Genomic DNA, 57267 nt, shown 5'->3' on the forward strand with positions numbered 1-57267 from the left:
GACTTCCCGACGATCTCGTTGGTCAACTCGGTCAACCCGGTGCGCATCGAGGGCCAGAAGACGGCGGCCTTCGAGATCGTCGACGCGCTGGGCGCCGCACCGGACGTACACGCCCTTCCCGTCGGCAACGCCGGCAACATCACCGCGTACTGGAAGGGCTACACCGAATATCACCAAGCGGGTGTGATCGACAAGCTGCCCCGCATGCTGGGCACCCAGGCCGCCGGCGCGGCGCCGTTGGTGCTGGGTGAACCGGTCAGGCACCCCGAAACCATTGCCACCGCGATCCGGATCGGCGCGCCGGCGTCGTGGACGGCCGCGGTTGCGGCGCAGCAGCAATCGAACGGGCGTTTCCTGGCCGCCACCGACGACGAGATTCTTGCGGCATATCACTTGGTCGCCAGCTGCGAAGGCGTGTTCGTCGAGCCGGCCTCCGCCGCCAGCATCGCGGGGCTGCTCAAGGCCATCGACGACGGTTGGGTCGCCCGCGGGTCGACGGTGGTGTGTACGGTGACCGGCAATGGCCTCAAGGATCCCGACACCGCACTGCGGGACATGCCGAGCGTGTCTGCCCTGCCCGTCGATCCCGTGCTTGTCGTCGAGAAGTTGGGGCTGGCCTAGTGGTTAAGGCCTTTTGGTGAGCCAGGTACTGCCAGCCGGGCTGCTGGCGAGCGCCGTGGTGTCGGCGTCCAGTGCGAACCTCGGCCCGGGTTTCGACAGCATCGGCCTGGCCCTGAGTCTGATCGACGAGATCATCGTGGAGACAACGGATTCCGGTCTGACCGTCGAAGTCGAGGGGGAGGGCGCAGGGCAGGTGCCACTCGGTCCCGAGCATCTTGTGGTGCGTGCCGTCGAGTGCGGGTTGCGCGCCGTGGGAGTCAAGGCCGCGGGCCTGGTGGTGCGCTGCCGCAACGCCATCCCGCATTCGTGTGGCCTGGGTTCATCCGCCGCGGCGGTGGTCGGCGGCCTGGCGGCGGTGAACGGCCTTGTCGCACAGACGGATTCGACGCCGCTGGCCAACTCCGAGCTGATCCAGCTGTCCTCCGAGTTCGAAGGTCATCCCGACAATGCCGCGGCGGCGGTGTTGGGTGGCGCGGTGGTGTCGTGGACGGACCGCACGGGCAACGATGCCAAATACTCGGCGGTGCCGCTGCGACTTCATCCCGGCATCCATCTGTACTGTGCGATCCCCGAAGCGCGCTCGTTGACCGCGGAGACCCGGGTGCTGTTGCCCGCCCAGGTCAGCCACGACGATGCGACGTTCAATGTCAGCCGCGCCGCGTTGCTGGTGGTGGCGCTGACCGAGCGGCCGGATCTGTTGATGGCGGCCACCGAGGATGTTCTCCATCAACCCCAGCGCGCCCCGGCGATGCCCGCCTCGTCGGAATATTTGCGACTGCTGCGGCGTAATAACGTGGTAGCGACACTTTCGGGGGCTGGCCCGTCGCTCATCGCTTTGACCACTGAGCCGGAACTGCCCTCGGAAGTGCTGGAGTACGGCGCCGCGAACGGATTTACCATCACCGAGATGACCGCCGGCGAAGCAGTTCGCTGGAGTCCGGGAGTCACGGTTCCCAGTTAATCCACAGCGTGGCCGGAGGGTTTGCTTGCTTCCGGCAGGGATGCGGGTTATCCTCGGAGCCGTCCAGCAATCGCAGGATCTGCATCTGCATACTTACTGCCTTGCCGCTAGGACAACACCAATTCTTCTCGTGAACGAGGTTCGCCGCTTACTCCGCCGATCAAGGCGATCACCGTTGCAGAGTCGATGATTGGTCGCACTCGGCAATTTGGCTGAATGCAACGAACCCCCGTATCACGTGATCAACGGGGGAAGAAAGGAAATCCGTGACCGATACGGACCTGTTCACGGCGAGCGAAAGTACCGACGGCAGTCAGCCGTCGAGTCCCGTGAACACAGAAACGCCAGACACCAAAAGCGATGTCTCGGTTGGCTCCCTGTCCACCATGGTGCTGCCCGAGCTGCGCGCGCTGGCTAACCGTGCCGGCGTCAAGGGGACGTCAGGCATGCGCAAAAACGAACTGATCGCAGCGATTCAGGAAATCCGGGGACAGGCCAACGGTGCGTCGGCCCCCGCTGCCTCTTCTGACGCCGGCGACAAATCCGATACGGCGACTGCCGAAGCGCCTGCCGCCCAAGGGGAACCGCAAGTGGAACAGAACGATTCGGCGACCGAGGGCCCGCGCCGGGAACGGCGCGCCGCGACCCGCGACGCAGGATCGGGCGCCCGCACCGCCGACGAGGCGGATCGCGAGGGCACCGGCGACAGCAAGGCCTCTAGCGAGACGGACAAATCTGGCGACGCCGACAAGCGCCAAGGGGGCCAACGGGACGCCAAGAGCGACGAGCGCGGGCAGGACGCCGGCGGCGACCAGCAAGCCTCGGGCGGCCAGCAGAATCGCGGCGGCTCGAACCAGCAAGACGACGACGGCGAGGGGCGTCAGGGCCGGCGGGGACGCCGATTCCGCGAGCGCGACCGCCGGCGTCGCGGTGAACGTGGGGGCGACGGCGCCGACGCCGAACTGCGTGAGGACGACGTCGTTCAGCCGGTGGCCGGCATCCTTGACGTCCTCGACAATTACGCGTTCGTCCGCACCTCCGGCTACCTCGCTGGTCCGCACGACGTCTACGTCTCCATGAACATGGTCCGCAAGAACGGCCTGCGCCGCGGCGACGCGGTGACCGGCGCGGTTCGGGTGCCCCGCGAAGGCGAGCAGCCCAACCAGCGGCAGAAGTTCAACCCGCTGGTCCGCCTCGACACCATCAACGGCGGATCCGTCGAAGACGCCAAGAAGCGACCCGATTTTTCCAAGCTGACGCCGTTGTACCCCAACCAGCGGCTGCGTCTCGAAACCACCCCGGACCGGCTCACCACGCGCGTGATCGACCTGATCATGCCGATCGGGAAGGGCCAGCGAGCGCTGATCGTGTCGCCGCCGAAGGCGGGTAAGACGACGATCCTGCAGGACATCGCCAACGCGATCACCAAGAACAACCCGGAATGCCACCTCATGGTCGTGCTCGTCGACGAGCGGCCGGAGGAGGTCACCGACATGCAGCGCTCGGTCAAGGGCGAGGTCATCTCCTCGACGTTCGACCGGCCGCCGTCGGACCACACCCAGGCCGCCGAGCTGGCGATCGAGCGAGCCAAGCGGCTCGTCGAGCAGGGCAAGGACGTCGTCGTGCTGCTGGACTCGATCACCCGGCTGGGGCGCGCCTACAACAACGCATCGCCCGCGTCGGGCCGCATCCTGTCCGGTGGCGTCGACTCCACCGCGCTGTACCCGCCCAAGCGCTTCCTCGGCGCCGCGCGCAACATCGAGGAAGGCGGATCGCTGACAATCATCGCCACGGCGATGGTCGAGACGGGGTCCACCGGTGACACGGTCATCTTCGAGGAGTTCAAGGGCACCGGTAACGCCGAGCTCAAGCTGGACCGCAAGATCTCCGAACGCCGGGTCTTCCCCGCGGTCGACGTGAACCCGTCGGGCACCCGCAAGGACGAGCTGTTGCTCTCACCCGACGAGTTCGGCATCGTGCACAAGCTGCGCCGCGTGCTGTCGGGGCTGGATTCCCACCAGGCGATCGACTTGCTGATGTCGCAGCTACGCAAGACCAAGACCAACTACGAATTCCTGGTTCAGGTGTCCAAGACGACGCCTGGATCCATGGATACCGACTAGCGGGCAGCCCGCGCGAGGCCGGCCGTGGCGGAAACGCTTCAGCAGCTGCTTCGCGAACGCTTGGACCAGGACACCCCTGCGCTGAAGTACGGCGAGCGGGTCTGGACCTGGCGTGAGCACCTCGCCGATGCGGCCGCCACCGCCGCGGCCGTGATCCGCGTCGCCGATCCGGACCGTCCGCTGCACGTCGGCACGCTGCTGGGCAACACCCCCGAGATGCTCACCGCGATGGCGGCGGCGGCGCTCGGCGGGTACGTGCTCTGCGGGATCAACGACACCCGCCGCGGCGCGGCGCTGGCCAGGGATATCGGGCACGCGGACTGCCAGATCCTGCTCGTCGATCCGGCCCACACGGCGTTGCTGGACGGTCTCGACCTGCCCGGTGTGCAGGTCTTCGACGTGTCCGGCGAGGCCTGGCGGGCGCTGCTGGACGACGCCGGACCCCTGTCCCCATATCGAGAGGTCGCGCCCACCGACACGTTCATGATGATGTTCACGTCGGGCACCAGCGGCGACCCCAAGGCGGTGCAGGTCACCCATCTCACCGTGTTGTTCGCCGGCGCGACCCTGATCGCGCGGTGGGAGCTCGATGCGTCCGATGTCTGCTACATGTCGATGCCCCTGTTTCACGCCAACGCGCTGTTTACGGGGTGGAGCGTGGCGGTGGGCGCGGGCGCGGCCATGGTCCCCGCGACGTTCTCGGCATCCGGCCTGCTGCCCGATCTGCGCCGGTACGGGGCCACCTTCATGAACTACGTCGGCAAACCGCTGGCCTTCGTGCTCGCCACGCCGGAACGACCCGACGACGGCGACAACCCGCTGCGGGTCGCGGTCGGCAACGAGGCGAGCGATCGCGACATCGCCGAGTTCAGCCGTCGGTTCGACTGCACGGTGTGGGACGGCTTCGGCTCCACCGAGGCCGCGATCGTCATCACTCGCGAGGACGGCTGCCCGCCCGGGTCGTTGGGCCGGGGCTTTCCCGGTGTCGCCATCTACAACCCGGACAGCCTGGCCGAGTGTCCGGTCGCGACTTTCGGCGACGACGGTGCCCTCACCAACGCCGACGAGGCTATAGGGGAGCTGGTCAATACCACCGGCGCGGGATTGTTCGCCGGCTACTACAACGACCCGCAGGCCACCGATACCCGCCTTCGAAACGGCATGTTCTGGTCGGGCGATCTCGCCTACCGGGACGCCGACGGGTGGATCTACTTCGCCGGGCGCAGCGGTGACTGGTTGCGCGTCGACGGGGAGAACATGACCACGGCGCCCATCGAGCGGATCCTGCAAAGGTTGGCATCGGTCAGCCACGCGGCGGTCTATGCGGTACCCGACGAGCACGTCGGCGACCAGGTCATGGCGGCGATGGTGTTGCGGGACGGCGTCGCCCTGACTCCCGAGGAGTTCGGCGTGTTCCTGGCCGAACAGCCCGATTTATCCCCCAAGGCGTGGCCACGGTATGTCTGGCTCACCGACCGACTGCCGATCACGGCCACGAACAAGATCATCAAGCGGGAGCTGGCCGCCCGCGGCACCACACCCGACGGCGGTGTGCTGTGGACGCGCATCGGAAAAACCGGCGTCTACGCGCCGGCCTGATGCCGCTAGCGGCCCACGGGAATGCCTGGGCGCATCTCGGTGTTTGGGGAGATGGCGGTTGACCTGGCATAATGGTCGCTCGACTGCGCAGAACCAGATCAGGTTCGCGGTACGCCATATCGGCGGCCAATGATCGAAGAGGACATGATGAAAGCTGACATTCACCCCGCGTACGAGGAGACCACCGTGCACTGCGGGTGCGGCAACACCTTCCAGACCCGCAGCACCAAGCCCGGCGGCAACATCGTCGTCGAGGTCTGCTCGCAATGCCACCCGTTCTACACGGGCAAGCAGAAGATCCTGGACAGCGGCGGCCGGGTGGCGCGTTTCGAAAAGCGCTACGGCAAGCGCAAGGGCGGAGCCGCGGAGACGGCCGCGCCGGAGCAGGCCGACAAATAGCTGGCTTACCGACGCCCGAACTGTGCTGATTCCGCACAGGCCGGGCGTCGGTTTGCGTTTGCGGGAGGAGGTGACATGACGCAGCCGGTACAGACGATCGACGTGCTGCTCGCCGAGCATGCCGCCCTCGAGCTGCGGCTGGCCGATCCCGAGTTGCACAGCAATCCCGACGAGGCGCGCAAAGCCGGACGCCGGTTCGCCCGGCTGGCGCCGATCATCGCCACCTATCACAAGCTGACGTCTGCGCGCGGTGATCTGGAAACCGCCCGCGAACTGGCCGCCGACGACGAGTCGTTCGCCGACGAGGTCACCGAACTGGAATCCCGGGTCGCCGAACTGGACACCCAACTGACCGACATGCTGGCCCCGCGCGACCCGCATGACGCCGACGACATCGTGCTGGAAGTCAAATCCGGTGAGGGCGGCGAGGAATCGGCACTGTTCGCCGCCGACTTGGCCAGGATGTACATCCGCTACGCGGAGCGGCACGGCTGGAACGTGACGGTCCTGGACGAAACCACGTCGGACCTCGGCGGCTACAAAGACGCGACATTGACCATCGCCAGCAAGGGTGACACAGCCGACGGAGTCTGGTCGCGAATGAAATTCGAGGGCGGCGTGCACCGGGTGCAGCGCGTCCCGGTGACGGAATCCCAAGGCCGCGTGCACACTTCGGCGGCGGGCGTGCTGGTCTATCCGGAGCCCGAGGAGGTCGGCGAGGTGCAGATCGACGAGTCGGATCTGCGCATCGACGTGTACCGGTCGTCCGGCAAGGGCGGGCAGGGCGTCAACACCACCGACTCCGCGGTGCGAATCACGCACCTGCCCACCGGGATCGTCGTCACCTGTCAAAACGAACGCTCCCAGCTGCAGAACAAGACCCGCGCGCTGCAGGTGCTGGCGGCGCGCCTGCAGGCCATCGCGGAGGAACAGGCGTTGGCCGACGCTTCCGCGGACCGGGCGAGCCAGATCCGCACGGTGGACCGCAGCGAACGGATTCGCACCTACAACTTCCCGGAGAACCGGATCACGGATCACCGAATCGGTTACAAGGCACACAATCTCGATCAGGTTCTCGACGGTGACCTGGACGCGTTGTTCGACGCGCTGAGCGCCGCCGACAAGCAGTCTCGGTTGCAACAGGCATGACCGTCCTGCGGCGCGCAATCGACTCTGCTGCGGCGCAACTGGCCGAAGCCGGCATCGACTCTGCGCGCTACGACGCGGAGGAGTTGGCCGCGCACCTCACGGGCACCGATCGCGGTCGGCTGAGCCTGGTCGAGTCCATCGACGACGAATTTCTCTCGCGGTACTCCGACGTCGTCGCCGCGCGCTCGCGGCGGGTGCCGCTGCAGCATCTCATCGGGACGGCGGCATTTGGCCCGGTGCTGCTGCACGTCGGCCCCGGTGTGTTCATACCGCGACCGGAGACCGAGTCCCTGTTCGCGTGGGCCTCCGCGCAGCCATTGGCCGCCCGACCCCTCATCGTCGACGTGTGCACCGGATCCGGCGCGTTGGCCGTGGCGCTGGCCCGGCACCGTCCCGCCGCCCGGGTCATCGGCATCGACGACGACGAGGCCGCGCTCGACTACGCCCGCCGCAACATCGAGGGCACCGAAGTCGAACTCGTCCGCGCCGACGTCACCGCACCGGGCCTGCTTCCCGAGTTGGACCGGCGGGTTGACCTACTCGTGGCGAACCCGCCCTACGTTCCCGACAGCGTCATCCTGGAACCCGAAGTGGCCCAACATGATCCGCCGCACGCGGTGTTCGGCGGGCCCGACGGCATGGCGGTGATCGCCGCCGTGGTGGACCTGGCCGCGCGTTGGCTGGGCGCCGGCGGGCTTTTCGCCGTCGAGCACGATGACACCACGTCGTCGCGGACCGTCGAATTGGTCGAAAGCGCAGGGCTTTTCGACGACGTCCGGGCGCGGCAAGATCTGACCGGCAGGCCGAGGTTTGTGACGGCCCGCAGAAGGGGGAGCCGTGGCTGAGGTATTCGACTGTGCCGACCCCGACCAGCGTTCGCTGGGAATCTCCTCGGCGGTGGGGGCGCTGAAGGGCGGCCGTCTGGTCGTGATGCCGACGGACACCGTGTACGGCATCGGCGCCGATGCGTTCGACGGCACCGCCGTGGCCGCCCTGCTCGCGGCGAAGGGCCGCGGCCGCGACATGCCGGTGGGGGTGCTGGTCGGTTCGTGGCACACGATCGAGGGCCTGGTCTACACGATGCCCGACGGAGCCCGCGAACTGATCCGCGCATTCTGGCCGGGCGCGCTGAGTTTGGTAGTGACACAAGCGCCGTCGCTGCAATGGGATCTCGGCGATGCCCGCGGAACCGTGATGCTGCGAATGCCGCTGCAGCCCGTCGCCATCGAGCTATTGCGAGAGGTCGGACCGATGGCGGTTTCGAGCGCCAATGTTTCCGGCCGCTCGCCGGCGGTGACCGCTGACGAAGCGCGCAACCAACTCGGCGACCTCGTCGACGTCTATCTCGACGCGGGCCCGTCCGAGCAACAGGCGGCGTCCACGATCGTCGACCTGACCGGAGCCGCACCGCGCATCCTGCGGGCGGGTCCGGTCAGCGCCGAACGGATCGCCGAAGTGCTCGGGACGGACCCGGGAAGCCTCATCGCCTAGCTCGGCGCGGTGGATCTCAGGTTGGTGCAGTACGGTCTCGACGTGTCCAGCGACGTAGCCAGCCTTGCCGGCGGCTTGTTCGCCCTGTCCGATCGCGGCGCCGGTGTTCCGCTGCGCGAGCTGGCCCTCGTCGGGCTGACCGCGGCCATCATCACCTACTTCGCCACCGGACCGGTGCGGGTGCTGGCGACCCGATTGGGGGCGGTCGCCTATCCGCGGGAACGCGATGTGCACGTGACCCCGACCCCACGCATGGGCGGACTGGCGATGTTCGTCGGCGTTGTCTGCGCCGTCTTTCTGGCGTCGCAGCTTCCCGCGCTCACCCGCGGGTTCGTCTATTCCAGCGGAATGCCCGCGGTGCTGGTCGCCGGCGCGGTGATCATGGGCATCGGGCTGATCGACGACCGCTGGGGCCTGGACGCGCTGACCAAGTTCGCCGGCCAGATCACCGCGGCCAGTGTGCTGGTCACCATGGGCGTCGCATGGAGCGTCATCTATATCCCGTTGGGCGGTGTCGGCACGGTGGTGCTCGACCAGGCCTCGTCGATCCTGCTCACCCTGGCGCTGACCGTGTCGGTAGTCAACGCGATGAACTTCGTGGACGGGCTCGACGGGCTGGCCGCCGGGGTGGGTCTCATCATGGCGATGGCGATCTGCATGTTCTCGGTCGGCCTGCTCCGCGACCACGGCGGTGACGTGCTGTTCTATCCGCCGGCGGTGATTTCGGTGGTGCTGGCGGGGGCCTGTCTGGGCTTTCTGCCGCACAACTTCCACCGGGCCAAGATCTTCATGGGCGACTCGGGCTCGATGCTGATCGGTTTGATGCTCGCCGCGGCATCCACGACGGCCGCCGGACCCATCTCGCAGAACGCCTACGGTGCTCGGGATGTGTTTGCTCTGCTGTCACCCTTCCTGCTGGTGGTGGCGGTCATGTTCTTTCCGATGCTCGATCTGCTGCTCGCGATCGTGCGCCGGACTCGGGCCGGGCGCAGCGCGTTCAGCCCCGACAAGATGCACCTGCACCATCGGTTGCTGCAGATCGGTCATTCGCATCGCCGGGTGGTCCTGCTCATCTATCTATGGGTCGGCATCGTCGCGTTCGGCGCCGCGAGCACGATATTTTTCAACCCGCGCGATACCGGCGCGGTGATGCTGGGGGCCATCGTCGTCGCCGGGGTGGCGACGGCGATCCCGCTCCTGCGCCGCCGCGACGACTACGAAGACGAGGACTACGACAGATAGTAGTAGTTTCGGTCACCGTATGATACGGTGCTGGTAGAACCCCGAAATGAAGCCTCGAGGGTTGCCGGCCAGCCGGCCCGCCGGACGCTTATCCGGTCGCGCCGATTCACGACCGACAAAGGGAGCTACCCCTTGGGTGATTCCAGTGTGACGTGCGATACGCTCGGCGGGCCACCGATCGGTCGGTCGGGGGACTTCCGCTCCACTACCTGGGATTGAGGTGCTGCAGTGACGACACCAGCGCAGGACGCGCCGTTGGTGTTCCCCTCTGTTGCTTTCCGTCCGGTTCGGCTGCTTGTTATCAGCGTCGGAATCACCGCGCTGGCGATCCTGGCCGCCGGATTGTCCGGTCACCTCATGCTCGGTGTGTTCTTCGGCGTCGGGTTGCTGTTGGGTTTGCTCAACGCACTGCTGGTGCGGCGTTCGGTCGCCTCGATCACCGCGAAAGAGCACCCACTGAAGAGCTCGATGGCGCTCAACTCGGCGACACGGTTGGCGATCATCACCGTGGTCGCGCTAGTCGTTGCCTACGTCTTCCGGCCGAACGGTTTGGGTGCGATGTTCGGGCTGGCGCTCTTCCAGGTGCTGCTCGTCGCGTCGACCGCGCTGCCGGTCTGGAAGAAGCTGCGCACCGGCGAGCCGGCGGCGACCGGCTCGGATGCGGAAGGAGGGAACACCAGCGATGACTGAGACGATCCTGGCCGGGTCCCAAATCGAGGTCGGCGAGCACACCACCGCGACCTGGCTCGGAATGACCGTCAACACCGACACCGTCCTGTCGACCGCGATCGCGGCGGTGATCGTGATCGCCCTGGCCTTCTTCCTGCGCGCCAAGATCACGTCGAGTGGCGTTCCCAGCGGAGTCCAATTGTTCTGGGAGGCGCTCACCATCCAGATGCGCAACCAGATCGAGGCCGCGGTCGGGATGCGCATCGCGCCGTTCGTGCTGCCGCTGGCGGTCACGATCTTTGTGTTCATCCTGATCTCCAACTGGCTGTCGGTTCTGCCCCTGCAGTACACCGATAAATCCGGGCACACCACCGAGTTGCTCAAGTCGGCGGCGGCGGACATCAATTACGTTCTGGCGCTGGCCCTTTTCGTGTTCGTTTGCTATCACGTGGCCGGGATCTGGCGCCGCGGCATCGTCGGGCACCCGATCAAGGTGCTCAAGGGGCACGTGGCATTTCTGGCGCCGATCAACGTCGTCGAGGAATTGGCGAAGCCGATCTCGTTGTCGCTCCGACTCTTTGGAAACATCTTCGCGGGCGGCATCCTGGTCGCGCTGATCGCGATGTTCCCGCCGTACATCATGTGGGCGCCCAACGCGATCTGGAAGTCGTTCGACTTGTTCGTCGGGGCGATCCAGGCCTTCATCTTCTCGATTCTGACGATCTTGTACTTCAGCCAAGCCATGGAGCTCGAGGAGCACCATGACTGAAACCTGGTAGACCGCTACCAGATAGCCACCACATAAAGGAGGAAAGAATGGACCCCACTATCGCTGCCGGTGCTCTCATCGGCGGTGGAATCATCATGGGTGGCGGCGCAATCGGAGCCGGTATCGGTGACGGTATCGCCGGTAACGCGCTGGTTTCGGGTATCGCCCGGCAACCCGAGGCGCAGGGCCGGTTGTTCACGCCGTTCTTCATCACCGTCGGTCTGGTTGAGGCGGCCTACTTCATCAACCTGGCGTTCATGGCGTTGTTCGTCTTCGCCACCCCCGTCACGTAGTTCGGCTGTGATGGGTTGCAATGGGTGAAGTGAACCCTATGGTTTTGGCGGCCAGCCAGGCGGTAGCAGAGGGCGGCAAGGGCGGCAGTAACTTCCTGGTCCCCAACGGCACCTTCTTCTTTGTGCTGGCCATCTTCCTGATCGTGCTCGCCGTCATCGGCACCTTCGTGGTGCCGCCAATCCTGAAGGTGCTGCGCGAACGCGACGCCATGGTCGCCAAAACCGCTGCCGACAACAAGAAATCGGCCGAGCAGTTCGAAGCGGCGCAGGCCGATTACGAGGCGGCCATGAAGGAAGCCCGCGTGCAGGCATCGTCGTTCCGCGACGACGCGCGCGCGGACGGCCGCAAGGTCGTCGAAGACGCGCGGGCCCGTGCCGAGCAAGAGGTGATGTCGACGGTGCAGGTGGCCTCCGAGCAATTGAAACGGGAAAGGGACGCAGTGGAATTGGATCTGCGCGCCAACGTCGGAACGATGTCGGCGACCCTGGCCAGCCGGATCCTCGGCGTCGACGTAACCACTTCGGCCGCGACAAGGTAATCATCAATGTCGACGTTCATCGGACAATTAATCGGGTTCGCGGTCATCGTGTTCCTGGTGATGCGGTACGTCGTGCCGCCGGTGCGCAACCTGATGACCGCCCGGCAGAGCGCGGTGCGCCAGCAGCTGGAGGACTCGGCCGCGGCCGCCACCCGGTTGACCGAGTCGACCGAGGCACACAGCAAGGCCGTGGAAGCCGCCAAGGAAGAGGCGAAGGGGGTCGTCGAAGAGGCCAAGGCGGACGCCGTACGCATCACCGAGCAATTGCAGGCCCAGGCCGATGTCGAGGCCGAACGCATCAAGGCGCAGGGCGCCAGCCAGATCGAGCTGATGCGGACCCAGCTCACCCGTCAGCTTCGCCTGGAGCTAGGCCATGAATCCGTGCGCCAGGCAGGCGAATTGGTGCGCAGCTATGTTGCCGATGCGGACCAGCAGGCGGCGACGGTCGACCGGTTTCTTGACGAGCTCGACGAGATGGCGCCCGCGTCGGCCGAGGTCGAGTACCCGCTGCTGAAGAAGATGCGCTCGGCCAGCCGGCTGGCGCTGGGCGACCTGTCGGAGCGGTTCAACGACCTGGCCAAGGACCTGGACAACAAGGGGCTTACCACTCTCTCTAGTGAGCTGGTGTCGGTAGCCCAAATGCTGGACCGCGAAATCGTTGTGACCCGCTATCTCACCGTGCCTGCCGAGGACGCGGGCCCCCGCGTCCGGCTGATCGAGCGGCTGGTATCCGGCAAGGTCGGTGATGCCACGCTCGACGTGCTGCGGTTGGCCGTCTCGGAGCGTTGGTCGGCCAATTCCGATCTGGTCGATGCCCTCGAGCACGTGTCGCGGCAAGCGCTGCTCGAAGTCGCAGAGCGTGAAGATCGGGTCGATGCCGTGGAAGACCAACTGTTCCGGTTTTCCCGCATCCTCGAGGCGCAGCCCCGCCTCGGCATCCTATTGGGCGACTACGCCGCCCCCGCTGAGGGACGGGTTGCGTTGCTGCGCAAGGTGCTTGACAGCGCTAGCGGTAGCGTCACCCCGATCGCGAGGGCGTTGCTCACCCAGACGGTCGAGCTGCTGAGGGGCGAGCCGGCCGAGGAGGCCATGAAGCTCCTGGCGGAAGTGGCGGTGGCGCGGCGCGGCGAAATCGTCGCACAAGTCAGCGCCGCGGCCGAACTCAGCGCTGCCCAGCGCACACGCCTCACCGAAGTGCTCAGCCGCATCTACGGTCATCCGGTCACGGTGCATCTCCAGATCGACGCCGAACTGCTGGGTGGACTGCTCATCGCCGTGGCCGACGAGGTGATCGACGGTACGCTCGCGTCCCGTCTGGCCGCGGCCAAAGCTCAGTTACCCGACTGAAACACCCGAACCACAACCCACGCGAACGACGATCAAGTAGGAAGAACGAAAAGCCATGGCAGAGTTGACAATCTCGGCTGACGACATCCAGAGCGCTGTCGAGGAGTACGTAGGCTCCTTCACCTCCGACACCTCCCGCGAGGAAGTCGGTACCGTCGTCGACGCCGGGGACGGCATCGCGCACGTCGAAGGTTTGCCGTCGGTCATGACCCAGGAGCTGCTCGAGTTCCCGGGCGGGGTGCTCGGGGTCGCACTGAACCTCGACGAGCACAGCGTCGGCGCGGTGATCCTCGGTGAGTTCGAGAAAATCGAAGAAGGCCAACAGGTCAAGCGCACCGGCGAAGTGTTGTCGGTCCCGGTCGGCGACGCGTTCCTGGGCCGGGTTGTCAACCCGCTGGGCCAGCCGATCGACGGGCGCGGTGACATCGACACCGACGTGCGGCGCGCGCTGGAAATCCAGGCGCCGTCGGTGGTGCAGCGTCAAGGCGTGAAAGAGCCGCTGCAGACCGGAATCAAAGCTATCGACGCGATGACCCCGATCGGCCGCGGCCAGCGTCAGCTGATCATCGGCGACCGCAAGACCGGCAAGACCGCGGTCTGCATCGACACCATCCTCAACCAGCGGCAGAACTGGGAGTCGGGCGACGAGCGCAAGCAGGTGCGTTGCGTATACGTCGCGATCGGGCAGAAGGGCACCACCATCGCGGCCGTCCGCCGTGCTCTGGAAGAAGGCGGCGCGATGGACTACACCACCATCGTCGCGGCGCCCGCGTCAGACTCCGCCGGCTTCAAATGGCTTGCGCCCTACACCGGTTCGGCGATCGCCCAGCACTGGATGTATGACGGCAAGCACGTGCTGATCGTTTTCGACGATTTGAGCAAGCAGGCCGAGGCGTACCGCGCGATCTCCTTGCTGCTGCGCCGCCCGCCGGGTCGCGAGGCCTACCCGGGCGACGTGTTCTACCTGCACTCGCGGCTGCTGGAGCGTTGCGCGAAGCTTTCCGACGACCTGGGCGGCGGCTCGCTGACGGGGCTGCCGATCATCGAGACGAAGGCCAACGACATCTCGGCCTACATCCCCACCAACGTCATCTCGATCACCGATGGGCAGTGCTTCCTCGAGTCCGACCTGTTCAACCAGGGTGTCCGGCCGGCCATCAACGTCGGCGTCTCGGTGTCCCGCGTTGGCGGCGCGGCACAGATCAAGGCCATGAAGGAGGTCGCGGGCTCGCTGCGTCTCGACCTGTCGCAGTACCGCGAACTGGAATCGTTCGCGGCCTTCGCTTCCGACCTGGACGCCACGTCCAAGGCACAGCTGGATCGCGGCGAACGGCTGGTCGAACTGCTCAAGCAACGCCAGTACCAGCCCATGCCGGTCGAGGAGCAGGTGGTCTCGATCTTCCTGGGCACCGGCGGCCACCTGGACTCCGTGCCCGTCGAGGACGTCAGGCGCTTCGAAACCGAGCTGCTGGACCACATGCGGGCCTCCGAGGAGAAATTCCTGGCCGGGATCCGCGACAGCCAGAAGCTCTCCGAAGAGGGCGAGAACCAACTCACCGAGATCATCAAGCATTTCAAGAAGGGCTTCGCGGCCAGCGACGGCGGGTCGGTGGTGCCCGACGAGCACGTCGAGCCGATGGAAGAGGAGGAGCTGGAAAAGGAGTCGGTGCAAGTCAAAAAGGAGAAGCCGAAGGATCAGAAGGAATCCAAGGACTCCAAGAAGGACTCCGGTAAGGACAAGAAGTAGCTAACGATGGCTGCCACACTTCGCGAATTACGCGGCCGCATTCGGTCGGCCGGGTCGATCAAAAAGATCACCAAGGCTCAGGAGATGATCGCGACATCGCGCATCGGTAAGGCGCAGACTCGCCTGGAATCCGCACGGCCGTACGCATTCCAGATCACCTCGACGCTGACCACCCTGTCCGCCGAAGCCGCCCTGGATCACCCCTTGCTGGTCGAGCGGGCAGAACCCAAGCGGGCCGGCGTCCTGGTGGTGTCCTCCGACCGCGGTTTGTGTGGTGCGTACAACTCCAGCGTCTTCCGTCGCTCCGAGGAGCTGTTCTCCCTGCTGCGGGAGGAAGGAAAGACGCCGGTTCTGTACACGGTGGGCCGTAAAGCGCTGAACTACTTCAAATTCCGCAACTGGGACATCACCGATTCGTGGACTGGATTCTCCGAGCAACCCAAGTACGAAAACGCCGCGGAGATCGGGTCCACCTTGGTCGACACTTTCATGATGGGTGCCGGCGACGACGAGTCGGGGGACGACGAGGGCGGCCAGGGTGTTGATGAACTGCACATCGTCTACTCGGAGTTCAAGTCGATGATGTCGCAGACGGCGGTGGCCCACCGCATCGCTCCGCTGGTGGTGGAGTACGTCGAGGAAGAACCCGAACTGCACACCCTGTATTCGTTTGAGCCGGATGCGACGACGCTGTTCGAAGCGTTGCTGCCGCGGTACCTGACCACCCGTGTCTACGCGGCGCTATTGGAAGCCGCGGCATCGGAGCTGGCTTCCCGCCAACGTGCAATGAAGTCGGCCACCGACAACGCAGACGATTTGATCAAGGATCTGACGCTGATGGCGAACCGCGAGCGGCAGGCCCAGATCACCCAGGAGATCAGCGAAATCGTCGGCGGCGCAAACGCACTCGCCGACGCTAAGTAGCACCACGAGGAAGAAGAAACATGACTGCCACTGACGAGAAGACCAAAGACGGCGGGAAGTCCGGGAACTCCGACACCAACGGCCGCGTGGTACGGGTAACCGGGCCCGTCGTCGACGTCGAGTTCCCGCGCGGCTCCGTCCCGGACCTGTTCAACGCGCTGAACGCCGACATCACCTTCGAGGAGCTCAAGAAGACCCTCACGCTCGAGGTTGCGCAGCACCTGGGCGACAACCTGGTGCGCACCATTTCGCTGCAGCCCACCGACGGCCTGGTGCGCGGCGTCGAGGTAACCGACAGCGGGAACTCGATCTCGGTGCCGGTCGGTGAGGGCGTCAAGGGCCATGTCTTCAATGCCCTCGGGTACTGCCTCGACAAGCCGGGATACGGAGAAGAGTTCGACCACTGGTCGATTCACCGCAAGCCGCCGGCGTTCGAAGAGCTCGAGCCCCGCACCGAGATGCTGGAGACCGGCCTCAAGGTCGTGGACCTGCTCACCCCGTACGTGCGTGGTGGCAAGATCGCGCTGTTCGGCGGCGCCGGCGTCGGCAAGACGGTGCTCATCCAGGAGATGATCAACCGTATTGCCCGAAACTTCGGTGGGACTTCGGTTTTCGCCGGGGTGGGGGAGCGCACCCGCGAGGGCAACGACCTATGGGTCGAGCTCAAGGAAGCCGACGTGCTCAAGGACACCGCCCTGGTGTTCGGTCAGATGGACGAGCCGCCCGGCACTCGTATGCGAGTGGCACTGTCGGCGCTGACGATGGCCGAATGGTTCCGCGACGAGGCGGGCCAGGACGTTCTGCTGTTCATCGACAACATCTTCCGGTTCACCCAGGCGGGATCCGAGGTGTCGACCCTGCTCGGTCGTATGCCGTCGGCGGTGGGATACCAGCCCACCCTGGCCGACGAGATGGGCGAGCTGCAGGAGCGGATCACCTCGACGCGGGGCCGCTCGATTACGTCGATGCAAGCTGTGTACGTGCCTGCCGACGACTACACCGACCCGGCGCCGGCGACGACGTTCGCACACCTGGACGCCACCACGGAGCTGTCGCGTGCGGTGTTCTCCAAGGGCATCTTCCCCGCCGTCGATCCGCTGGCGTCGAGCTCGACGATCCTCGACCCGGGTGTCGTCGGTGACGAGCACTACCGCGTGGCGCAGGAAGTCATCCGAATCCTGCAGCGCTACAAGGACCTTCAGGACATCATCGCCATTCTGGGTATCGACGAGTTGTCGGAAGAGGACAAGCAGCTGGTGCAGCGCGCGCGGCGCATCGAGCGGTTCCTCTCGCAGAACATGATGGCGGCCGAACAGTTCACCGGTCAGCCGGGTTCGACGGTGCCGCTGAAGGAGACCATCGAGGCGTTCGACAAGCTGTCCAAGGGCGACTTCGACCACATCCCCGAGCAGGCCTTCTTCCTGATCGGCGGGCTCGACGACTTGGCCAAGAAAGCCGAAAGCTTCGGCGCCAAGCTGGATTCCTGAGGCTGAGTCGAAAGGCGTTGTGGCATGGCGGAATTGAATGTTGAGATCGTCGCCGTCGACCGAAAGATCTGGTCGGGCGAGGCGACGTTCCTGTTCACCCGCACCACCGTCGGCGAAATCGGCATCCTGCCCCGCCACATCCCGTTGGTGGCGCAACTGGTCGACGACGCCATGGTGCGCGTCGAGCGGGAAGGCGAAGACGATCTGCGGATCGCGGTGGACGGCGGCTTCCTGTCGGTAACCGAGGAGACCGTCACCGTTCTTGCCGAGTCAGCGGAGTTCGAGTCGGAGATCGACGAGGCCGCCGCGAAGGAAGATTCGGAGTCCGACGATCCCCGCATCGCCGCGAGGGGCCGCGCCAGACTGCGCGCCGTCGGCGCGATCGACTGACCGCCGATGAGCGCGCCCATGGTCGGCATGGTCGTGCTCGTCGTCCTGTTAGCGGCGGCCGTCGTTGGGTTGAGTTATCGGTTGTGGAAGCTGCGCCAGGGTGGAACGGCGGGAATCATGCGGGACATCCCCGCGGTGGGTGGGCACGGCTGGCGGCACGGCGTGATCCGCTACCGCGGCGGCGAGGCGGCGTTCTACCGGTTATCCAGCCTGCGTTTGTGGCCCGATCGTCGGCTTAGCAGGCGCGGTGTGGAGATCGTGGCCCGGCGTGCGCCGCGTGGCGACGAGTTCGACATCATGACCGACGAGATCGTGGTCCTAGAACTGCGTGACACGACGCAGGACCGCAGGTCGGGTTATGAGCTCGCGTTGGATCAGGGCGCGTTGACCGCGTTCTTGTCGTGGCTGGAATCCCGCCCGTCGCCGCGCGCGCGTCGTCGCAGCGTCTGATCGCCTAAAACCTAAGGAGCCGAGCCGATTAGCCGCTCGTGTCAGCTTGCGCGCCGCCGCCGGGTTTCCAGAGCACGTCGCCGTCGGGGTTGGCCACCCGCGACAGGATGAAAAGCAGATCCGAGAGCCGGTTGAGGTATTTCGCCGGCAGCACGTTGACGCCCTCGGGGTGGGAATCGACCGCGGCCCACGCCGACCGCTCGGCCCGCCGCACCACCGTGCGAGCGACGTGCAGCAGAGCCGACAACGGCGAACCGCCTGGTAGCACAAAGGAATTCAATGCCGCTAACGGCTCGTTGTATGTGTCGCACCACTTTTCGAGCCGGTCGACGTAGGCCTGGGTTACGCGCAGCGGAGGGTATTCGGGGTTTTCCACGACGGGGGTAGACAGATCGGCGCCGGCGTCGAACAGGTCATTCTGGATCTGCCGCAAGACGTCCGCGATTTCCTTGTCCGGCTGACCCAGGGCGATCGCCACGCCGATCGCCGAGTTGGCCTCGTCGCAGTCGGCGTATGCCACCAGCCGTGGGTCGTTTTTCGAGACCCGCGAGAAGTCGCTCAATCCCGTGGTCCCATCGTCGCCGGTTCGCGTATAGATGCGGGTCAGGTGTATCGCCATGAGCAAAACGGTACTCGGCGGACCGCCTCGGCTGACTGACAAGGCGCCACCCGCTTCACTACACTGACGCCCGTGTCCGAGCGATTCGTGGTGACCGGCGGCAACCGGTTGTCAGGCGAAGTCGCTGTCGGAGGCGCCAAGAACAGCGTGCTCAAGCTCATGGCCGCGACGCTGCTGGCCGAAGGCACCAGCACCATCACCAATTGCCCCGACATCCTCGACGTGCCGCTGATGGCGGAGGTCTTGCGCGGTCTCGGCGCGACCGTCGAACTCGACGGCGACACCGCGCGAATCACCTCGCCCGACGAACCGAAGTACGACGCCGACTTCGCGGCGGTACGCCAGTTCCGGGCCTCGGTCTGCGTGCTGGGGCCGCTGGTCGGGCGATGCAAGCGGGCCAGGGTCGCGTTGCCCGGTGGTGACGCGATCGGATCGCGTCCGCTGGACATGCATCAGGCGGGTCTGCGGCAGCTGGGCGCGCACTGCAACATCGAGCACGGATGCGTGGTGGCGCAAGCGGACGCGTTGCGTGGCGCGGAGATTCAGTTGGAGTTTCCCTCGGTGGGGGCTACCGAGAACATCCTGATGGCCGCCGTCGTCGCCGAGGGCGTCACCACGATTCACAATGCCGCGCGGGAACCCGACGTGGTCGATCTGTGCACGATGTTGAACCAGATGGGCGCGCAGGTCGAAGGCGCCGGGTCGCCGACGATGACCATCACCGGCGTTCCGCGCCTTCATCCCACCGAGCACCGGGTGATCGGGGACCGCATCGTCGCGGCCACCTGGGGCATCGCCGCCGCTATGACTCGTGGGGACATCTCGGTGACGGGCGTTGACCCGGCGCATCTTCAGGTGGTGCTGCACAAATTGCACGACGCGGGCGCGACGGTCACCCAGACGGACAGCAGCTTCCGCGTGACCCAGTACGAGCGCCCGAAGGCGGTCAACGTTGCGACGTTGCCGTTCCCCGGTTTCCCTACGGACCTGCAGCCGATGGCGATCGCCCTGGCGTCGATCGCCGACGGCACCTCGATGATCACGGAGAACGTTTTCGAAGCGCGCTTCCGTTTCGTCGAAGAGATGATCCGGCTCGGCGCGGACGCTCGCACCGACGGCCACCACGCCGTGGTGCGCGGCCTGCCGCAACTTTCCAGCGCCCCGGTGTGGTGCTCGGACATCCGCGCCGGCGCCGGCCTGGTGCTCGCGGGGCTGGTCGCGGACGGCGACACCGAGGTGCACGACGTCTTCCACATCGACCGCGGCTACCCGCTGTTCGTGGAGAACCTGGCCATTTTGGGAGCCGAGATCGAACGGGTAGAGTAGTCGGAAGTTGTTGCCCAACAGGCGCGGTCGCCACTTGAAGCCGACCGAAACCGGGGCTTGACTCCTCTGCCGGACTTATATTAAGCTGGCAGGGTTGCCCCGAAGCGGGCGAAAACAAGCGTGAGTGTTGTTTGAGAACTCAATAGTGTGTTTGGTGGTTTTTATTTTTGTTGTTGTTTTTTGACCATACTTTGCACCCCCCGTGTGTGGGTATGGTCGTTTTTTGATGCCAGAGTATTGGCGTCTTGTCAGGTATCTCTGATTGTAAATTCACCTCGTTATCGAGGGGTTTTTGTTTGGAGAGTTTGATCCTGGCTCAGGACGAACGCTGGCGGCGTGCTTAACACATGCAAGTCGAACGGAAAGGCCCCTTCGGGGGTACTCGAGTGGCGAACGGGTGAGTAACACGTGGGTAATCTGCCCTGCACTTCGGGATAAGCCTGGGAAACTGGGTCTAATACCGGATAGGACCATTTAGCGCATGCTTTATGGTGGAAAGCTTTTGCGGTGTGGGATGGGCCCGCGGCCTATCAGCTTGTTGGTGGGGTGACGGCCTACCAAGGCGACGACGGGTAGCCGGCCTGAGAGGGTGTCCGGCCACACTGGGACTGAGATACGGCCCAGACTCCTACGGGAGGCAGCAGTGGGGAATATTGCACAATGGGCGCAAGCCTGATGCAGCGACGCCGCGTGGGGGATGACGGCCTTCGGGTTGTAAACCTCTTTCACCATCGACGAAGGTCCGGGTTTTCTCGGATTGACGGTAGGTGGAGAAGAAGCACCGGCCAACTACGTGCCAGCAGCCGCGGTAATACGTAGGGTGCGAGCGTTGTCCGGAATTACTGGGCGTAAAGAGCTCGTAGGTGGTTTGTCGCGTTGTTCGTGAAATCTCACGGCTTAACTGTGAGCGTGCGGGCGATACGGGCAGACTGGAGTACTGCAGGGGAGACTGGAATTCCTGGTGTAGCGGTGGAATGCGCAGATATCAGGAGGAACACCGGTGGCGAAGGCGGGTCTCTGGGCAGTAACTGACGCTGAGGAGCGAAAGCGTGGGGAGCGAACAGGATTAGATACCCTGGTAGTCCACGCCGTAAACGGTGGGTACTAGGTGTGGGTTTCCTTCCTTGGGATCCGTGCCGTAGCTAACGCATTAAGTACCCCGCCTGGGGAGTACGGCCGCAAGGCTAAAACTCAAAGGAATTGACGGGGGCCCGCACAAGCGGCGGAGCATGTGGATTAATTCGATGCAACGCGAAGAACCTTACCTGGGTTTGACATGCACAGGACGCGTCTAGAGATAGGCGTTCCCTTGTGGCCTGTGTGCAGGTGGTGCATGGCTGTCGTCAGCTCGTGTCGTGAGATGTTGGGTTAAGTCCCGCAACGAGCGCAACCCTTGTCTCATGTTGCCAGCGGGTAATGCCGGGGACTCGTGAGAGACTGCCGGGGTCAACTCGGAGGAAGGTGGGGATGACGTCAAGTCATCATGCCCCTTATGTCCAGGGCTTCACACATGCTACAATGGCCGGTACAAAGGGCTGCGATGCCGCAAGGTTAAGCGAATCCTTTTAAAGCCGGTCTCAGTTCGGATCGGGGTCTGCAACTCGACCCCGTGAAGTCGGAGTCGCTAGTAATCGCAGATCAGCAACGCTGCGGTGAATACGTTCCCGGGCCTTGTACACACCGCCCGTCACGTCATGAAAGTCGGTAACACCCGAAGCCAGTGGCCTAACCCTTGGGAGGGAGCTGTCGAAGGTGGGATCGGCGATTGGGACGAAGTCGTAACAAGGTAGCCGTACCGGAAGGTGCGGCTGGATCACCTCCTTTCTAAGGAGCACCACGAAAAGCACTCCAATTGGTGGGGTGCAAGCCGTGAGGGGTTTTCGTCTGTAGTGGACGAAAGCCGGGTGCACAACAGCAGATTAATTGCCAGACACACTATTGGGCCCTGAGGCAACACTCCGTTTTATTGAGTGGTGTCCCCCATCTTGGTGGTGGGGTGTGGTGTTTGAGTATTGGATAGTGGTTGCGAGCATCTAAGGATGCGCTGCCCTCGTGGTGGCGTGTCCATAAATGTGTAATTTTTATCTTTGGTTTTTGTGTTAGTAAGTGTCTAAGGGCGCATGGTGAATGCCTTGGCATCGAGAGCCGATGAAGGACGTGGGAGGCTGCGATATGCCTCGGGGAGCTGTCAACCGAGCGTTGATCCGAGGATTTCCGAATGGGGAAACCCAGCACGAGTTATGTCGTGTTACCCGTATCTGAATATATAGGGTGCGGGAGGGAACGCGGGGAAGTGAAACATCTCAGTACCCGTAGGAAGAGAAAACAATTGTGATTCCGCTAGTAGTGGCGAGCGAACGTGGAACATGGCTAAACCGCACGCATGCGATACCGGGTAGGGGTTGTGTGTGCGGGGTTGTGGGATTGATACGTCTCAGCTCTACCTGGCTGAGGGGCAGTCAGAAAGTGTCGTAGTTAGCGGAAGTGGCCTGGGATGGTCCGCCATAGACGGTGAGAGCCCGGTACGCGAAAACCCGGCACCTGCCTTGTATCAACTCCCGAGTAGCAGCGGGCCCGTGGAATCCGCTGTGAATCTGCCGGGACCACCCGGTAAGCCTAAATACTTCTCGATGACCGATAGCGGATTAGTACCGTGAGGGAATGGTGAAAAGTACCCCGGGAGGGGAGTGAAAGAGTACCTGAAACCGTGTGCCTACAATCCGTCAGAGCCTCCTTGTGGGGTGATGGCGTGCCTTTTGAAGAATGAGCCTGCGAGTCAGGGACATGTCGCGAGGTTAACCCGTGTGGGGTAGCCGCAGCGAAAGCGAGTCTGAATAGGGCGTATCCCCGTAAGGGGTGTAGTGGCGTGTTCTGGACCCGAAGCGGAGTGATCTACCCATGGCCAGGGTGAAGCGCGGGTAAGACCGCGTGGAGGCCCGAACCCACTTAGGTTGAAGACTGAGGGGATGAGTTGTGGGTAGGGGTGAAAGGCCAATCAAACTCCGTGATAGCTGGTTCTCCCCGAAATGCATTTAGGTGCAGCGTTACGTGTTTCACCACGGAGGTAGAGCTACTGGATGGCCGATGGGCCCTACTAGGTTACTGACGTCAGCCAAACTCCGAATGCCGTGGTGTATAGCGTGGCAGTGAGACGGCGGGGGATAAGCTCCGTACGTCGAAAGGGAAACAGCCCAGATCGCCGGCTAAGGCCCCAAAGCGTGTGCTAAGTGGAAAAGGATGTGCAGTCGCAAAGACAACCAGGAGGTTGGCTTAGAAGCAGCCACCCTTGAAAGAGTGCGTAATAGCTCACTGGTCAAGTGATTGTGCGCCGACAATGTAGCGGGGCTCAAGCACACCGCCGAAGCCGCGACAACCGCAAGGTTGGGTAGGGGAGCGTCCCCCATTCTGCGAAGCCGCCGGGTAACCGGTGGTGGAGGGTGGGGGAGTGAGAATGCAGGCATGAGTAGCGATAAGGCAAGTGAGAACCTTGCCCGCCGTAAGACCAAGGGTTCCTGGGCCAGGCCAGTCCGCCCAGGGTGAGTCGGGACCTAAGGCGAGGCCGACAGGCGTAGTCGATGGACAACGGGTTGATATTCCCGTACCCGTGTGTGAGCGTCCCTGACGAATCAGCGGTACTAACCACCCAAATCCGGATCGACCATTCCCCTTCGGGGGCATGGAGTTTCGGGGCTGCGTGGGACCTTCGCTGGTAGTAGTCAAGCAATGGGGTGACGCAGGAAGGTAGCCGTACCAGTCAGTGGTAATACTGGGGCAAGCCTGTAGGGAGAGCGATAGGCAAATCCGTCGCTCACTAATCCTGAGAGGTGATGCATAGCCGATTGAGGTGAATTCGGTGATCCTCTGCTGCCAAGAAAAGCCTCTAGCGAGCGCACACACGGCCCGTACCCCAAACCAACACAGGTGGTCAGGTAGAGCATACCGAGGCGTACGAGATAACTATGGTTAAGGAACTCGGCAAAATGCCCCCGTAACTTCGGGAGAAGGGGGACCGGCATACCGTGAACAGCTTTTCGCTGGGAGCGGGAACCGGTCGCAGAAACCAGTGAGAAGCGACTGTTTACTAAAAACACAGGTCCGTGCGAAGTCGCAAGACGATGTATACGGACTGACGCCTGCCCGGTGCTGGAAGGTTAAGAGGACCCGTTAACCCGCAAGGGTGAAGCGGAGAATTTAAGCCCCAGTAAACGGCGGTGGTAACTATAACCATCCTAAGGTAGCGAAATTCCTTGTCGGGTAAGTTCCGACCTGCACGAATGGCGTAACGACTTCTCAACTGTCTCAACCATAGACTCGGCGAAATTGCACTACGAGTAAAGATGCTCGTTACGCGCGGCAGGACGAAAAGACCCCGGGACCTTCACTACAACTTGGTATTGGTGTTCGGTACGGTTTGTGTAGGATAGGTGGGAGACTTTGAAGCAGTTACGCCAGTAATTGTGGAGTCGTTGTTGAAATACCACTCTGATCGTATTGGACACCTAACGTCGAACCGTATATCCGGTTCACGGACAGTGCCTGGCGGGTAGTTTAACTGGGGCGGTTGCCTCCTAAAATGTAACGGAGGCGCCCAAAGGTTCCCTCAACCTGGACGGCAATCAGGTGTTGAGTGTAAATGCACAAGGGAGCTTGACTGCGAGACCTACAAGTCAAGCAGGGACGAAAGTCGGGATTAGTGATCCGGCACCCCCGAGTGGAAGGGGTGTCGCTCAACGGATAAAAGGTACCCCGGGGATAACAGGCTGATCTTCCCCAAGAGTCCATATCGACGGGATGGTTTGGCACCTCGATGTCGGCTCGTCGCATCCTGGGGCTGGAGCAGGTCCCAAGGGTTGGGCTGTTCGCCCATTAAAGCGGCACGCGAGCTGGGTTTAGAACGTCGTGAGACAGTTCGGTCTCTATCCGCCGCGCGCGTCAGAAACTTGAGGAAACCTGTCCCTAGTACGAGAGGACCGGGACGGACGAACCTCTGGTACACCAGTTGTCCCACCAGGGGCACCGCTGGATAGCCACGTTCGGACAGGATAACCGCTGAAAGCATCTAAGCGGGAAACCTTCTCCAAGATCAGGTTTCTCACCCTTTTAGAGGGATAAGGCCCCCCGCAGAACACGGGATCGATAGGCCAGACCTGGAAGCCCAGCAATGGGTGCAGGGAACTGGCACTAACCGGCCGAAAACTTACCAACACACATCGCAACCACATTCCATGCCTACGGCAATTGCCGTGGCACCACACCCCCCACCAGAACACTTGAATGAAAAATAAATAGAGTTACGGCGGCCACAGCGACAGGGAAACGCCCGGTCCCATCCCGAACCCGGAAGCTAAGCCTGTCAGCGCCGATGATACTGCCCCGTTAGGGTGGAAAAGTAGGACACCGCCGAACATACACAAAAACACCCCCGGCAACGGGGGTGTTTTTGCATTCACGCTCTGTTTCTAGTCGAATAACGTCAAATTCGCCGACGTGCGCCTTTTCTCCAATTCCAGCAGGGTTCGCTTCCGATCCAGCCCACCGCCGTAACCGGTGAGGCCGCCACTGGCACCGATCACGCGATGGCAGGGGACGACGATCGCGATCGGATTGTGGCCGTTGGCCAACCCGACGGCGCGTGCGGCACCGGGGGCGCCGATCTGTTGGGCGATTTCGCCGTACGACCTGGTCTCTCCGTACGGAATTGTCAGCAGCGCCTTCCAGACCCGCTGCTGGAATTCGCTGCCCCGCAGATCCAGTTCGAGGTCGAAGTCGGTGAGTTCGCCGGCGAAATAGGCGCCGAGTTGGTCGACGGCATCAGTGAATGCCTCCGGATCGGCCGACCAGTCCGTCCGTTTGGGCTCGTAGGTCTGATCGACCATTCGTAGGTTGGTCAACGCCGAGCCGTGGCCGGCCAATGTCAACGGGCCGATCGGGCTGTCGATGGTGCGGTAGCTGATCATGCAACCTCCTGAGGTGGCCACTGGTTCACCGGATGCTCGAGCGTGGTCCACAGGTGCTGGACGGCATAGGACCGCCACGGACGCCAACGGGCGCTGTGGTCGAGCAGGGTCCGTTCATCCCCGGGCAAGCCGAGCTGCTGGGCGGCGAGCCGAAGTCCCAGGTCGCTCGCCGGGAACGCATCCGGGTCGCCGAGGCCGCGCATCGCAATCACTTCGGCGGTCCAGGGGCCGATCCCCGGCACGGCGAGCAATTGCCTTCGCGCGCTTTCCCATTCGCTTCCGCTGTCAAGCACGACGGTTCCCTCGGCGAGGCCGGCGATCAGGGCGCTGAGTGTGCGCTGTCGTGCCTTGGGGACCGCCAGATGGACGGGATCGATCTCGGCGAGCTCCTCGACGGACGGGAACGTATGAGTCAGTGTGCCCGCGGGATCGTCAAGGGGCCGGCCGTAGGCGGCAACCAGCCGGGCGGTATGCGTGCGCGCGGCTTTGGTCGATACCTGCTGCCCCAGTACCGCGCGCACGGCGAGTTCGGCCTCGTCGACGGTGCGGGGGATGCGTTGCCCGGGCGCCTTGGCGACGACCGGGCACAGGTCGGGGTCACGGCTCAGCGCGTCCACGACCGCCTCGGGATCGGCGTCGAGGTCCAGCAGCCGCCGGCAGCGGGCGATCGCCGTGGTGAGGTCGCGGAAGTCGTCGAGAACCAGCACGCAGCGGACGTGATCGACGGCCGGTGTCAGGGTGACCACGGCACTGCCGGAGGGAAGCCGCAGACTGCGCCGGTACGCACCGTCGCGGACCTCCTCGCAGCCGGGTACCGCGCCGGCGGCCAGGTGACCGAATGCGCCCTCGAAGGCGAACGGGGTGCGTACCGGAAGCCGAAGACTCACCGCCCCAGGCGAATTCGCGTCAGACCGTGTCGCCGCCTGCCTGCGCAGCGCCGTCGGTGTGCTCTCGAACACCAGCCGCACGGTGTCGTTGAACTGCCGGATGCTGGAAAACCCGGCGGCGAACGCGACGTCGCCGAACGGCAGCCGAGTGGTCTCGATCAGCACCCGGGCCGTCTGCGCCCGCTGCGCGCGGGCCAGCGCCAGCGGGCCCGCGCCGAGCTCGGCCTGCAAAAGCCGCTCCAGCTGGCGGGTGGTGTATCCGAGGCGGGCGGCGAGGCCGCCGACGCCCTCACGGTCCACGGTGCCGTCCGCGATCAGGCGCATCGTCCGGGCAACGACGTCCCCGCGCACGTTCCACTCGGGCGAGCCCGGGGACGCGTCGGGACGGCAGCGCTTGCAGGCCCGGAAGCCCGCCCGTTGCGCGGCCGCCGCGGTCGGGTAGAACCGCACGTTACGGGCAAAAGGAGGCCGCACCGGGCAGCTGGGCCGGCAGTAAATCCGCGTGGTCAGGACCGCGGTGACGAACCAGCCGTCGAACCGGGCGTCCTTGGACTGGACCGCGCGGTAGCAGCGTTCGAAATCTTCGTGCACGCTTCAACAGTTACACCTGACCACCGACAAAACTGGCGGAAAACCGACATTGTGATGGGCGGGTCGTGAACCCGACCGTCCGCAAAGGAGCACGCATGACCGAGCAGCAACCCATCGCCGTGGAGAACTTCTCCCATGCATGTATCGGTGTCTCCGACATGGAGAAGGCGTTGGCCTTCTACACGGCGGTGCTGGGCATGGACGTCGTTTTCGATGTCGAGCTGGAGGGGGCCGGACTCGACGCGGTGACGGGCGGCGCCGCACAAAACGGCCGCATGATCGGAGGGCTGATCGGCGGCGCGATGGTCGAGCTGCTCTTTCTGGCTAAGCTGCCCGCCGGACCGGCGGGGCCGCACCTCGGCTATACGAATATCTCGTTCCGCGTCGCCGACCTGGACGACGCGTACGAAACGCTGCGCCGTCAGCATCCCGACGTGCGCACCGAGGCGGCGGTCGACATCGGCGGGGTGCGGATGTTCTTCGTCTACGACCCCGACGGCACGCCCGTCGAAATACTCGAGCTGCCCGCGGGCGCGCGTACCACGCTGGAGCTTTGGCGGCCCTAGCCGCCGGTCGGCGCGGCCAACCGGACGGGATTGTCGTGCCCACGCAGCGTCACGGTGTCCCCCAAAGACCAACGGGCGCTTTCTTTTTCGCTTGCAGCCTCCAGAGTGTCGGCCGTCGCCAGCAATCGGCCCGGGTGTGACTTGGCTAATTCGCACAGTCGGGCGGCCTCGTTGACCGGCTCGCCGATCACGGTGTATTCGAACCGTTCCTGCGCGCCGACGTTGCCCGCCACGACCTGGCCCGCGGCCACGCCGACGCCGGCGTCGAGCTCAGACATTTCGCTGGCAAGCCGCTTACAGATCGCGCGGCTGGCGGCCAGCGCTTCGTCCTCGGGATTCTCCAGATGATTCGGCGCGCCGAAGATGGCCAGCGACGCGTCGCCTTCGAACTTGTTGACCAGCCCGCAATGACGATCCACCTCCTCGACGACGATCGCGAAAAACCGGTTGAGGACTTGGACGACTTCGGTCGGGGGTTGGCTGGTCACCAATTGCGTGGAGCCGACGATGTCGATGAAAACGACTGCGACGTGGCGTTCTTCGCCGCCCAGTTTCGGCCGCTCACGCTCCGCGGCCAGGGCGACTTCCCGGCCGACGTGCCGGCCGAAAAGGTCGCGGACGCGTTCGCGCTCGCGCAGACCGTCGACCATTCGGTTGAAACCACGCTGCAGCTCACCGAGCTCGGTCCCGTCGAACACCACCAGGTTGCCGCGAAGGTTGCCCTCCTCGACGCGCTGGAGTGCCGCGCGCACCACCCGCACCGGTGTCGCCGTCAGCCAGGCCAGGATCCACATCAGGACGCAACCGAAGATCAGCGTGGCCGAGGAAATGATCAGCACGCCGACCGCGAACTGGGTTTCGGTGAGATTGCCCAGCAGTACCTCGAAGAATGCCAGGAGGGCGATGCCGATGACGGGCACGCCGGAGCCAAGGAACCAGACCATCATGGTCCGGCCCATGATTCCCGCGGTCAGCCGCCGCGGCGGTGGTCCCGCTTCAAGAGCCTGCGCGGCCACCGGCCGGAGCGCGAACTCGGCGAGCAGGTAACTACCGGTGGCAACCAGAACCCCGCAAAAGCTCACCCCGAACAAGAACCGCGGGATGAACAGGGTGTTGACCATGCCGTAGGCAATCGTCGCCAGCACCGCACCGACCCCCCACAGGACGAGGTCCACCAGGGCGATTCGCCACGGGGCTACGAAAGTGTTGCGCTCGTCCTGACGAGTCGGAGCGCGTTCCTCGATAGCCCACCGCAATGCGAGTACGGTGCGCCGGGTGATCCAAAAGGCGCCCAGCGCGAAGGCGACCGCGAGATAGGCCGGGACGGCTGCGAATGTGAGCCACGCCGGCGCGTCGTCGAACACGCTGGGTTCGGGAATGGCGACCGCCACCAATAGCAGAACGACGCCGATGCCGATCAGGTTCGCGCCCAGGATCAGCACGGTCATGATGACCTGAATGCGGATGCGGCGACGTCGCTGGCTCTCCGACACCCGGCCGAGAAGCAGGGAGCCGTAGGCAGGCGTTTCCGTCAGGCGCCCGCTCTGACGGGTCACCCTTTCCAGCACCCGGCCTATCCGTTGGGCCAGGGTCTTGTTGGCCGACATGGTGGCGCCAGCCTATTTGTCTGTCGCGCTCTAAGGTGAGTCGGGTGCGCCTCGTCATCGCCCAATGCACCGTCGACTACGTCGGCCGACTCACCGCGCATCTGCCTTCCGCGCGCAGATTGCTGCTCTTCAAGGCCGACGGGTCGGTCAGCGTGCACGCCGATGATCGCGCCTACAAGCCGCTGAACTGGATGAGTCCGCCGTGCTGGTTGAGCGAAGACGCCGGCGGCGAGGTGCCGGTGTGGGTGGTGGAGAACAAGGCGGGCGAGCAACTGCGCATCACCGTCGAGCAGATCGAGCATGATTCCAGCCACGACCTCGGCGTGGACCCCGGTCTGGTCAAGGACGGCGTCGAGGCTCACCTACAGGCACTGCTCGCCGAGCATGTTCAACTGCTGGGCGAGGGATACACGTTGGTCCGCCGCGAGTACATGACGGCGATCGGCCCCGTCGATCTGCTGTGCCGCGACGAACTCGGTGGTTCGGTCGCGGTGGAAATCAAGCGGCGCGGCGAGATCGACGGCGTGGAGCAGCTGACCCGCTATCTCGAATTGCTCAATCGCGACAGCCTGCTGGCGCCGGTGAAAGGCGTGTTCGCCGCTCAGCAGATCAAGCCGCAGGCGCGCACGCTTGCCAATGATCGCGGGATCCGTTGTGTAACACTGGATTACGACAAGATGCGCGGCATGGACAACGACGAGTACCGGCTGTTCTGATGTGTCCGCGCCGCAAACCGCCACGTCGACGACAGCCGGCAGGACCGTCAGCAACGTTGCGTCGTATCGAAACTGGGCCTGATGGCTACGAGTACGAAGTGCGCCCGGTAGCCGCGGCTCGCGCCATCAAGACCTATCGCTGTCCCGGATGTGACCACGAAATCCGCTCCGGCACTGCGCATGTGGTGGTATGGCCGGCTGAATCACCTGCGGCCGTTCAGGACCGCCGGCACTGGCACTCGCCGTGCTGGACCAACCGCGCGACTCGCGGTCCTACCCGACGATGGTCTTAAGACACTGGGATGTGTTCACGAACGTGCGGCTAGCCGCACACTGAGCGCCGAACGTGCGGCTAGCCGCACACTCGGCGCATGGCTTTAGGAAGCCGGCTCCACCAACTCGATCAGGACACCGCCGGCGTCCTTGGGGTGGATGAAGTTGATCCGCGAGTTTGCTGTGCCGCGCCGGGGTGCCTCGTAGACGAGTCGCACCTCCTGCTCACGCAGCTGGTCGCACATCGCGTCCAGATCGCTGACCCGAACGGCCATCTGTTGGATGCCCGGCCCGCGCTTCTCCATGAACTTCGCGATCGTCGATGAGTCGTCGAGCGGGGCCATCAACTGAAGCTGCGCGGTGGTCCCGGGGACCGCCAGCATCGCCTCTCGGATGCCCTGGTCATCGTTGACTTCCTCGTGCACCAGGATCATGCCGAGGTGGTCGTGGTACCAGGTGATTGCGGCGTCCAGGTCGGCGACCGCAATGCCGACGTGATCCAGGCCGGTCACCAAGGAGGTTGCCAGGAGGTGACGGGCATCAACTTGATCGGTCGTCATCACACCACGGTAACGTGGCGGCAAAGATTCCGCTTCTCCGGGTAGCGGAAACGGCCGTTGGTGCACCCCAGGAGGAACTAATGACAACGTCGGTGATAGTTGCTGGGGCGCGGACACCTATCGGCAAGCTGATGGGGTCGCTGAAGGATTTCTCGGCCAGCGATCTGGGCGCCATCGCGATCGCGGGCGCGCTGGAGAAGGCCAAGGTGCCGGCGAGTGCGGTCGAGTACGTGATCATGGGTCAGGTGTTGACGGCCGGGGCCGGCCAGATGCCCGCCCGGCAGGCCGCGGTGGCGGCCGGTATTGGCTGGGACGTTCCGGCGCTGACGATCAACAAGATGTGCCTGTCCGGCATCGACGCCATCGCGCTGGCTGACCAGCTCATTCGTGCCGGCGAGTTCGACGTGGTGGTGGCCGGCGGCCAGGAGTCCATGACGAAGGCCCCGCACCTGCTGATGGACAGCCGCACCGGCTACAAGTACGGCGACGTGACGGTGCTGGACCACATGGCCTACGACGGCCTGCACGACGTGTTCACCGACCAGCCGATGGGCGCGCTCACCGAGCAGCGCAACGACGTCGACAAGTTCACCCGCGCCGAACAGGACGAGTTCGCTGCGCGGTCCCACCAAAAGGCGGCCGCGGCGTGGAAGGATGGCGTCTTCACCGACGAGGTTGTGCCCGTGAACATTCCGCAGCGCAAGGGCGATCCGCTGCAGTTCACCGAGGACGAGGGGATCCGCGCAAACACCACCGCCGAGTCTCTGGCCGGTCTCAAGCCGGCGTTTCGCAGTGACGGCACCATCACCGCCGGTTCGGCGTCGCAGATCTCCGACGGCGCGGCCGCCGTGGTCGTGATGAACAAGGACAAAGCGCAGCAGCTGGGGCTCAGCTGGCTGGTCGAGATCGGTGCGCACGGTGTCGTCGCCGGGCCCGATTCGACGCTGCAGTCGCAGCCGGCCAACGCGATCAAGAAGGCACTCGCCCGTGAGGGCATCTCCGTTGATCAGCTCGACGTGGTCGAGATCAACGAGGCGTTCTCGGCGGTGGCGCTGGCGTCGACGCGCGAACTCGGCGTGAATCCCGACATCGTCAACGTCAACGGCGGCGCGATTGCCGTCGGGCATCCGATCGGCATGTCGGGCGCCCGGATCACCCTGCATGCGGCGCTGGAACTGGCGCGCCGCGGCTCCGGCTACGGCGTGGCGGCGCTGTGCGGGGCCGGTGGCCAGGGCGACGCGCTGATTCTGCGGGCCGGTTAGCTGGACCGGACGGCATTGCTGGGGACCCGTGCGGGGAGCTGCGGGTGTGATTTTCGTCATACAGGCCGCTCGAGGGCCTTTCGGGCGCCGATTTCGGCGGGGTTTTGCCCCGCATGAGCACCGCATGAGCGCCGCGGCCACCGGGTGGATCGGTAGCCGACGCACATGACAGACTTGACGGCGTGACTCGTCCGCGACCCTCGATCGGACCCGCTTTGAGTGGTGCAGTCGATCTGTCCGGCCTCAAGCAACGAGCTCAACAGAACGCCTCGGCGGCCGGGCCCACGGCTGCGCCCGCGCCGGGCGCCACGGAGGTCACGGAGGCGAACTTCGAGAACGAAGTCCTGATCCGCTCCGACGAAGTTCCCGTGGTCGTGGCGCTGTGGTCGCCCCGCAGCGATGCCTGCGTCCAGCTGGTCGACACGCTGGGTGGCCTCGCCTCCGAGGACGGCGGCACGTGGTCGTTGGCGACGGTCAACGTCGACGTGGCGCCCCGGGTGGCGCAGATATTCGGTGTCGAGGCGGTCCCCACCGTGGTGGCTTTGGCTGCAGGGCAGCCGATCTCCAGCTTCCAGGGCGTGCAGCCCGCCGATCAATTGCGTCGCTGGCTGGACTCGATACTGTCGGCGACGGCCGGCAAGCTCAAGGGCCCCAGCGGTTCCGAGGGGCCCGCGGAAGTCGATCCCGAGTTGGCGGCGGCCCGGCAGCATCTCGAGGCCGGCGACTTCGAGGCCGCGAAGACGTCCTATGAAGCGCTGCTGGAGAAGAATCCCGGCAGCGTCGAGGCGAAGGCCGCGATCCGGCAGATCGACTTCCTCACTCGCGCAACGGCGCAGCGCCCGGATGCCGTCGCCGTCGCCGATGCCGCGCCGGACGACGTTGACGCGGCGTTCGCGGCCGCCGACGTTCAACTGCTCAACCAGGATGTGGGTGCGGCGTTCGCGCGGCTGATCGCGTTGGTGCGCAGCACATCCGGCGACGAGCGCACCAGGGTGCGTACCCGGCTGATCGAGCTGTTCGACCTCTTCGATCCGGCCGATCCCGAGGTGATCGCGGGTCGGCGCAACCTCGCCAACGCCCTTTACTGAGAGCCGTTGGGGCCCTTTATGTTCAGGCGGGCTCCAGCCACAACGCCGACGTGGGCGGCAACACCAGCACCGCCGAGGCCGGACGGCCATGCCACGGATCCTCGGTGGCGTCGACGCCACCGAGATTTCCAATGCCCGAGCCGTTGTAGACCGTTGCGTCGGTGTTGAGCACCTCGCGCCAGCGGCCCGCGCTGGGCAGCCCCAGCCGGTAGCCGCTGTGCTCGGAGCCCGCGAAGTTGAACACGCAGGCCATGACCGAACCGTCGCTGCCGTACCGCAGGAAGCTCAACACGTTGTTGGCCGAATCGTTCGCGTCGATCCAGGAGTAGCCCTCGGGGGTGGTGTCCTGGCTCCACAGCGCCGGATGGGTGCGGTAGATGTCGTTGATGTCACCCACGAGGCGCAGGACGCCGTTGGAGAAACCCACCTCGTCCAGCTGCCACCAGTCCAGGCCGTTCTGCTCGGACCACTCGGCGCGCTGCCCGAATTCCTGCCCCATGAACAGCAACTGCTTGCCCGGATGCGCCCACTGGTAGGCCAGCAGGCTGCGCAGGCCGGCGGCCTTGACGTGGTTGTTACCCGGCATCCGCCCCCACAATGTGCCCTTGCCGTGCACCACCTCGTCGTGGCTGAGCGGCAGCACGTAGTTCTCGCTGAACGCGTAGAGCATCGAGAACGTCATCTCGCCGTGGTGGTAGCTGCGGTGCACTGGATCGTGACTGATGTAGTCCAACGTGTCGTGCATCCAGCCCATGTTCCACTTCATCGAAAAGCCCAGGCCGCCAAGGCTCGTCGGCCGTGTCACCCCGGGCCACGAAGTCGATTCCTCGGCGATCGTGACGATGCCTGGTGCCGCCTTGTGCGCCGTGGCGTTCATCTCCTGCAGGAACTGCACCGCCTCGAGGTTCTCGCGCCCGCCGTAGATGTTGGGGGTCCAGCCGCCCTCCGGGCGCGAATAGTCCAGGTACAGCATCGACGCGACCGCGTCCACGCGTAAGCCGTCGATGTGGAATTCTTCGAGCCAGTACAACGCGTTGGCCACCAGGAAGTTGCGCACCTCCCGACGGCCGAAGTCGAAAACGTAAGTGCCCCAGTCGAGTTGCTCTCCGCGTTTGGGATCCGAATGCTCGTACAACGGGGTGCCGTCGAACCGTCCCAGCGCCCACGCGTCCTTAGGGAAGTGCGCGGGCACCCAGTCCACGATGACGCCGATGCCGGCTTGATGCAGCGCATCGACCAGCGCCCGGAAGTCGTCGGGTGTTCCGAACCGCGACGTCGGCGCGTAGTACGAGGTGACCTGGTATCCCCACGATCCGGCAAATGGGTGCTCGGCCACCGGGAGCAGCTCCACGTGGGTAAACCCATGTTCCACAACGTAATCCGTCAGCTCACGGGCCAGCTGGCGGTAGCTGAGCCCGGGACGCCACGAGCCCAGATGGACCTCGTAAGTGCTCATCGGCTCGAACACCGGGTTGCGCCGCGCGCGCCGGTCCATCCACTCATCGTCGGCCCACTGGTACTGGCTGACCGTCACACGCGATGCGGTGTGCGGCGGCACCTCGGTGGCGAAAGCGAACGGATCGGCTCGCTCGGTGACGACGCCGTCGGCGCCGTACACGCGGAACTTGTACAATCCGTCGACGGGGAACCCCGGCCAGAACAGCTCCCATACTCCGGACGAGCCCAGCACCCGCATGGGGGCGTCGGTGCCGGTCCAGCCGTTGAACTCGCCGATCAGGCTGACACCCTTGGCGTTGGGCGCCCACACGGCGAACGACACCCCGTTGACGACACCGTCGGCCGTGGTGAACGAGCGGGGGTGGGCGCCAAGCACTTCCCAGAGCCGCTCGTGTCGGCCTTCGGCGAACAGATGCAGGTCGATTTCGCCCAGGGTGGGCAGGAATCGGTAGGCGTCGGCGACCGTGTACGGGGCGGAACCTTCGTAGCTGATCTGCAGTCGGTAGTCGATCAGGTCGACGAACGGCAGCGCAACGGCGAACAGGCCCGAATCGATATGGCGCATCGGGAACCGGTCGTCGCCGACGATCGCGACGACTTCGGCCGCGTGCGGACGGAACGCCCGGATGACGGTGTGGTCGCCGTACTCGTGCGCGCCCAGGATGCCGTGCGGATTGTGGTGCGCCCCCGACACTAGGCGGGTCAGATCGGCGGGGTCAGGCGCTAGGTGCGCCCCGGCTAGTTGGTCAGCTCGGCTCACGTCCGCTCACCTCCTGCGTAGCAACGTGATTCGGGATTCGTACGGTATGAGCGGCATGTTGATGATGTGTGCGACCGCCTCAGCGGGGTCGATACGAATGTAGTTCGCTTGCCCCCATTGGAATTCTTGACCGGTTATCTCGTCGCGCACCCAAAACCGTTCGTACGGTTCCATACCCAATGCGGCCATGTCTAACCACAACGTGGCTTCTTCGGGCCCGAACGCATTGAGGGTCACCACGACGAGCACGCAATCTCCGGTGGCCGGGTCGAACTTGCTGTAGGCCAGCAACGCGTCGTTGTCCACACCGTGGAAGTGGATAGTGCGCAACTGCTGCAGCGCGGGATGCAGCCGGCGAATCGCGTTGAGCTGCTTGATGAGCGGCTCGAGTGATTTGCCTTCGGCGAGCGCGCCCGCGTAGTCGCGGGGCCGCAGTTCGTATTTCTCCGAATTCAGATACTCCTCGCTGCCTTCACGCACCGCGCGGTGCTCGAACAGCTCGTAACCGGAGTACATGCCCCACGCCGGGCTCATGGTCGCCGCCAGTACCGCGCGGATGGCGAACATGCCGGGGCCGTTGTGCTGCAGGATGGCGTGCAGGATGTCGGGGGTGTTGACGAACAGGTTCGGCCGGCGGAAGTCGGCGAGCGCGGCGATGTCGTTGCCGAATTCGGTGAGTTCCCATTTCGCGGTGCGCCAGGTGAAGTAGCTGTAGGACTGCGTGAAGCCCAGCTTGGCCAGCCCGTACTGGCGGGCCGGCGGGGTGAAAGCCTCCGAGAGGAACAGCACGTCGGGGTCGGCGTCCTTGACCTGACCGATCAGCCATGCCCAGAAGTCGGGCGGCTTGGTGTGCGGGTTGTCGACTCGAAAGAACTTGACGCCGTGGTCGATCCAGTGCCGGACGACGCGCAGCACTTCGTCGTAGAGGCCGACGGGATCGTTGTCGAAGTTGAGCGGATAGATGTCCTGGTACTTCTTCGGGGGGTTCTCCGCGTAGGCGATGGTGCCGTCCGGCAATTCGGTGAACCACTGCCGATGATCGCGGGCCCACGGGTGGTCCGGCGCGCATTGCAGCGCCAGATCCAACGCCACCTCCATGCCGAGATCGCGTGCGGCGGCGACGAAATCGTCGAAGTCGTCGATCGTGCCTAACTGGGGGTGAATGGCATCGTGGCCACCTTCGTCGCTGCCGATCGCCCATGGCGATCCCACGTCGCCGCGAGCGGCGGTCGGGGAGTTGTTGCGGCCCTTGCGATGTACCTTGCCGATCGGATGGATCGGCGGCAGGTAGACGACGTCGAAACCCATCTCGGCGATGCGGGGCAGCTCCGCGGCCGCCGTGGCGAAGGTGCCGTGCACCGGTTTGCCGGCGGCGTCCCACCCGCCGGTCGAGCGCGGAAACATCTCGTACCACGAGCCGAAGCGGGCCAGCGGCCGATCCACCCAGATCCCGAACTGCTCGCCCCGGGTGACGATGTCGCGCAACGGATAGTTGGTCAGAAGTTCATCGATCTCGGGCGACAGCGCGAGCGCCGTGCGCGTCACCGGGTCCCCGCGGGTCCGCAACGCCTTGGCGGCCGCCAGTAGGGGATCGCGCACCGCGCGCGGCACCCCGGTCGCGGCGCGCTCGAACAGCGCGGCACCGATCAACAGATCGTTGGACAGTTCGAGCTCGCCCTGGCCGGCATCCAGCTTGGCGACGAGTCCGTGCCGCCAGGTGTGGATCGGGTCTCCCCACCCGTCGACGCGGAACGTCCAGAGGCCCACTCGGTCGGGGGTGAATTGGCCGTGGAAAACGTACGGCTCCTGGCCCATCGTCATCCGAAGCTGCAGCGGCTTGACCCGTTCGGTCGCCTTGGCCCCTAAGTCTCGGCGCGCCGACACCGGCCGTTCCGGGGCCTGGACCGCCTTGATCCGGCGGGTCTCCGCTACCTGCGGATAGCGCGGCCCAAGGTATCGCACCACGAGGGTCGCCGCGACGGCCTCGTGGCCCTCACGCCACACCGTCGCACTGACCGGGACCATCTCACCGACCACGGCTTTGGCGGGGTAGGCGCCGCATGAAACGACGGGCTGGACGTTATCGATCTCGACACGACCGGGCACCACCACTCCGTTCCGATTGTGTGCGGCCAGACCGCGGAGTGCTGCGTCGCGGAATGCCTATCGTCGAAAAACTCTCTCCAGTGGGGATGGTTCTCTGCTCGGGAAGCATCTTTGCTGCCCAATAACTACCCGATACCCACCCTAGTGTCCGGCCACACACATGGGTCAAAAGCGGTGGCTGAGCTCGCCGTGCATGCGGGCGATTCCTCAGTAAGGTAGAGACGCGTGAAAGCCCTCCGCCGCTTTACCGTCCGTGCTCACCTACCCGAGCGCCTCGCCGCGCTGGACCAGCTGTCGAACAACCTGCGGTGGTCGTGGGACAAGCCGACGCAGGATCTCTTCGCCACCATCGAGCCGACGTTGTGGGAGCGTTGCGGCCGAGACCCGGTTGCGCTGCTGGGCGCCGTGAAGCCGGCCCGGCTTGACGAGTTGGCGCTCGACGAAGGGTTCCTGTCCCGGCTCGATGAACTCGCCGCCGAGCTGAACGACTACCTCAGCCGTCCACTGTGGTATCAGCAACACCAACAGTCCGGGGCCGCGATGCCGGCTGCCGTCGCCTACTTCTCGATGGAGTTCGGCATCGCCGAGGTGCTGCCCAATTACTCCGGCGGCCTGGGCATCCTCGCCGGTGACCACCTGAAGTCGGCCTCGGATCTCGGAGTGCCGCTGATCGCGGTGGGCCTCTACTACCGCTCCGGCTACTTCCGGCAGTCGCTGACGGCGGACGGCTGGCAGAACGAGACCTACCCGTCACTGGACCCGCAGGGCCTCCCGTTGCGGCTGCTGACCGACGCCACCGGTGATCCCGTGCTGGTAGAGCTGAGCCTGCCCGACTCGGCGCAGCTGCGGGCCCGGGTGTGGGTCGCGCAGGTGGGCCGCGTTCCGCTGCTGCTGCTGGATTCCGACGTGCCCGAGAACGAGCACGAACTGCGCAGCGTCACCGATCGCCTATACGGCGGCGATCAGGAGCATCGGATGCGGCAGGAGATCCTGGCGGGTATCGGCGGGGTACGGGCGATCCGCGCGTTCACCGCCATCGAAGGGCTGCCCGCGCCCGAGGTCTTTCACATGAACGAGGGCCACGCGGGATTCCTCGGAGCCGAGCGCATCCGCGAGCTGATCACCGATTCGGGATTGGATTTCGACACCGCGTTGGCCGTCGTGCGATCCAGCACCGTGTTCACCACGCACACGCCGGTGCCCGCCGGAATCGACCGCTTCCCCATCGAGATGGTGCGGCTCTACTTCGACGACCATCTCGACGACGAACCCGATAAGAAGCGCGGCCCGAGCGCGCCCATGTTGCTGCCCGGCGTGCCGACGGCGCGGATCATCGCGCTCGGTGCCGAAGACGACCCGGAGAAGTTCAACATGGCCCACATGGGTCTGCGACTTGCCCAGCGCGCCAACGGTGTCTCGTTGCTGCACGGTCGGGTGAGCCGCGCCATGTTCAACGAGCTTTGGCCCGGATTCGACCCCGGCGAGGTACCCATCGGGTCGATCACCAACGGCGTGCACGCGCGCACCTGGGCGGCGCCGCAGTGGTTGCAGCTGGGCCGCGAGCTGGCGGGGTCGAACTCGTTCAGTGATCCCGGTGTCTGGTTGCGCCTGCAGGAGGCCGACGCCGGTCATCTGTGGTGGATCCGGTCGCAACTACGGGCGCTGTTGGTCCAGGATGTGCGGGCGCGGCTGCGCCGCTCGTGGCTGGAACGTGGTGCCTCGGATGCTGAATTGAGCTGGATCGCAACCGCATTCGATCCCGATGTGCTCACCATCGGGTTCGCCCGGCGGGTGCCGACATACAAACGGCTGACCCTGATGCTGCGCGATCCGGACCGACTCGAACAGTTGTTGCTCGACGAACAACGACCGATTCAGCTGATCGTCGCCGGCAAGTCGCACCCGGCCGACGACGGGGGCAAGGCGTTGATCCAGCAGGTGGTGCGCTTCGCCGACCGGCCCGAGGTGCGCCACCGCATCGCGTTCTTGCCCGACTACGACATGTCGATGGCCCGGCTGTTGTACTGGGGCTGCGACGTCTGGTTGAACAATCCGCTGCGGCCCCTGGAAGCCTGCGGCACCTCGGGCATGAAGAGCGCGCTCAACGGCGGGTTGAACCTGTCCATCCGCGACGGTTGGTGGGACGAATGGTACGACGGCGAAAACGGTTGGGAGATACCGTCTGCCGACGGCCTGACCGACGAGGCCCGACGCGACGACCTGGAGTCCAGCGCGCTCTACAACCTGCTGGAGCAAGCGGTGGCACCGAAGTTCTACGAGCGCGACGAGCATGGGGTGCCGCCGCGGTGGATCGAAATGGTGCGCCACACCCTGCAGACGCTGGGCCCGAAAGTGCTGGCGTCGCGGATGGTGCGCGACTACGTCGAGAACTACTACACGCCGGCCGCGCAGTCATTGCGAAGGACGATCGCGCCGGTCGAGGGCGACGAGAGCGCCGGCGAGTTCGGCGCCGCCCGTGAGCTGGCCGCCTATCGCAGGCGCGCCGAAGAAGCCTGGCCGAAGATCGACATCACCGACGTCGACAGCACCGGCCTGCCGGATACTCCGGTGCTGGGCTCGAAACTGACCCTGACCGCGACCGTGCAACTGGCCGGGCTGGCACCCGACGAGGTCACCGTCCAGGCGTTGGTGGGCAGGGTGGACGCGGGCGACGCATTGCAGGACCCGCTGACAGTCGAGATGTCGTATACCGGCACGGCGGAAGGGGGCAACCAGGTCTTCTCGACCACGATGACGCTGCCGCTTGCCGGCGCGGTCGGATACACGGTGCGGGTGCTGCCCAACCATCCGATGCTGGCCGCCGGCAACGAGCTCGGCCTGGTCACCCTGGCCCGCTAGCCGGTTCGGCCGTGCGCAGCCGCTCGAGCGCCGCGCGGACCTGCGCGGCGTCGGTGGTCTGCCAAAACGGCGGCAGCGAGGCGCGCAGGTATCCGCCGTAGCGGGCGGTGGCCATCCGCGAATCGAGCACCGCGACGACGCCGCGGTCGGTGACACGGCGCAACAGCCGTCCCGACCCCTGCGCGAGCAGCAGCGCCGCGTGGCTGGCGGCGACGGCCATGAAGCCATTGCCGCCGCGCGCGGCGACCGCGCGCTGGCGAGCGCCCAGCAGTGGGTCGTCGGGGCGGGGGAACGGGATGCGGTCGATCATCACCAGCGACAGCGACGGGCCCGGCACGTCGACGCCCTGCCACAGCGACAGCGTGCCGAACAGCGAGGTCTCGGCGTCGGCGCTGAACTGCTCGACGAGCGCGGAGGTGCTGTCGTCGCCCTGGCACAGGACCGGGGTCGGCAGCCGTTCGCGCATTGCCTCGGCGGCGGCCCGGGCGGCCCGCATCGATGAGAACAATCCCAGCGTGCGCCCGCCGGCGGCGGTGATGAGGTCGGCGATCTCGGTCAGCTGCTCGGCCGAGCCGGTGCCGTCGCGGCCCGGCGGTGGCAGGTGGGCCGCCACGTAGAGGATGCCCGACTTCGCGTGGTGGAATGGCGATCCGACGTCAAGGCCACGCCAGGGTGGGTATTCGCCGGCGTCCGGTCCGGCCAGCCCCCACGCGGTCGCCATCGCGTCGAAGGATCCGCCAACCGTCAGGGTCGCCGACGTCAACACGGTCGTCGCCCGTCCGAACACCCGATCGCGCAGCAACGCGGCGACCGACAGCGGCGCCACCCGCAGCACGGGCCGCGGGGAACCGCGATTGTCCTCATGATCCAGCCAGACCACGTCCGTGCGATCGGGGATCGCCGGCGCGAAGGAGGCCAGGACGCGCGACGCCGTATCGGATATTTCGCTCAGCGCGGCAACCGCTTCGGCGCGCGCCGCGGCGGCCTTGGCGTCGCTGGTGGTGTCGATCGCCGAGCGTGCCGAACTGGCGCCGTCGCGCAGCGCGGCCAGATAGGTCGCCATCTCGTCGTCCAGACGGTCGATGCGGCCCGGTGTTGCATCGTGGATCGCGGCCCCGAAGTTGGCCGATGCCGCCTCCAGCCGCTGGGTTATCTCGGGCTCCACCAGCCGGGCAATCCGCCGGGATGCAACGCCGAGCGTGGCCGGCGTCAGCTCCGCGGTGGCCACCGACGTCACCCGGTCGACCAGCTCGTGCGCCTCGTCGACCACCAACAGCGCGTGCTCGGGCAGCACCGCCGATTCGGCAACGGCATCAATGGCCAGCAGGGCGTGGTTGGTGACGACGACGTCGGCGCGGCCGGCCGTCGTGCGCGCCCGTTCCGAAAAGCACTCGGTGCCGAACGGGCAGCGGGCCACGCCGAGGCATTCCCGCGCGGAAACGCTGACCTGCGACCAGGATCGTTCCGGCACACCGGGTTTGAGGTCGTCGCGGTCGCCGGTGTCGGTCGTCGAGGCCCACGCGGTGAGCCGCTGCACGTCGCGGCCCAGCGCGGTGACCGCCATCGCGTCGAAGAGCTCGTCCGGTGGCCGCTCGGCATCGGCATCGGTGTCGGCGGCGCTGCCGTTATGAATCTTGTTGAGACACAGGTAGTTCCGCCGTCCCTTGAGCAACGCGAATCGCGGTCGGCGGGGCAGCGAGTCGGCGAGCGAGTCGGCCAGCCGCGGTAGGTCGCGATCGACGAGCTGACGCTGCAGGGCAATGGTCGCCGTCGAAACCACGACCGGCGCCTCCTCGCCGATGGCGCGGACGATCGCGGGAACCAGATACGCCAGCGACTTGCCGGTGCCGGTGCCCGCCTGGACGACGAGGTGCTCGCCGGTTTCGAAGGCATGCGCCACGGCGCCGGCCATTTCCTGCTGGCCTCTGCGTTCGCTGCCGCCGAGCGCGGCCACCGCGGTGGCCAGTAACTCGGGCACGGACGCTTCGGGCATGGCTCAGAAGCCGACCCGCACGGTCGGGATCGCCGGTTCGCCGTGGGCCAGTTTCAGTCCCTCCCACGGCAGGCTGTGCAGCCCGGACGCCACCAGGTTTCGGGCGGCGGCCAGCGCCCCGGGCCCCGTTTCGGTCACGGCCTCCCCGCCGCGCACCAGCGGGACCGTCAGCACCCGGAACGGCTCGGTGGCTTCCGGCGGACTGCCGGCCGGATACAGCACCTCCTCGGTGATCGTGCCGGTGGGGCGGCAGCGCCGCAGCGCGTCTTTGTGGCCTCCGTCGGATTCCTTGTGGGCGCTGCGCTTGTGGACCGGCATGCCATCCACTTCGACCAACTTGTAGACCATGCTCGCGGTGGGCGCGCCCGAGCCGGTGACCAGTGACGTGCCGACGCCGTAGCTGTCCACCGGCTCGGCACGCAACGCGGCGATGGAGAACTCGTCGAGGTCGCCGGACACCACGATGCTGGTCCGGGTCGCGCCCAGCTGGTCGAGCTGCTCGCGCACCTGGCGCGCCAGCACGCCCAGCTCACCGGAGTCCAGGCGCACCCCGCCCAGCTCGGCGCCGGCGGCGGCCACGGCATTGGCGACGCCGGTCGTCACGTCATAGGTGTCCACCAGCAGCGTGGTTTGCGCGCCCAGCGCGTCGACCTGGGCACGAAATGCGGCGACTTCGTCGGGCCCGTCGCGCCGGGTGTGCACCATGGTGAAGGCGTGCGCGGCGGTGCCCTCGGTGGGGATCCCGTATCGCCGTTCGGCTTCCAGGTTGGACGTCGCGGTGAACCCGGCGATGTAGGCGGCGCGCGCCGCTGCCACCGCGGCGCGTTCGTGGGTTCGCCGTGATCCCATCTCGATCAGCGGTCGGTCCTGCGCGGCGCTGACCATTCGCGCCGCCGCGGATGCGATCGCGGTGTCGTGGTTGAAGATCGACAGCGCCAGGGTTTCGAGCACCACGCATTCGGCGAAGCTGCCGCTCACGGATAACACCGGCGAACCGGGGAAGTACAGCTCGCCTTCGGCGTAGCCGTCGATATCGCCACCGAAGCGGAAATCGCGGAGGTAGCGCAGCGTGTCGGCGTCCAGGAATTGCGCCAGCAGCTGACACGCGTCGTCGTCAAACCTGAACTGCGGCAACACTTCCAGCAGCCGGCCGGTGCCGGCGACCACACCGTAGCGGCGACCCTCGGGCAGGCGGCGGGCGAACAGTTCGAACGTGGTCTGGCGATGCGCGGTGCCGTCGCGCAGCGCCGCGGCCAGCATGGTCAACTCGTATTTGTCGGTTAGCAGCCCAGCGAGGGCCGGGTCGTTCATTCCGTAAAGGTAACGGCTGGCTGCGGGGGAGCCGTCTCTCGGTATCCTGGAGGCCATGGTTGTTGCGTCAGCACCCACCAAGCCTGGCACTACCGGACAACGCGAGTCCGCTCCGGTCCACGTCACGGCCAGTCCCTGGGTCACCATCGTGTGGGACGACCCGGTCAACCTGATGACCTACGTGACGTATGTTTTCCAGAAGTTGTTCGGCTACAGCGAGCCGCATGCCACCAAACTGATGCTGCAGGTGCACAACGAAGGCAAGGCGGTGGTGTCCGCGGGTAGCCGGGAGTCCATGGAAGTCGACGTGTCCAAACTGCACGCCGCCGGGTTGTGGGCGACGATGCAGCAGGACCGCTGAGATTCGAGGGCACCCGGGATTCCGCGTGCGCAAATGGAAGCGCGTCGAGACCGCAAACGGTCCCCGTTTTCGGTCCGCCTTGGCTCCGCATGAGGCGGACCTGCTCAAGAACCTCGTCACCGCGATGATCGGTTTGCTCGACGAGCGCGAATCTTCCTCGCCGGCAGACGAACTCGAGGAGATCACCGGTATCAAGACCGGAAACTCCGAACCGCCGCGGGAGTCGACGCTGCGGCGGCTGCTGCCCGATTTCTACAAATCCGACGAGGACGACCCCGCGCCCGATAAATCCGAAGGTCTCAACGCCGCGCTGCGCAGCCTGCACGAGCCGGCGATAATCAACGCCAAACGTGTTGCCGCACAGGAGTTGTTGGACACGCTGCCGGCCGAAGGCGGCCGGTTCGAACTGACCGAGGACGGCGCCAACGCGTGGATCGCGGCAGTCAACGACATTCGGCTGACTCTGGGCGTCCTGCTCGAAATCGGGCCCCAGGGCCCGGACCGCCTGCCATCGGATCATCCGTTGGCCGCGCATTACGACGTGTATCAGTGGCTGACCGTCTTGCAGGAATACCTGGTCCTGGTGCTGATGGGGCGCCAATGATCACCGACGTCGGGGGAATCCGCGTCGGTCATTACCAGCGACTGGACCCCGACGCGTCCATGGGCGCCGGTTGGGCATGCGGGGTGAGCGTCCTGTTGACCCCACCCGGGACGGTCGGCGGCGTTGATTGCCGCGGTGGCGCGCCCGGCACCCGCGAGACCGATCTGCTGGATCCGGTCAACACCGTGCGGTTCGTCGACGCGGTGTTGCTCGCCGGTGGCAGCGCCTACGGCCTGGCCGCCGCCGACGGCGTCATGCGCTGGCTGGAGGAGCACGAGCGCGGTGTGGCGATGGAGGGCGGCGTGGTGCCTATCGTGCCGTCGGCGGTGATCTTCGACCTGCCGGTCGGGGGCTGGGATCGCCGGCCGGACGCGGACTTCGGCTATCAAGCGGCGCTTGCCGCGAGCGATGAAGGGGTGCTCGTCGGGACGGTCGGCGCCGGGGTCGGGGCCCGCGCCGGTGTGCTCAAGGGCGGCATCGGGACCGCCTCGACGACGCTGCCGTCCGGCGTGACGGTCGGCGCGCTGGTCGCGGTGAACTCCGCTGGCGACGTCGTCGACCGGGCCACGGGCCTGCCGTGGATGGCGGCCCTGGCCGAGGAGTTCGCGCTGCGGCCGCCGCCGGCCGAGCAGATCGACGCGTTCGCCCGGCTGCCGTCGCCGTTGAGGCCGCTGAATACCACGATCGCGGTGGTGGCCACCGACGCTGCGCTGACTCCGGCGGCCTGCCGGCGTGTCGCGATCGCCGCCCACGACGGTCTGGCCCGCACCATCCGGCCGGCACACACACCGCTGGACGGCGACACCGTGTTCGCACTGGCCACCGGGGCCATCGAGGTGGCGCCGGCGGTCGGCTCGAAACCACCGCCCGCCGCATTTTCTCCGGAGACCGCGCTGACCACCGAGGTGGGCGCGGCCGCGGCCGACTGCCTGGCGCGGGCCGTGCTGGTCGGGGTCCTGGCCGCGGAGTCGGTGGCCGGAATACCCACCTACCGCGACATGTTGCCCGGAGCGTTCGGCCCGCAGGGGGAAGGGAAAGATTGACGTGCTGGTGATCCGTGCCGACCTGGTGGACGCCATGGTCGCCCACGCGCGTCGCGACCACCCCGACGAGGCGTGCGGGGTGCTGGCCGGCCCGGACGGCGCCGACCGTCCGGAGCGGCATATCGCGATGGTCAACGCCGAACGCTCGCCGACGTTTTATCGCTTCGACGCGCAAGAACAGCTGAAGGTGTGGCGGGCGATGGACGATGCCGACGAGGTTCCGGTCGTCATCTATCACTCGCACACCGCGACCGAGGCCTACCCGAGCCGCACCGATGTGAAGCTTGCCGCCGAGCCGGACGCGCACTACGTGCTGGTGTCCACCCGCGATCCCGACCGCCACGAGCTGCGCAGCTATCGCATCGTCGACGGCGTCGTCACCGAAGAACCTGTCGATATCGTCGAGCAGTACTGAACACAGTTCGAGAAAGGCCCGCATGAGCGTCACCGTGTCCATCCCGACCATCCTCCGGCCGCACACCGGCGGCGAGAAGCGCGTCTCGGCGAGCGGTGACACGCTGGGCGCGATCATCAGCGACCTGGAGGCCAACTACTCCGGCATCTCCGAGCGGCTGATCGATTCCGACAATCCAGGCAAGCTGCACCGCTTCGTGAACATCTACGTCAACGACGAGGACGTGCGCTTCTCCGGCGGCCTGGACACCACGGTCGCCGACGGCGACTCGGTGACCATCCTGCCCGCGGTGGCGGGCGGGTAAGCGGGGCGCATGACGCGTTACGACTCGCTGCTGGCCGCCCTGGGCAACACGCCGCTGGTCGGCCTGTCGCGGCTCTCACCGCGCTGGAACGACGGGCCGGACGGGCCGCATGTGCGGCTGTGGGCCAAGCTCGAGGACCGGAATCCGACCGGCTCGATCAAAGACCGCCCGGCGCTGCGGATGATCGAACAGGCCGAAGAGGACGGGCTACTTGCGCCCGGCGCGACGATCCTCGAGCCCACCAGCGGCAACACCGGTATCTCGCTGGCGATGGCGGCCCGGCTCAAGGGCTACCAGCTGATCTGCGTGATGCCGGAGAACACGTCCGTCGAACGGCGTCAGCTGCTCGAGCTCTACGGCGCGCGGATCATCTTCTCGCCGGCCGAGGGCGGGTCGAACACCGCGGTGGCGACCGCCAAGGAGCTGGCCGCGGCCAACCCGTCGTGGGTGATGCTCTATCAGTACGGCAACCCCGCCAACACCGATTCGCATTACCGCGGCACCGGGCCCGAGTTGCTGGCCGATCTACCTGAGATCACTCACTTCGTCGCCGGCCTGGGCACCACCGGCACGCTGATGGGCACCGGGCGGTTCCTGCGCGAGCGCGTGCCCGACGTCAAGATCGTGGCCGCCGAACCCCGCTACGGCGAGGGCGTGTATGCGCTGCGCAACATCGACGAGGGATTTGTGCCCGAACTCTATGACCCCGACGTACTGACCACCCGCTACTCGGTCGGCACGGCCGACGCGATCCGTCGCACCCGCGAGCTGGTGGACTTCGAAGGAATCTTTGCGGGCATCTCGACCGGAGCGGTGCTGCATGCGGCGCTGGGCATCGCGCGAAAGGCGCTCAACGAGGGAGCGCGCGCCGACATCGCCTTCGTGGTGGCCGACGCCGGCTGGAAGTATCTGTCCACCGGCGCCTATGCCGGTAGCCTGGACGATGCCGAAAACGCTCTGGAAGGGCAGCTATGGGCATGACCGGCCCCGCCGGGAACCGAACACCGGCGAGGGGTTCCAAGAAGCGGCCCGACTGGATGGTGGGCGGTGCCACGATCGTCACGTTCGTGGCTTTGCTGTACGTCATCGAGCTGATCGATCAGCTGATGCACCACTCGCTGGACCGCAACGGCATCAGGCCCCTGGAAGCCGACGGGCTGTGGGGCATCATCTGGGCGCCGTTCCTGCACGCGAGCTGGACGCACCTGTTGGCCAACACCGTGCCGGCGTTGGTGCTCGGTTTCCTGATGACGCTCGCCGGCCTGTCCCGGTTCGTGTGGGCCACCGCGATTGTGTGGATCGTCGGCGGCTTCGGCACCTGGCTGATCGGCAACTGGGGCGGCTGTCGTTTCGAGTCCGACCACATCGGGGCCTCCGGCCTGATCTTCGGCTGGCTAACGTTCTTGCTGGTCTTCGGCATATTCGTGCGCAGATTCTGGGACATCGTCACCGGTTTGGTGGTGCTCTTCGCGTACGGCGGCATCTTGGTCAGCGCCGTGCCGGTGCTCGACAAATGCGGCGGTGTGTCGTGGCAGGGTCATCTGTGTGGTGCGCTGGCCGGAATCCTGGCGGCCTACGTCCTGTCGGGTCCGGAGCGTAAGGCCCGCGCCTCGAGGAAAGCCGGTTCGCGGCGCCCCAAGACATGAGTTCGCCATTAGCGCCCGTCGGGGTCTTCGACTCCGGCGTCGGGGGTCTGACCGTCGCGCGGGCCATCATCGACCAGCTGCCCGACGAGGACATGATCTACGTCGGCGACACCGGCAACGGTCCCTACGGCCCGCTCACCATCCCTGAGGTAAGAGCGCACGCGCTGGCCATCGGCGACGATCTCGTCGACCGCGGCGTCAAGGCCCTGGTGATCGCGTGCAACACGGCGTCCGCGGCGTGCCTGCGGGACGCCCGCGAGCGCTACGACGTGCCGGTCGTCGAGGTGATCCTGCCCGCGGTGCGCCGCGCGGTGACCGCCACCCGCAACGGCCGCATCGGCGTCATCGGCACTCAGGCGACCATCGCCTCGCACGCCTACCAGGACGCGTTCGCCGCCGCCCGCGATACCGAGATCACCGCGGTGGCCTGCCCGCGGTTCGTCGACTTCGTCGAGCGCGGCGTCACCAGCGGGCGCCAGGTGCTCGGGCTGGCCGAGGGCTACCTGGAGCCCTTGCAGCGCGCGCAGGTCGACACCCTGGTGCTGGGATGCACGCACTATCCGCTGCTGTCCGGGCTGATCCAGCTGGCGATGGGCGAGAACGTCACGCTGGTTTCGAGTGCCGAGGAAACCGCCAAGGAAGTGCTGCGGGTGCTCACCGAGCGGGACCTGCTGCGGCCGCATGACGCGGCGCCAGCCACCCGGGTGTTCGAGTCGACCGGCGACCCCGAGGCTTTCACCAAACTGGCCGCGCGGTTCCTGGGTCCCGCGGTGACCGGTGTCCAACCCGTACGCCGCTCCCGTATCGACTAGCGCGGCTTAGCTGCGCAAGCGCGCGGGGAGATTCTGATCACACTAATGCGGCAATGTTTTCTCCACGCTGCGATCGGGCATGGCACAGTAGTGTCCGTGCGAATAACCGTGCTCGGCTGCTCGGGCAGCGTGGTCGGTCCGGATTCGCCTGCATCGGGTTATCTGCTTCGGGCTCCGGATACCCCGCCGTTGGTCCTCGACTTCGGCGGGGGTGTCCTCGGCGCGCTACAGCGATATATGGATCCCGGCTCGGTGCATGTGCTCTTATCCCATCTGCACGCCGACCACTGTCTGGACATGCCGGGGTTGTTCGTGTGGCGCCGCTACCACCCGTCGCGCCCGCTCGGCAAGGCTTTGCTGTACGGCCCCAGCGACACATGGTCACGGTTGGGGGCCGCGTCGTCACCCTATGGCGGGGAGATCGACGATTGCTCCGACATCTTCGACGTCCACCACTGGGTCGACGGCGAGCCGGTGACATTCGGCGCGCTCACCGTGACACCGCGGGTGGTGGCTCATCCGACCGAGTCCTACGGCTTGCGGGTGACCGATCCCAGCGGTGCCTCGTTCGTCTACAGCGGTGACACGGGTACGTGCGATCAGCTCATCGAGCTCGCCCGCGACGCCGACGTCTTCCTTTGCGAGGCCTCGTGGACGCACGCGCACGATCGTCCACCCGCCCTGCACCTCTCGGGCACCGAGGCCGGCAGGGCCGCGGCACAAGCCGGTGTTCGCGAGCTGCTGCTGACTCACATCCCGCCGTGGACTTCGCGTGAGGACGTGATCAGCGAGGCCAAGGCCGAGTTCGACGGCCCCGTGCATGCGGTGGTATGCGGTGAGACGTTCGATGTCCGCCGCTCTGAGAGGGTCTGAGTCAACCGGTTAGGGTTGGCGTCGTGTCCAAACGAGAAGACGGTCGCCTCGACGACGAGCTTCGCCCCGTGGTCATCACCCGCGGGTTCACCGAAAACCCGGCGGGCTCGGTCCTGATCGAATTCGGTCACACCAAAGTCATGTGCACCGCCAGCGTCACCGAGGGCGTGCCGCGCTGGCGCAAGGGGTCGGGCCTCGGGTGGCTGACCGCGGAGTACGCGATGCTGCCGTCGGCTACGCACACTCGCTCCGATCGTGAATCGGTGCGCGGCCGCCTGTCCGGGCGTACCCAGGAGATCAGTCGGCTGGTCGGCCGGTCGCTGCGGGCCTGCATCGACCTGGCGGCGTTGGGGGAGAACACGATTGCCGTCGACTGCGACGTGTTGCAGGCCGACGGCGGCACCCGCACCGCGGCCATCACGGGTGCCTACGTGGCGCTGGCCGACGCGGTGACTTATCTTTCGGCGGCCGGGAAGCTCTCCGATCCCCGGCCACTGTCGTGCGCCATCGCGGCGGTCTCCGTTGGCGTGGTCGACGGCAGGATTCGGGTGGATCTGCCCTACGAGGAGGACGCGCGCGCCGAAGTCGATATGAATGTCGTGGCGACCGACACCGGCACTCTGGTCGAGGTTCAAGGGACCGGTGAGGGCGCGACGTTTCCTCGCTCGACGCTGGACAAGCTGCTCGACATGGCGCTCGGCGCTTGCGACACCTTGTTCGCGGCGCAGCGGGAGGCATTGGAGCGGCCGTACCCGGGTGTGTTGCCCGAGGGGCCGCCACCGCCGAAGGCGTTCGGAAGCTGACCCACCTACTGGTCGCCAGCCTGAACTCGGCCTAACTGCCCCGCGGTTTATCACTGCCGACACCGTGGCCAAGACGAGGCCCCTTCCGGTCGGTCAGGACTCGTCCTTCCGCAGCTCGAATATTGGGATCGTGCGTGTGGTTTTTGACTGGTAGTTCGCGAAGGCGAACGCGGGTACGGTCTCGTTGATTTTGGGAATGATCGCCTGGCGTTCGGACGAGTCGAGCTCGTGCGCGACGACGGCGAACGAGTCGGTGGCGACTTCAACGCGCGCCCGCGGGTCGGCGCGCAGGTTGTGCACCCAGCCCGGGTTGACGTCGGCGCCACCATAACCCGCGACGATCAGCATCTTGCCGTCAATACGGAAGACCACCAGCGGCGCGACGCGCGGCTCGCCGGACTTCGCGCCCTTCGTAGTGAGCAGCAGCAGCTCGTTGCCCTCGAATCGCCCGCCAACCTTGCCGGCGTTGGTGCGAAACTCGTTGGTGATGTTGTTATTGAGCGCTTTGAGCGTCTCGGTATCGGGTTTTTGGCTCACTCTTGGCGAAGCGACTTCGTCGCGCTGTCTATTCCTTGCCGAGCGTGCTGTCCGCCGTGCCGGCACTGCTGAGCGATTCAGGTCGCCCGACCCACCGGTTAGCAGTCCGTAAGGTGGCCGGGGTATCGGCAACTGTTCAGACGCATGTTTAGGAAAAGATGATGACCCGCCTGCTGGTCGCCAGCCGCAACCCCAAGAAGCTGGCCGAGCTGCGCCGGGTGCTGGACGGCGCCGGACTGTCGGGATTGACGCTGCTGTCGCTGAACGACGTGGAGCCGTTCGACGAAGCGCCCGAAACCGGTGCGACCTTCGAGGACAATGCGTTGGCCAAGGCGCGGGATGCGTTCGCCGCGACCGGTTTTGCGAGTGTGGCCGACGATTCCGGTTTGGAGGTGGCCGCGATGCGCGGGATGCCGGGCGTGCTGTCGGCACGCTGGTCGGGTAAACACGGCGACGACGCCGCCAACACCGCGCTGCTACTAGCGCAGCTGCGCGACGTGCCCGACGAACGGCGCAGCGCGGCGTTCGTGTCGGCCTGCGCGCTGGTGTCGTCGTCCGGCGAAGTCGTCGTCCGCGGCGAGTGGCCCGGCAGCATCGCCCGCGAGCCGCGCGGCGACGGCGGATTCGGCTACGACCCGGTCTTCCTTCCCGACGGAAGCGACCGCACCGCAGCGCAACTCAGTCCCGCCGAGAAGGATGCGGTTTCGCATCGCGGTCGCGCGCTGGCGTTGTTGGTGCCCGCGCTGCGGGCGCTAGCCGAGCCAACGTGACTGCAGCGTCACGTTCGGCGTCGAGCGTGACAGTAGCTCACGCTCGAGCCTTAAATCCCGAAGCGCGCCTTGACGTCCTTAGTCTGGAAGTGCTCGACGATGATCCCGAGCAGGGGGATGGTGCCGGACAGCAGCACGCCGATGGTCTTGGCGATCGGCCAGCGGACCTTGACCGCCAGATTGAACGCCGCCAGCACGTAGACGAAATACACCCAGCCGTGCACCACTTCGATCCACCGGATCTCATGGTGGAACACAAGATGCGAGACGATTTCGTAGCACAGCGCGATCAGCCAGACACCCGTCGTCCACGCCATGATCCGGTAACCGAAGAGCGCGGTGCGGATCTTCTCGACGGGGAAGGCCGGCGCACCGGGTGTCTCGGGTGTGGTCATGCGGTTGTCCTGTTCTGCTTTTCGGAGTCGTTCTTGGCGAGCTCTGCCAGATAGGCGTTGTACTCCCGCAGCGCGGGGTCGTCGGGTGCTTGCTGTGTGGGCTTGGGGCGCTCGGGCAGCAGCCCGGCGGGTATCTCGGTGATGGCGCCGTCCTTGCGCGGCTCCGGTGGCTCCTCCTCGTAGCGCACGAACTTGCGGTAGGCGTAGACGCAGAACCATGCGAACAGCGGCCACTGCAGCGCATACCCGAGGTTTTGGAAGGTACCTGAGGCGGACTGAAACCTGGTCCACTGCCACCAGCCCAGGGCCAGGCAGCCGCAGGCCGCGACGATCACCAGAATGATCAGCGCGGGCCTGCGACGACGTGTAGTGGACACCCCTTGAAGGTACCGCTCACGACTTGGGCCCGACGAATTCGTCGAGGCGCGCCACGGCCGCTTTGCGGTAGATGGCGATGACGTACTTGCTGGGCCGCGTCCACGGAATTGCGAGGTCGTCGAGCGCACCGGTGAACAACCCTCGAATGTCGTCTGATCGGTTCGAGAAGTGATAGCGGACGCTTCGGACGCCGCGATCGTTGGCTACCACACGGCACCCGTCGCTGTCGATCAGGCCGCGAATGAATTCCTCAGTGGCTTGGTTGACGAGAATTTTCTGCCACGGCTCCAGCTGAATGGGCCTTAGGCGCTTCCTCCCGGGACCGTGCTGAGGAAGTAGGCACGGCCAGTGTTTGGAGTAGAGCGAGACCACTACACATCCCTTCGGTTGCTTTTCCACGGATGCGCGCTGTGCTGGCATCAGCGTGTCGATTGCCTCGCGACAGCGTTCGATGATGCCGGAGTACTTCCTGTCGAGAGTGATGCGCAGACGCCAAGCCCGGGAATGACGTGAGATGCAGCCATCGCCGAGGTACAGGCCGAGGACATAGCAATACGCGGCCGCCGGGAGTTCCGAGAAGTCATGAGAGACGCCGCAGCCGGAGCCGCTCGGCAGCCGTCGCCGGGCTTGTGGTCGGCATCTCCAATCGCGCACCGTCGGTCGCGGCACGCCAAGTTGACGCGCGATCGCGCAGTCATTTACACCAGCCGCGATGAGGCGCCCAGCCATCTCGAACTCCTCAGCCGGCCGCATCGAAAGCCCTTCGTCGGTTACGGCCAAGCTAGGCCGCACCACTGACAAGCAAGCGATAAGATCGCGGGGTTCCGCGGGCGTGGCGAAACGGTATACGCGCCGGCTTTAGGTGCCGGTGCTCGAAAGAGCATGAGGGTTCGACTCCCTCCGCCCGCACACTTTCTGGTTTTGTCGCGCCTTCCGCGGGTAACCGCGATGAATCGCACCAAAGGAAGACGCCATGGCGACCGGACGAGAGCCCTCCGAAGAAGCCGTCTCCGCGCAAGACGTGGCGGCCGCGGAACGCAGAGTCGCGGAGGCTCGCGGACGCGCCGCCCACGCGGGGCTCTCCGCCGCCCGGAGCATCGAGGAATCGGCGCGCCAGCACGAACGGCTCGCCAGCGTGCAAGACATGTCGGTCGACCGAGGCGTCTCGCACACAGACCTGCACCGCAGGTCCGCGGACCGGCATCGCGAAGCCGCCGCCGAGGACCGCAAGATGGCCGAGACGAAGCGCAAAGAGTCCGAAGCAGACCTGGCAATCGACCCAAACCCGCGCGCGCCGCGCAGTCGCTAGCCCCCTCTCACCAAACCCTTGAGTTGACCTTTGGTTAGGCAACCCTTAGTTTGTGAGGGCAACTACTAGCCGAATCGGCGGCGCACGCGCCGTCACAGGAGAGGGCCGCTGATGGGGCGCGGATTGCAGGGTGTGATCTTGCGGGGTTTGGGTGCCCGCGACCACGCCGCAACGGTAATCGAAACCGTCCGCATCGCACCGCATTTCGTGCGGGTGCGGATGGAGTCGCCGACGCTGTTCGAGGACGCAAAGGCTGAACCCGCGGCGTGGTTGCGGTTCTGGTTTCCCGACCCGGACGGGTCAAACACCGAGTTCCAGCGCGCCTACACGATCTCCGAGGCCGACGTCGCGACGGGCCGATTCGCGGTCGACGTCGTGCTGCACGAACCGGCCGGCCCGGCGTCGTTGTGGGCGAGATCCGTCAAACCCGGCACGACGATCGCAGTCATGTGCCTGATGGGCTCGTCGCGTTTCGGTGTTCCCGACGAGGCGCCCACCGGCTACCTACTGATCGGGGATTCGGCATCGATCCCGGGGATGAATGGGATCGTCGAAACCGTCCCAGACGATGTCCCGATCGAGATGTACCTCGAGCGGCACGACGACAACGACGGGCTGATCCCGCTGGCGAAGCACCCTCGGCTGCAAGTGCATTGGGTCGCGCGCCGCGACGAGAGGTCGTTGGCCGAGGCGATCGAGGGCCGCGACTGGTCGGGCTGGTATGTGTGGGCGACGCCCGAGGCCGCCACCCTCAAACACGTCCGGAGGCGGCTGCGTGACGAATTCGGACTTCGCAAGTCCGCGATACACGCCCAGGCCTACTGGAACGCCGGGCGAGCGATGGGCACCCGCCGTGGAGACAAGACGGACGCCGGCGTCGCCGGAGGCCCCCCAACCGCGGATCCGCGCTGACTGGAGCGGCTCCCGACCGCTGCCCTTGCCGTATGCCTTACAGTTGAGCCGTCCATCGACGGTCTCGGTACGGAGGCGTGCTGCCCATGAGTGCTGTGGTGTCCATTCCGCGGTATCCCGGCGACGTCACGCCCGAGTGGCTGTCGGCCGTGCTTCGCGAACGCCACCCGACTGTCGAAGTGTCGCACGTCGACGTTGTTGCGATCGGCACCGGCCAGACCGGCGCGACCTACCGGGTGACGGCCCGCTACGCGACGGATCCGGGTGATCTGCCGCAGACCTATGTGATCAAGCTGCCGGCCCAGGACGACACCGTGCGCGACCGGGTCGTCATCGGTTATCGCAGCGAGTGCGCGTTCTACTCGTCCGTGGCCGATCGGGTGCAGGTGCCGACGCCGCGGTGCTTCTACTGCGAGATCACGGATGATGCAATGGATTTCGCCTTGCTGCTGGCCGATCAAGCGCCGGCGGTTCAGGGTGACCAGCTCGCCGGCTGCGGTGAACAAGAAGCGCGACTCGCGGCAAACGCGCTGGCCGGCCTGCACGCACCCAGCTGGTGCGACCCGGCCTGGCTGGATTTTCCGGGCATCGCATTTGGGCGCCCGGACGAGGCCGGCGCCGGCGGCATGGGCGAGGTGGCGCGGATGAGCGCCGACATCACTATCGAGAAGCTGGGCGATCGAATGAGTGCGGAAGACCGCGAAACATTCCGCACCGCAATGGGTTTGGTGGAACCGTGGCTGCTGGCCGAGTACGACCGGTTTGCCCTGTTGCACGGGGACTATCGCCTGGACAACATGCTGTTCGATCCGGACCGTACGCGCGTCAGCGTGGTCGACTGGCAGACGCTCGGCGTGGGCCTGCCGGCCAGGGATCTCGCCTACTTCACCGCGACAAGCCTGAATTCGCGACTGCGCGCCAGCATCGAGGGAGAGCTCGTCGCCGACTACCACCGGGCGTTAACGGGTTGCGGGGTCGCCGACTACGACCGCGAAACATGTTGGCGGGACTACCGGCTCGGCGTGCTGCAGGCGCCGCTGATCTCGGCCCTGGGGTTCGCGTTCGCGGCCGCCACCGAGCGCGGCGACGACATGGTGCTGGCGATGCTCAGTCGCGGCTGCCAAGCAATCCGCGACCTCGGGACGCTGGAATTGCTGCGCTGATCTGAGCGCGGCCGGCAATCAGTACTGCGTGGAGCCCTGGTCTACCCGAATCTGCGCCGCGGTGACTTTCCGCGACTCGTCGCTGGCCAGCCAGCACACGGCGTCGGCGATCTCTTCCGGCTCGGCGACCCAGTCAGGCAGAAACGGGGTGAGGACGTGGTTCAGCTGCGGATTGGTTTCCATGGCCTTGCCTATCGCCTCCACCATTTCGATGGATCCCATCGGGGTGTTCACCGGACCCGGATGAACGCTGTTGACCCGGATCGAATGCTTGCCCAATTCGGCGGCGAAGGCGCGGGCCAGCCCGGTGACGGCGTGCTTGCTGGCGGTGTAGTGCACCATGAACGGCTGCATTTTGGCCCCGGCCGCCGAACTGATCAGGATGATCGAGCCACCGCGACCACCCTCGATGATCTTGTCCGCGCCGGCCATCACGGTGTTCCAGGTGCCCAGCACGTTGACGTCCATCACGTCGCGAAAGGATTCGGGCGTGATGTCGTTCCAGGCCTGCGGGGCCGCGATCCCGGCGTTGGCCACGATGATGTCCAGGCGCCCCAGTGCGGCGACCCCGTCGTCGACCGCCTTGCGGAGCCCGTCAAAATCGCGAGTGTCAACGACCGACGTCACAATCCGGCGGCCCGTTTCTTCAACCAGCCGAACCGTTTCGGCGAGGTCCTCCTCGGTCGCCGGCGGGTAGGGAACGCAGGACGGGAGCTTGCCAGCGATGTCGACGGCGATGATGTCGGCACCCTCCTGAGCCATCCGAACGGCGTGCGCCCGCCCTTGCCCGCGCGCGGCCCCGG

At 65.8% G+C, this 57267-nt stretch carries 53 protein-coding genes, 1 tRNA gene, 3 rRNA genes and 1 pseudogene (2 of these 58 cut by a window edge); 44 read left to right on the plus strand and 14 right to left on the minus strand.

What is annotated here, in order from left to right; translation table 11 throughout:
• From thrC to A5747_RS18795, 19 genes are all read left to right on the plus strand, one after another.
• Window positions 1-621 carry the 3' portion of a threonine synthase gene (gene thrC, locus A5747_RS18700; protein WP_076126987.1) on the plus strand. The gene continues 471 nt to the left of window position 1, outside the view, so only the last 621 of its 1092 coding nucleotides appear in the window; the start codon falls outside the window, past its left edge; its stop codon occupies window positions 619-621.
• A gap of 13 nt (window positions 622-634) precedes the next feature.
• Complete coding sequence (gene thrB / locus A5747_RS18705; protein ID WP_076126989.1) at window positions 635-1582, plus strand: homoserine kinase; 948 nt, start codon at window positions 635-637, stop codon at window positions 1580-1582.
• Window positions 1583-1848: 266 nt separating this feature from the next.
• The gene (rho, locus tag A5747_RS18715; protein ID WP_076126992.1) at window positions 1849-3705 is read left to right on the plus strand and encodes a transcription termination factor Rho; all 1857 of its coding nucleotides are present in this window, start codon (window positions 1849-1851) and stop codon (window positions 3703-3705) included.
• A gap of 24 nt (window positions 3706-3729) precedes the next feature.
• A complete protein-coding gene (fadD1, locus tag A5747_RS18720; protein ID WP_076126994.1) occupies window positions 3730-5304 on the plus strand; it encodes a fatty-acid--CoA ligase FadD1 in 1575 nt (524 codons plus the stop codon).
• Window positions 5305-5451: 147 nt separating this feature from the next.
• Window positions 5452-5703, plus strand: a complete 252-nt coding sequence (gene rpmE / locus A5747_RS18725) for a 50S ribosomal protein L31 (protein ID WP_076127310.1) — start codon at window positions 5452-5454, stop codon at window positions 5701-5703.
• 75 nt (window positions 5704-5778) lie between these two features.
• Entirely contained in the window at window positions 5779-6852 is a 1074-nt protein-coding gene (gene prfA, locus A5747_RS18730; protein WP_076126996.1) for a peptide chain release factor 1, read from the plus strand.
• Window positions 6849-7697: a peptide chain release factor N(5)-glutamine methyltransferase gene (prmC, locus tag A5747_RS18735; RefSeq protein WP_076126999.1), complete on the plus strand. Its 849-nt coding sequence runs from the start codon at window positions 6849-6851 to the stop codon at window positions 7695-7697. The genes prfA and prmC overlap by 4 nt, the downstream gene beginning before the upstream one ends.
• Window positions 7690-8343: an L-threonylcarbamoyladenylate synthase gene (locus A5747_RS18740; RefSeq protein ID WP_076127002.1), complete on the plus strand. Its 654-nt coding sequence runs from the start codon at window positions 7690-7692 to the stop codon at window positions 8341-8343. Before prmC ends, A5747_RS18740 begins: the two co-directional genes overlap by 8 nt.
• A 24-nt stretch (window positions 8344-8367) precedes the next feature.
• Window positions 8368-9585 (plus strand): glycosyltransferase family 4 protein, encoded by a 1218-nt coding sequence (locus tag A5747_RS18745; protein WP_142245650.1) that lies wholly within the window; start codon window positions 8368-8370, stop codon window positions 9583-9585.
• Between the two features lie 228 nt (window positions 9586-9813).
• Window positions 9814-10275: an ATP synthase subunit I gene (locus tag A5747_RS18750; RefSeq protein WP_076127004.1), complete on the plus strand. Its 462-nt coding sequence runs from the start codon at window positions 9814-9816 to the stop codon at window positions 10273-10275.
• Window positions 10268-11023, plus strand: coding sequence for a F0F1 ATP synthase subunit A (gene atpB, locus A5747_RS18755; RefSeq protein ID WP_076060285.1), 756 nt, complete (start codon window positions 10268-10270; stop codon window positions 11021-11023). Before A5747_RS18750 ends, atpB begins: the two co-directional genes overlap by 8 nt.
• Before the next feature lie 47 nt (window positions 11024-11070).
• The gene (locus tag A5747_RS18760; protein ID WP_066928722.1) at window positions 11071-11316 is read left to right on the plus strand and encodes a F0F1 ATP synthase subunit C; all 246 of its coding nucleotides are present in this window, start codon (window positions 11071-11073) and stop codon (window positions 11314-11316) included.
• A 20-nt stretch (window positions 11317-11336) separates the two neighbouring features.
• A complete protein-coding gene (locus A5747_RS18765) occupies window positions 11337-11855 on the plus strand; it encodes a F0F1 ATP synthase subunit B (protein ID WP_076127006.1) in 519 nt (172 codons plus the stop codon).
• A 6-nt stretch (window positions 11856-11861) separates the two neighbouring features.
• Window positions 11862-13202: a F0F1 ATP synthase subunit B/delta gene (locus A5747_RS18770; protein WP_076127009.1), complete on the plus strand. Its 1341-nt coding sequence runs from the start codon at window positions 11862-11864 to the stop codon at window positions 13200-13202.
• A 55-nt stretch (window positions 13203-13257) separates the two neighbouring features.
• The gene (gene atpA / locus A5747_RS18775) at window positions 13258-14949 is read left to right on the plus strand and encodes a F0F1 ATP synthase subunit alpha (RefSeq protein WP_076127011.1); all 1692 of its coding nucleotides are present in this window, start codon (window positions 13258-13260) and stop codon (window positions 14947-14949) included.
• Window positions 14950-14955: 6 nt separating this feature from the next.
• Window positions 14956-15873, plus strand: a complete 918-nt coding sequence (locus tag A5747_RS18780) for a F0F1 ATP synthase subunit gamma (protein ID WP_076127014.1) — start codon at window positions 14956-14958, stop codon at window positions 15871-15873.
• A gap of 20 nt (window positions 15874-15893) precedes the next feature.
• Window positions 15894-17360: a F0F1 ATP synthase subunit beta gene (atpD, locus tag A5747_RS18785; protein WP_076127016.1), complete on the plus strand. Its 1467-nt coding sequence runs from the start codon at window positions 15894-15896 to the stop codon at window positions 17358-17360.
• 24 nt (window positions 17361-17384) lie between these two features.
• A complete protein-coding gene (locus A5747_RS18790) occupies window positions 17385-17750 on the plus strand; it encodes a F0F1 ATP synthase subunit epsilon (protein WP_076060295.1) in 366 nt (121 codons plus the stop codon).
• Window positions 17751-17756: 6 nt separating this feature from the next.
• A complete protein-coding gene (locus tag A5747_RS18795) occupies window positions 17757-18200 on the plus strand; it encodes a DUF2550 domain-containing protein (RefSeq protein ID WP_076127018.1) in 444 nt (147 codons plus the stop codon).
• Window positions 18201-18228: 28 nt separating this feature from the next.
• Here A5747_RS18795 and A5747_RS18800 read toward each other — a convergent pair whose 3' ends face one another.
• Complete coding sequence (locus A5747_RS18800) at window positions 18229-18819, minus strand: cob(I)yrinic acid a,c-diamide adenosyltransferase (protein ID WP_076127020.1); 591 nt, start codon at window positions 18817-18819, stop codon at window positions 18229-18231.
• A gap of 72 nt (window positions 18820-18891) precedes the next feature.
• Here A5747_RS18800 and murA point away from each other — a divergent pair, with 72 nt between their 5' ends.
• The 4 genes from murA to rrf all read left to right on the plus strand — a co-directional run bounded on the left by murA (window position 18892) and on the right by rrf (window position 25551).
• Window positions 18892-20145, plus strand: a complete 1254-nt coding sequence (gene murA / locus A5747_RS18805; protein WP_076060299.1) for a UDP-N-acetylglucosamine 1-carboxyvinyltransferase — start codon at window positions 18892-18894, stop codon at window positions 20143-20145.
• A gap of 293 nt (window positions 20146-20438) precedes the next feature.
• Window positions 20439-21969: ribosomal RNA gene (locus A5747_RS18810) — 16S ribosomal RNA — on the plus strand.
• A 276-nt stretch (window positions 21970-22245) separates the two neighbouring features.
• Window positions 22246-25350, plus strand: a 23S ribosomal RNA gene (locus A5747_RS18815).
• Between the two features lie 87 nt (window positions 25351-25437).
• Window positions 25438-25551: ribosomal RNA gene (gene rrf / locus A5747_RS18820) — 5S ribosomal RNA — on the plus strand.
• Together the 16S, 23S and 5S rRNA genes form the textbook arrangement of a ribosomal RNA operon.
• A 53-nt stretch (window positions 25552-25604) precedes the next feature.
• On the opposite strand, the gene A5747_RS18825 is transcribed toward rrf, so the two are convergent.
• Window positions 25605-26102: a methylated-DNA--[protein]-cysteine S-methyltransferase gene (locus A5747_RS18825; RefSeq protein ID WP_076127022.1), complete on the minus strand. Its 498-nt coding sequence runs from the start codon at window positions 26100-26102 to the stop codon at window positions 25605-25607.
• A complete protein-coding gene (locus tag A5747_RS18830) occupies window positions 26099-27580 on the minus strand; it encodes a DNA-3-methyladenine glycosylase 2 family protein (RefSeq protein ID WP_076127025.1) in 1482 nt (493 codons plus the stop codon). The genes A5747_RS18825 and A5747_RS18830 overlap by 4 nt, the downstream gene beginning before the upstream one ends.
• 95 nt (window positions 27581-27675) lie before the next feature.
• On the opposite strand from A5747_RS18830, the gene A5747_RS18835 reads away from it, so the two are divergent.
• Window positions 27676-28146 carry a VOC family protein gene (locus tag A5747_RS18835; RefSeq protein ID WP_076127027.1) on the plus strand — a complete coding sequence of 157 codons (471 nt, stop codon included), beginning with the start codon at window positions 27676-27678 and terminating at the stop codon, window positions 28144-28146.
• On the opposite strand, the gene A5747_RS18840 is transcribed toward A5747_RS18835, so the two are convergent.
• Window positions 28143-29753 (minus strand): adenylate/guanylate cyclase domain-containing protein, encoded by a 1611-nt coding sequence (locus tag A5747_RS18840; RefSeq protein ID WP_076127029.1) that lies wholly within the window; start codon window positions 29751-29753, stop codon window positions 28143-28145. The genes A5747_RS18835 and A5747_RS18840 overlap by 4 nt on opposite strands.
• Before the next feature lie 44 nt (window positions 29754-29797).
• Between A5747_RS18840 and nucS the strand changes: the two genes are divergently transcribed.
• Window positions 29798-30469, plus strand: a complete 672-nt coding sequence (gene nucS / locus A5747_RS18845) for an endonuclease NucS (protein ID WP_076127031.1) — start codon at window positions 29798-29800, stop codon at window positions 30467-30469.
• The gene (locus tag A5747_RS18850) at window positions 30469-30762 is read left to right on the plus strand and encodes a hypothetical protein (RefSeq protein ID WP_076127033.1); all 294 of its coding nucleotides are present in this window, start codon (window positions 30469-30471) and stop codon (window positions 30760-30762) included. Before nucS ends, A5747_RS18850 begins: the two co-directional genes overlap by 1 nt.
• A gap of 84 nt (window positions 30763-30846) precedes the next feature.
• Here A5747_RS18850 and mce read toward each other — a convergent pair whose 3' ends face one another.
• Window positions 30847-31305 (minus strand): methylmalonyl-CoA epimerase, encoded by a 459-nt coding sequence (gene mce, locus A5747_RS18855; protein ID WP_142245645.1) that lies wholly within the window; start codon window positions 31303-31305, stop codon window positions 30847-30849.
• Window positions 31306-31382: 77 nt separating this feature from the next.
• Here mce and A5747_RS18860 point away from each other — a divergent pair, with 77 nt between their 5' ends.
• Both A5747_RS18860 and A5747_RS18865 read left to right on the plus strand, forming a co-directional pair.
• On the plus strand, window positions 31383-32564 hold the full coding sequence (locus tag A5747_RS18860; RefSeq protein ID WP_076127038.1) for an acetyl-CoA C-acetyltransferase: 1182 nt from the start codon (window positions 31383-31385) through the stop codon (window positions 32562-32564).
• A 182-nt stretch (window positions 32565-32746) separates the two neighbouring features.
• A complete protein-coding gene (locus A5747_RS18865) occupies window positions 32747-33652 on the plus strand; it encodes a tetratricopeptide repeat protein (RefSeq protein WP_076127040.1) in 906 nt (301 codons plus the stop codon).
• Window positions 33653-33674: 22 nt separating this feature from the next.
• On the opposite strand, the gene glgB is transcribed toward A5747_RS18865, so the two are convergent.
• The gene (glgB, locus tag A5747_RS18870) at window positions 33675-35870 is read right to left on the minus strand and encodes a 1,4-alpha-glucan branching protein GlgB (RefSeq protein WP_076127042.1); all 2196 of its coding nucleotides are present in this window, start codon (window positions 35868-35870) and stop codon (window positions 33675-33677) included.
• Between the two features lie 6 nt (window positions 35871-35876).
• Window positions 35877-37976, minus strand: coding sequence for an alpha-1,4-glucan--maltose-1-phosphate maltosyltransferase (locus A5747_RS18875; protein WP_198938219.1), 2100 nt, complete (start codon window positions 37974-37976; stop codon window positions 35877-35879).
• 225 nt (window positions 37977-38201) lie between these two features.
• Between A5747_RS18875 and glgP the strand changes: the two genes are divergently transcribed.
• Window positions 38202-40835 carry an alpha-glucan family phosphorylase gene (glgP, locus tag A5747_RS18880; protein WP_076127046.1) on the plus strand — a complete coding sequence of 878 codons (2634 nt, stop codon included), beginning with the start codon at window positions 38202-38204 and terminating at the stop codon, window positions 40833-40835.
• On the opposite strand, the gene A5747_RS18885 is transcribed toward glgP, so the two are convergent.
• Together A5747_RS18885 and A5747_RS18890 are read right to left on the minus strand one after the other, a co-directional pair.
• Window positions 40819-42828, minus strand: a complete 2010-nt coding sequence (locus A5747_RS18885) for an ATP-dependent DNA helicase (protein WP_076127048.1) — start codon at window positions 42826-42828, stop codon at window positions 40819-40821. The genes glgP and A5747_RS18885 overlap by 17 nt on opposite strands.
• 3 nt (window positions 42829-42831) lie before the next feature.
• Entirely contained in the window at window positions 42832-44196 is a 1365-nt protein-coding gene (locus tag A5747_RS18890; RefSeq protein ID WP_369805141.1) for a nicotinate phosphoribosyltransferase, read from the minus strand.
• Here A5747_RS18890 and clpS point away from each other — a divergent pair.
• The 10 genes from clpS (at window position 44195) to rph (ending at window position 51000) form a co-directional block, all read left to right on the plus strand.
• Entirely contained in the window at window positions 44195-44500 is a 306-nt protein-coding gene (gene clpS / locus A5747_RS18895; RefSeq protein WP_076127052.1) for an ATP-dependent Clp protease adapter ClpS, read from the plus strand. The genes A5747_RS18890 and clpS overlap by 2 nt on opposite strands.
• Before the next feature lie 25 nt (window positions 44501-44525).
• Window positions 44526-45104, plus strand: a complete 579-nt coding sequence (locus tag A5747_RS18900; protein ID WP_076127053.1) for a DUF2017 domain-containing protein — start codon at window positions 44526-44528, stop codon at window positions 45102-45104.
• Window positions 45101-46147 (plus strand): P1 family peptidase, encoded by a 1047-nt coding sequence (locus A5747_RS18905; protein WP_076127055.1) that lies wholly within the window; start codon window positions 45101-45103, stop codon window positions 46145-46147. The genes A5747_RS18900 and A5747_RS18905 overlap by 4 nt, the downstream gene beginning before the upstream one ends.
• Before the next feature lies 1 nt (window position 46148).
• On the plus strand, window positions 46149-46562 hold the full coding sequence (locus tag A5747_RS18910; RefSeq protein WP_076127057.1) for a Mov34/MPN/PAD-1 family protein: 414 nt from the start codon (window positions 46149-46151) through the stop codon (window positions 46560-46562).
• Between the two features lie 22 nt (window positions 46563-46584).
• Window positions 46585-46866 (plus strand): MoaD/ThiS family protein, encoded by a 282-nt coding sequence (locus A5747_RS18915; protein ID WP_076060329.1) that lies wholly within the window; start codon window positions 46585-46587, stop codon window positions 46864-46866.
• Between the two features lie 9 nt (window positions 46867-46875).
• Window positions 46876-47847, plus strand: a complete 972-nt coding sequence (locus A5747_RS18920; RefSeq protein ID WP_076127059.1) for a cysteine synthase — start codon at window positions 46876-46878, stop codon at window positions 47845-47847.
• The gene (locus A5747_RS18925; protein ID WP_076127060.1) at window positions 47838-48512 is read left to right on the plus strand and encodes a rhomboid family intramembrane serine protease; all 675 of its coding nucleotides are present in this window, start codon (window positions 47838-47840) and stop codon (window positions 48510-48512) included. Before A5747_RS18920 ends, A5747_RS18925 begins: the two co-directional genes overlap by 10 nt.
• On the plus strand, window positions 48509-49324 hold the full coding sequence (murI, locus tag A5747_RS18930; protein ID WP_076127062.1) for a glutamate racemase: 816 nt from the start codon (window positions 48509-48511) through the stop codon (window positions 49322-49324). Before A5747_RS18925 ends, murI begins: the two co-directional genes overlap by 4 nt.
• 90 nt (window positions 49325-49414) lie before the next feature.
• Window positions 49415-50197 (plus strand): cyclic nucleotide-degrading phosphodiesterase, encoded by a 783-nt coding sequence (locus A5747_RS18935; protein ID WP_076127064.1) that lies wholly within the window; start codon window positions 49415-49417, stop codon window positions 50195-50197.
• 23 nt (window positions 50198-50220) lie between these two features.
• Window positions 50221-51000 carry a ribonuclease PH gene (rph, locus tag A5747_RS18940; RefSeq protein ID WP_076060335.1) on the plus strand — a complete coding sequence of 260 codons (780 nt, stop codon included), beginning with the start codon at window positions 50221-50223 and terminating at the stop codon, window positions 50998-51000.
• A gap of 93 nt (window positions 51001-51093) precedes the next feature.
• Here the strand turns inward: rph and A5747_RS18945 are convergent, their stop codons facing one another.
• A complete protein-coding gene (locus A5747_RS18945) occupies window positions 51094-51537 on the minus strand; it encodes a nitroreductase family deazaflavin-dependent oxidoreductase (RefSeq protein WP_076127066.1) in 444 nt (147 codons plus the stop codon).
• Window positions 51538-51695: 158 nt separating this feature from the next.
• On the opposite strand from A5747_RS18945, the gene rdgB reads away from it, so the two are divergent.
• Entirely contained in the window at window positions 51696-52307 is a 612-nt protein-coding gene (rdgB, locus tag A5747_RS18950) for an RdgB/HAM1 family non-canonical purine NTP pyrophosphatase (protein WP_233148084.1), read from the plus strand.
• Between the two features lie 50 nt (window positions 52308-52357).
• Here the strand turns inward: rdgB and A5747_RS18955 are convergent, their stop codons facing one another.
• The 3 genes from A5747_RS18955 to A5747_RS18965 are packed head-to-tail and all read right to left on the minus strand — an operon-like array spanning window position 52358 to window position 53809.
• Window positions 52358-52702, minus strand: coding sequence for a DUF3817 domain-containing protein (locus tag A5747_RS18955; RefSeq protein WP_076127068.1), 345 nt, complete (start codon window positions 52700-52702; stop codon window positions 52358-52360).
• Complete coding sequence (locus A5747_RS18960; RefSeq protein ID WP_076127070.1) at window positions 52699-53079, minus strand: hypothetical protein; 381 nt, start codon at window positions 53077-53079, stop codon at window positions 52699-52701. The genes A5747_RS18955 and A5747_RS18960 overlap by 4 nt, the downstream gene beginning before the upstream one ends.
• 16 nt (window positions 53080-53095) lie before the next feature.
• Window positions 53096-53809 (minus strand): helix-turn-helix domain-containing protein, encoded by a 714-nt coding sequence (locus tag A5747_RS18965; protein ID WP_233148085.1) that lies wholly within the window; start codon window positions 53807-53809, stop codon window positions 53096-53098.
• 97 nt (window positions 53810-53906) lie between these two features.
• Here A5747_RS18965 and A5747_RS18970 point away from each other — a divergent pair.
• The 4 genes and pseudogenes from A5747_RS18970 (at window position 53907) to A5747_RS18985 (ending at window position 56464) form a co-directional block, all read left to right on the plus strand.
• Window positions 53907-53989 (plus strand) — tRNA-Leu (locus tag A5747_RS18970).
• Between the two features lie 64 nt (window positions 53990-54053).
• The gene (locus A5747_RS18975) at window positions 54054-54389 is read left to right on the plus strand and encodes a hypothetical protein (RefSeq protein WP_076127072.1); all 336 of its coding nucleotides are present in this window, start codon (window positions 54054-54056) and stop codon (window positions 54387-54389) included.
• A 111-nt stretch (window positions 54390-54500) separates the two neighbouring features.
• Window positions 54501-55244, plus strand: a pseudogene (locus A5747_RS18980) (siderophore-interacting protein); the annotation flags it as partial.
• Between the two features lie 143 nt (window positions 55245-55387).
• Window positions 55388-56464: a phosphotransferase family protein gene (locus A5747_RS18985; RefSeq protein ID WP_076127073.1), complete on the plus strand. Its 1077-nt coding sequence runs from the start codon at window positions 55388-55390 to the stop codon at window positions 56462-56464.
• 18 nt (window positions 56465-56482) lie between these two features.
• Here the strand turns inward: A5747_RS18985 and A5747_RS18990 are convergent, their stop codons facing one another.
• A protein-coding gene (locus A5747_RS18990) for a mycofactocin-coupled SDR family oxidoreductase (protein ID WP_076127075.1) crosses the window boundary here: on the minus strand, window positions 56483-57267 show its 3' portion. It continues 37 nt past the right edge of the window; only the last 785 of its 822 coding nucleotides appear in the window; its start codon lies off the right edge, out of view; it ends in the stop codon at window positions 56483-56485.

This window comes from Mycobacterium sp. IS-836, from assembly GCF_001954275.1.
Taxonomy (GTDB): Bacteria; Actinomycetota; Actinomycetes; order Mycobacteriales; family Mycobacteriaceae; genus Mycobacterium.

What these genes read in the sequence shown, in the direction of transcription:
- rpmE (WP_076127310.1), top strand. Translation starts at nt 5,452, where the DNA reads ATGAAAGCTGACATTCACCCCGCGTACGAGGAGACCACCGTGCACTGC.
- prfA (WP_076126996.1), top strand. Translation starts at nt 5,779, where the DNA reads ATGACGCAGCCGGTACAGACGATCGACGTGCTGCTCGCCGAGCATGCC.
- prmC (WP_076126999.1), top strand. Translation starts at nt 6,849, where the DNA reads ATGACCGTCCTGCGGCGCGCAATCGACTCTGCTGCGGCGCAACTGGCC.
- atpB (WP_076060285.1), top strand. Translation starts at nt 10,268, where the DNA reads ATGACTGAGACGATCCTGGCCGGGTCCCAAATCGAGGTCGGCGAGCAC.
- A5747_RS18760 (WP_066928722.1), top strand. Translation starts at nt 11,071, where the DNA reads ATGGACCCCACTATCGCTGCCGGTGCTCTCATCGGCGGTGGAATCATC.
- A5747_RS18765 (WP_076127006.1), top strand. Translation starts at nt 11,337, where the DNA reads ATGGGTGAAGTGAACCCTATGGTTTTGGCGGCCAGCCAGGCGGTAGCA.
- A5747_RS18770 (WP_076127009.1), top strand. Translation starts at nt 11,862, where the DNA reads ATGTCGACGTTCATCGGACAATTAATCGGGTTCGCGGTCATCGTGTTC.
- atpA (WP_076127011.1), top strand. Translation starts at nt 13,258, where the DNA reads ATGGCAGAGTTGACAATCTCGGCTGACGACATCCAGAGCGCTGTCGAG.
- A5747_RS18780 (WP_076127014.1), top strand. Translation starts at nt 14,956, where the DNA reads ATGGCTGCCACACTTCGCGAATTACGCGGCCGCATTCGGTCGGCCGGG.
- atpD (WP_076127016.1), top strand. Translation starts at nt 15,894, where the DNA reads ATGACTGCCACTGACGAGAAGACCAAAGACGGCGGGAAGTCCGGGAAC.
- A5747_RS18790 (WP_076060295.1), top strand. Translation starts at nt 17,385, where the DNA reads ATGGCGGAATTGAATGTTGAGATCGTCGCCGTCGACCGAAAGATCTGG.
- A5747_RS18795 (WP_076127018.1), top strand. Translation starts at nt 17,757, where the DNA reads ATGAGCGCGCCCATGGTCGGCATGGTCGTGCTCGTCGTCCTGTTAGCG.
- A5747_RS18800 (WP_076127020.1), bottom strand. Translation starts at nt 18,819, where the DNA reads ATGGCGATACACCTGACCCGCATCTATACGCGAACCGGCGACGATGGG.
- A5747_RS18825 (WP_076127022.1), bottom strand. Translation starts at nt 26,102, where the DNA reads ATGATCAGCTACCGCACCATCGACAGCCCGATCGGCCCGTTGACATTG.
- A5747_RS18835 (WP_076127027.1), top strand. Translation starts at nt 27,676, where the DNA reads ATGACCGAGCAGCAACCCATCGCCGTGGAGAACTTCTCCCATGCATGT.
- A5747_RS18840 (WP_076127029.1), bottom strand. Translation starts at nt 29,753, where the DNA reads ATGTCGGCCAACAAGACCCTGGCCCAACGGATAGGCCGGGTGCTGGAA.
- A5747_RS18850 (WP_076127033.1), top strand. Translation starts at nt 30,469, where the DNA reads ATGTGTCCGCGCCGCAAACCGCCACGTCGACGACAGCCGGCAGGACCG.
- A5747_RS18860 (WP_076127038.1), top strand. Translation starts at nt 31,383, where the DNA reads ATGACAACGTCGGTGATAGTTGCTGGGGCGCGGACACCTATCGGCAAG.
- A5747_RS18885 (WP_076127048.1), bottom strand. Translation starts at nt 42,828, where the DNA reads ATGCCCGAAGCGTCCGTGCCCGAGTTACTGGCCACCGCGGTGGCCGCG.
- clpS (WP_076127052.1), top strand. Translation starts at nt 44,195, where the DNA reads ATGGTTGTTGCGTCAGCACCCACCAAGCCTGGCACTACCGGACAACGC.
- A5747_RS18890 (WP_369805141.1), bottom strand. Translation starts at nt 44,196, where the DNA reads ATGGCCTCCAGGATACCGAGAGACGGCTCCCCCGCAGCCAGCCGTTAC.
- A5747_RS18905 (WP_076127055.1), top strand. Translation starts at nt 45,101, where the DNA reads ATGATCACCGACGTCGGGGGAATCCGCGTCGGTCATTACCAGCGACTG.
- A5747_RS18915 (WP_076060329.1), top strand. Translation starts at nt 46,585, where the DNA reads ATGAGCGTCACCGTGTCCATCCCGACCATCCTCCGGCCGCACACCGGC.
- A5747_RS18920 (WP_076127059.1), top strand. Translation starts at nt 46,876, where the DNA reads ATGACGCGTTACGACTCGCTGCTGGCCGCCCTGGGCAACACGCCGCTG.
- A5747_RS18925 (WP_076127060.1), top strand. Translation starts at nt 47,838, where the DNA reads ATGGGCATGACCGGCCCCGCCGGGAACCGAACACCGGCGAGGGGTTCC.
- murI (WP_076127062.1), top strand. Translation starts at nt 48,509, where the DNA reads ATGAGTTCGCCATTAGCGCCCGTCGGGGTCTTCGACTCCGGCGTCGGG.
- rdgB (WP_233148084.1), top strand. Translation starts at nt 51,696, where the DNA reads ATGATGACCCGCCTGCTGGTCGCCAGCCGCAACCCCAAGAAGCTGGCC.
- A5747_RS18955 (WP_076127068.1), bottom strand. Translation starts at nt 52,702, where the DNA reads ATGACCACACCCGAGACACCCGGTGCGCCGGCCTTCCCCGTCGAGAAG.
- A5747_RS18965 (WP_233148085.1), bottom strand. Translation starts at nt 53,809, where the DNA reads ATGGCTGGGCGCCTCATCGCGGCTGGTGTAAATGACTGCGCGATCGCG.
- A5747_RS18975 (WP_076127072.1), top strand. Translation starts at nt 54,054, where the DNA reads ATGGCGACCGGACGAGAGCCCTCCGAAGAAGCCGTCTCCGCGCAAGAC.
- A5747_RS18985 (WP_076127073.1), top strand. Translation starts at nt 55,388, where the DNA reads ATGAGTGCTGTGGTGTCCATTCCGCGGTATCCCGGCGACGTCACGCCC.